Source organism: Streptomyces sp. 796.1, from assembly GCF_047525675.1.
Classification (GTDB): domain Bacteria; phylum Actinomycetota; class Actinomycetes; order Streptomycetales; family Streptomycetaceae; genus Streptomyces.
Map to the genome: position 1 here is coordinate 90163 of NZ_JBLIWA010000106.1, position 55971 is coordinate 146133.

At 73.8% G+C, this 55971-nt stretch carries 50 protein-coding genes and 1 pseudogene (1 of these 51 only partly in view); 32 read left to right on the forward strand and 19 right to left on the reverse strand.

The genetic code is table 11. The features are described from left to right. Positions 1-56: 56 nt before the first annotated feature. The gene (locus ACMA1D_RS32135; RefSeq protein WP_414727501.1) at positions 57-683 is read right to left on the reverse strand and encodes an FMN reductase; all 627 of its coding nucleotides are present in this window, start codon (positions 681-683) and stop codon (positions 57-59) included. Between the two features lie 121 nt (positions 684-804). Beyond that, positions 805-1932: an LLM class flavin-dependent oxidoreductase gene (locus tag ACMA1D_RS32140; RefSeq protein WP_414727502.1), complete on the reverse strand. Its 1128-nt coding sequence runs from the start codon at positions 1930-1932 to the stop codon at positions 805-807. 385 nt (positions 1933-2317) lie between these two features. On the opposite strand from ACMA1D_RS32140, the gene ACMA1D_RS32145 reads away from it, so the two are divergent. The 3 genes from ACMA1D_RS32145 to ACMA1D_RS32155 all read left to right on the forward strand — a co-directional run bounded on the left by ACMA1D_RS32145 (position 2318) and on the right by ACMA1D_RS32155 (position 6135). After that, entirely contained in the window at positions 2318-2692 is a 375-nt protein-coding gene (locus tag ACMA1D_RS32145) for a hypothetical protein (RefSeq protein WP_414727585.1), read from the forward strand. Continuing rightward, entirely contained in the window at positions 2689-3444 is a 756-nt protein-coding gene (locus ACMA1D_RS32150; RefSeq protein ID WP_414727503.1) for an alpha/beta fold hydrolase, read from the forward strand. The genes ACMA1D_RS32145 and ACMA1D_RS32150 overlap by 4 nt, the downstream gene beginning before the upstream one ends. A 960-nt stretch (positions 3445-4404) precedes the next feature. After that, positions 4405-6135, forward strand: a complete 1731-nt coding sequence (locus ACMA1D_RS32155; protein ID WP_414727586.1) for a SpoIIE family protein phosphatase — start codon at positions 4405-4407, stop codon at positions 6133-6135. Positions 6136-6169: 34 nt separating this feature from the next. Here the strand turns inward: ACMA1D_RS32155 and ACMA1D_RS32160 are convergent, their stop codons facing one another. Then, on the reverse strand, positions 6170-6523 hold the full coding sequence (locus ACMA1D_RS32160; RefSeq protein WP_414727504.1) for a DUF3040 domain-containing protein: 354 nt from the start codon (positions 6521-6523) through the stop codon (positions 6170-6172). A gap of 401 nt (positions 6524-6924) precedes the next feature. On the opposite strand from ACMA1D_RS32160, the gene ACMA1D_RS32165 reads away from it, so the two are divergent. After that, positions 6925-7878 carry a HAMP domain-containing sensor histidine kinase gene (locus ACMA1D_RS32165; RefSeq protein WP_414727587.1) on the forward strand — a complete coding sequence of 318 codons (954 nt, stop codon included), beginning with the start codon at positions 6925-6927 and terminating at the stop codon, positions 7876-7878. Then, a complete protein-coding gene (locus ACMA1D_RS32170) occupies positions 7875-8534 on the forward strand; it encodes a response regulator (RefSeq protein ID WP_414727505.1) in 660 nt (219 codons plus the stop codon). The genes ACMA1D_RS32165 and ACMA1D_RS32170 overlap by 4 nt, the downstream gene beginning before the upstream one ends. Positions 8535-8618: 84 nt before the next feature. Here ACMA1D_RS32170 and ACMA1D_RS32175 read toward each other — a convergent pair whose 3' ends face one another. Further along, the gene (locus ACMA1D_RS32175; RefSeq protein ID WP_414727506.1) at positions 8619-9122 is read right to left on the reverse strand and encodes an SRPBCC domain-containing protein; all 504 of its coding nucleotides are present in this window, start codon (positions 9120-9122) and stop codon (positions 8619-8621) included. Positions 9123-9548: 426 nt separating this feature from the next. Between ACMA1D_RS32175 and ACMA1D_RS32180 the strand changes: the two genes are divergently transcribed. Then, positions 9549-10064, forward strand: a complete 516-nt coding sequence (locus ACMA1D_RS32180) for a methylated-DNA--[protein]-cysteine S-methyltransferase (RefSeq protein WP_414727507.1) — start codon at positions 9549-9551, stop codon at positions 10062-10064. 79 nt (positions 10065-10143) lie between these two features. Further along, positions 10144-10809, forward strand: coding sequence for an alpha-ketoglutarate-dependent dioxygenase AlkB family protein (locus ACMA1D_RS32185; protein WP_414727508.1), 666 nt, complete (start codon positions 10144-10146; stop codon positions 10807-10809). A 172-nt stretch (positions 10810-10981) separates the two neighbouring features. Here the strand turns inward: ACMA1D_RS32185 and ACMA1D_RS32190 are convergent, their stop codons facing one another. After that, a complete protein-coding gene (locus ACMA1D_RS32190) occupies positions 10982-11869 on the reverse strand; it encodes a glycoside hydrolase family 19 protein (protein ID WP_414727509.1) in 888 nt (295 codons plus the stop codon). Between the two features lie 448 nt (positions 11870-12317). Here ACMA1D_RS32190 and ACMA1D_RS32195 point away from each other — a divergent pair, with 448 nt between their 5' ends. Further along, the gene (locus ACMA1D_RS32195) at positions 12318-12707 is read left to right on the forward strand and encodes a VOC family protein (RefSeq protein ID WP_414727510.1); all 390 of its coding nucleotides are present in this window, start codon (positions 12318-12320) and stop codon (positions 12705-12707) included. A 598-nt stretch (positions 12708-13305) separates the two neighbouring features. Here the strand turns inward: ACMA1D_RS32195 and ACMA1D_RS32200 are convergent. Continuing rightward, a pseudogene (locus ACMA1D_RS32200) lies at positions 13306-13683 on the reverse strand (HGxxPAAW family protein); the annotation flags it as partial. Between the two features lie 100 nt (positions 13684-13783). Here ACMA1D_RS32200 and ACMA1D_RS32205 point away from each other — a divergent pair. Next, positions 13784-14263, forward strand: a complete 480-nt coding sequence (locus ACMA1D_RS32205; protein ID WP_414727511.1) for a MarR family winged helix-turn-helix transcriptional regulator — start codon at positions 13784-13786, stop codon at positions 14261-14263. A 327-nt stretch (positions 14264-14590) separates the two neighbouring features. After that, positions 14591-16858, forward strand: coding sequence for a hypothetical protein (locus ACMA1D_RS32210; protein ID WP_414727512.1), 2268 nt, complete (start codon positions 14591-14593; stop codon positions 16856-16858). A gap of 23 nt (positions 16859-16881) precedes the next feature. On the opposite strand, the gene ACMA1D_RS32215 is transcribed toward ACMA1D_RS32210, so the two are convergent. After that, positions 16882-19671 (reverse strand): SpoIIE family protein phosphatase, encoded by a 2790-nt coding sequence (locus tag ACMA1D_RS32215; RefSeq protein WP_414727513.1) that lies wholly within the window; start codon positions 19669-19671, stop codon positions 16882-16884. 124 nt (positions 19672-19795) lie between these two features. Between ACMA1D_RS32215 and ACMA1D_RS32220 the strand changes: the two genes are divergently transcribed. Both ACMA1D_RS32220 and ACMA1D_RS32225 read left to right on the forward strand, forming a co-directional pair. Continuing rightward, a complete protein-coding gene (locus ACMA1D_RS32220) occupies positions 19796-20422 on the forward strand; it encodes an alpha-ketoglutarate-dependent dioxygenase AlkB (RefSeq protein ID WP_414727514.1) in 627 nt (208 codons plus the stop codon). A gap of 388 nt (positions 20423-20810) precedes the next feature. Next, positions 20811-21662 (forward strand): SigB/SigF/SigG family RNA polymerase sigma factor, encoded by an 852-nt coding sequence (locus ACMA1D_RS32225; RefSeq protein ID WP_414727515.1) that lies wholly within the window; start codon positions 20811-20813, stop codon positions 21660-21662. Between the two features lie 157 nt (positions 21663-21819). Here the strand turns inward: ACMA1D_RS32225 and ACMA1D_RS32230 are convergent, their stop codons facing one another. After that, the gene (locus ACMA1D_RS32230) at positions 21820-22731 is read right to left on the reverse strand and encodes a LysR family transcriptional regulator (RefSeq protein WP_414727516.1); all 912 of its coding nucleotides are present in this window, start codon (positions 22729-22731) and stop codon (positions 21820-21822) included. Positions 22732-22826: 95 nt separating this feature from the next. Here ACMA1D_RS32230 and tdh point away from each other — a divergent pair, with 95 nt between their 5' ends. Together tdh and ACMA1D_RS32240 are read left to right on the forward strand one after the other, a co-directional pair. Continuing rightward, entirely contained in the window at positions 22827-23867 is a 1041-nt protein-coding gene (gene tdh / locus ACMA1D_RS32235) for an L-threonine 3-dehydrogenase (protein ID WP_414727517.1), read from the forward strand. Positions 23868-23940: 73 nt separating this feature from the next. Beyond that, the gene (locus tag ACMA1D_RS32240) at positions 23941-25125 is read left to right on the forward strand and encodes a glycine C-acetyltransferase (RefSeq protein WP_414727518.1); all 1185 of its coding nucleotides are present in this window, start codon (positions 23941-23943) and stop codon (positions 25123-25125) included. A 123-nt stretch (positions 25126-25248) separates the two neighbouring features. Here the strand turns inward: ACMA1D_RS32240 and ACMA1D_RS32245 are convergent, their stop codons facing one another. Together ACMA1D_RS32245 and ACMA1D_RS32250 are read right to left on the reverse strand one after the other, a co-directional pair. Continuing rightward, entirely contained in the window at positions 25249-25704 is a 456-nt protein-coding gene (locus ACMA1D_RS32245; RefSeq protein ID WP_414727519.1) for an RDD family protein, read from the reverse strand. 435 nt (positions 25705-26139) lie between these two features. Continuing rightward, a complete protein-coding gene (locus ACMA1D_RS32250) occupies positions 26140-27057 on the reverse strand; it encodes a phosphatidylinositol-specific phospholipase C (protein WP_414727520.1) in 918 nt (305 codons plus the stop codon). A 341-nt stretch (positions 27058-27398) separates the two neighbouring features. Here ACMA1D_RS32250 and ACMA1D_RS32255 point away from each other — a divergent pair, with 341 nt between their 5' ends. From ACMA1D_RS32255 to ACMA1D_RS32280, 6 genes are all read left to right on the forward strand, one after another. Next, positions 27399-27932, forward strand: coding sequence for a hypothetical protein (locus tag ACMA1D_RS32255; RefSeq protein WP_414727521.1), 534 nt, complete (start codon positions 27399-27401; stop codon positions 27930-27932). 288 nt (positions 27933-28220) lie between these two features. After that, positions 28221-28550, forward strand: coding sequence for a hypothetical protein (locus tag ACMA1D_RS32260; protein WP_414727522.1), 330 nt, complete (start codon positions 28221-28223; stop codon positions 28548-28550). Positions 28551-29168: 618 nt separating this feature from the next. Next, positions 29169-29738, forward strand: a complete 570-nt coding sequence (locus ACMA1D_RS32265; RefSeq protein WP_414727523.1) for a 2Fe-2S iron-sulfur cluster-binding protein — start codon at positions 29169-29171, stop codon at positions 29736-29738. Further along, positions 29735-30763: an FAD binding domain-containing protein gene (locus ACMA1D_RS32270; protein ID WP_414727524.1), complete on the forward strand. Its 1029-nt coding sequence runs from the start codon at positions 29735-29737 to the stop codon at positions 30761-30763. The genes ACMA1D_RS32265 and ACMA1D_RS32270 overlap by 4 nt, the downstream gene beginning before the upstream one ends. Then, positions 30760-32850, forward strand: coding sequence for a xanthine dehydrogenase family protein molybdopterin-binding subunit (locus ACMA1D_RS32275; protein WP_414727525.1), 2091 nt, complete (start codon positions 30760-30762; stop codon positions 32848-32850). Before ACMA1D_RS32270 ends, ACMA1D_RS32275 begins: the two co-directional genes overlap by 4 nt. 183 nt (positions 32851-33033) lie before the next feature. Then, positions 33034-33525: a pyridoxamine 5'-phosphate oxidase family protein gene (locus ACMA1D_RS32280; RefSeq protein WP_414727526.1), complete on the forward strand. Its 492-nt coding sequence runs from the start codon at positions 33034-33036 to the stop codon at positions 33523-33525. Between the two features lie 106 nt (positions 33526-33631). Here ACMA1D_RS32280 and ACMA1D_RS32285 read toward each other — a convergent pair whose 3' ends face one another. Then, the gene (locus tag ACMA1D_RS32285; protein WP_414727527.1) at positions 33632-34111 is read right to left on the reverse strand and encodes a Fur family transcriptional regulator; all 480 of its coding nucleotides are present in this window, start codon (positions 34109-34111) and stop codon (positions 33632-33634) included. A 277-nt stretch (positions 34112-34388) separates the two neighbouring features. Further along, entirely contained in the window at positions 34389-35162 is a 774-nt protein-coding gene (locus tag ACMA1D_RS32290) for a thioesterase II family protein (protein WP_414727528.1), read from the reverse strand. A gap of 501 nt (positions 35163-35663) precedes the next feature. On the opposite strand from ACMA1D_RS32290, the gene ACMA1D_RS32295 reads away from it, so the two are divergent. Both ACMA1D_RS32295 and thyX read left to right on the forward strand, forming a co-directional pair. Further along, entirely contained in the window at positions 35664-36953 is a 1290-nt protein-coding gene (locus tag ACMA1D_RS32295) for a pyroglutamyl peptidase (RefSeq protein WP_414727529.1), read from the forward strand. A gap of 214 nt (positions 36954-37167) precedes the next feature. Continuing rightward, positions 37168-37962 (forward strand): FAD-dependent thymidylate synthase, encoded by a 795-nt coding sequence (thyX, locus tag ACMA1D_RS32300; protein ID WP_414727530.1) that lies wholly within the window; start codon positions 37168-37170, stop codon positions 37960-37962. 80 nt (positions 37963-38042) lie between these two features. Here the strand turns inward: thyX and ACMA1D_RS32305 are convergent, their stop codons facing one another. Both ACMA1D_RS32305 and ACMA1D_RS32310 read right to left on the reverse strand, forming a co-directional pair. Beyond that, positions 38043-39350 (reverse strand): cation:proton antiporter, encoded by a 1308-nt coding sequence (locus ACMA1D_RS32305; protein ID WP_414727531.1) that lies wholly within the window; start codon positions 39348-39350, stop codon positions 38043-38045. A gap of 5 nt (positions 39351-39355) precedes the next feature. Continuing rightward, the gene (locus ACMA1D_RS32310; RefSeq protein WP_349997065.1) at positions 39356-39826 is read right to left on the reverse strand and encodes a cation:proton antiporter regulatory subunit; all 471 of its coding nucleotides are present in this window, start codon (positions 39824-39826) and stop codon (positions 39356-39358) included. Between the two features lie 301 nt (positions 39827-40127). Between ACMA1D_RS32310 and ligD the strand changes: the two genes are divergently transcribed. Beyond that, positions 40128-41039: a non-homologous end-joining DNA ligase gene (gene ligD / locus ACMA1D_RS32315; protein WP_414727532.1), complete on the forward strand. Its 912-nt coding sequence runs from the start codon at positions 40128-40130 to the stop codon at positions 41037-41039. 131 nt (positions 41040-41170) lie between these two features. Here ligD and ACMA1D_RS32320 read toward each other — a convergent pair whose 3' ends face one another. Continuing rightward, positions 41171-42283, reverse strand: a complete 1113-nt coding sequence (locus ACMA1D_RS32320) for a PRC and DUF2382 domain-containing protein (protein ID WP_414727533.1) — start codon at positions 42281-42283, stop codon at positions 41171-41173. A gap of 439 nt (positions 42284-42722) precedes the next feature. Continuing rightward, on the reverse strand, positions 42723-43955 hold the full coding sequence (locus ACMA1D_RS32325) for an acyl-CoA dehydrogenase family protein (RefSeq protein WP_414727534.1): 1233 nt from the start codon (positions 43953-43955) through the stop codon (positions 42723-42725). A 149-nt stretch (positions 43956-44104) separates the two neighbouring features. Between ACMA1D_RS32325 and ACMA1D_RS32330 the strand changes: the two genes are divergently transcribed. Then, positions 44105-44758 (forward strand): TetR family transcriptional regulator, encoded by a 654-nt coding sequence (locus ACMA1D_RS32330; RefSeq protein WP_414727535.1) that lies wholly within the window; start codon positions 44105-44107, stop codon positions 44756-44758. Positions 44759-44930: 172 nt separating this feature from the next. On the opposite strand, the gene def is transcribed toward ACMA1D_RS32330, so the two are convergent. Continuing rightward, the gene (gene def / locus ACMA1D_RS32335; RefSeq protein ID WP_414727536.1) at positions 44931-45491 is read right to left on the reverse strand and encodes a peptide deformylase; all 561 of its coding nucleotides are present in this window, start codon (positions 45489-45491) and stop codon (positions 44931-44933) included. Between the two features lie 211 nt (positions 45492-45702). On the opposite strand from def, the gene ACMA1D_RS32340 reads away from it, so the two are divergent. From ACMA1D_RS32340 to ACMA1D_RS32365, 6 genes are all read left to right on the forward strand, one after another. Then, complete coding sequence (locus tag ACMA1D_RS32340) at positions 45703-46941, forward strand: MurT ligase domain-containing protein (RefSeq protein WP_349994898.1); 1239 nt, start codon at positions 45703-45705, stop codon at positions 46939-46941. 109 nt (positions 46942-47050) lie between these two features. Beyond that, positions 47051-47779 carry a type 1 glutamine amidotransferase gene (locus tag ACMA1D_RS32345; RefSeq protein WP_414727537.1) on the forward strand — a complete coding sequence of 243 codons (729 nt, stop codon included), beginning with the start codon at positions 47051-47053 and terminating at the stop codon, positions 47777-47779. A 104-nt stretch (positions 47780-47883) separates the two neighbouring features. Beyond that, positions 47884-48909 carry a 6-phosphofructokinase gene (locus ACMA1D_RS32350; RefSeq protein WP_414727538.1) on the forward strand — a complete coding sequence of 342 codons (1026 nt, stop codon included), beginning with the start codon at positions 47884-47886 and terminating at the stop codon, positions 48907-48909. 148 nt (positions 48910-49057) lie between these two features. Beyond that, positions 49058-50035, forward strand: coding sequence for a cytochrome c oxidase assembly protein (locus tag ACMA1D_RS32355; RefSeq protein ID WP_414727539.1), 978 nt, complete (start codon positions 49058-49060; stop codon positions 50033-50035). Positions 50036-50110: 75 nt separating this feature from the next. Next, positions 50111-50269 (forward strand): hypothetical protein, encoded by a 159-nt coding sequence (locus tag ACMA1D_RS32360; RefSeq protein ID WP_414727540.1) that lies wholly within the window; start codon positions 50111-50113, stop codon positions 50267-50269. Between the two features lie 282 nt (positions 50270-50551). Then, positions 50552-51478 (forward strand): TIGR02452 family protein, encoded by a 927-nt coding sequence (locus ACMA1D_RS32365; protein ID WP_414727541.1) that lies wholly within the window; start codon positions 50552-50554, stop codon positions 51476-51478. A 172-nt stretch (positions 51479-51650) separates the two neighbouring features. On the opposite strand, the gene ACMA1D_RS32370 is transcribed toward ACMA1D_RS32365, so the two are convergent. Beyond that, positions 51651-53306, reverse strand: a complete 1656-nt coding sequence (locus tag ACMA1D_RS32370) for an alpha/beta hydrolase (protein ID WP_414727542.1) — start codon at positions 53304-53306, stop codon at positions 51651-51653. 689 nt (positions 53307-53995) lie between these two features. Here ACMA1D_RS32370 and ACMA1D_RS32375 point away from each other — a divergent pair. Next, entirely contained in the window at positions 53996-54937 is a 942-nt protein-coding gene (locus ACMA1D_RS32375) for a M28 family metallopeptidase (RefSeq protein WP_414727588.1), read from the forward strand. Positions 54938-55039: 102 nt separating this feature from the next. Here ACMA1D_RS32375 and ACMA1D_RS32380 read toward each other — a convergent pair whose 3' ends face one another. Then, positions 55040-55342 carry a type II toxin-antitoxin system Phd/YefM family antitoxin gene (locus ACMA1D_RS32380; protein WP_349994409.1) on the reverse strand — a complete coding sequence of 101 codons (303 nt, stop codon included), beginning with the start codon at positions 55340-55342 and terminating at the stop codon, positions 55040-55042. Positions 55343-55440: 98 nt separating this feature from the next. Between ACMA1D_RS32380 and ACMA1D_RS32385 the strand changes: the two genes are divergently transcribed. Next, a protein-coding gene (locus ACMA1D_RS32385) for an ATP-dependent Clp protease proteolytic subunit (protein ID WP_414727543.1) crosses the window boundary here: on the forward strand, positions 55441-55971 show its 5' portion. The gene runs 105 nt beyond the window's last position; only the first 531 of its 636 coding nucleotides appear in the window; its start codon is at positions 55441-55443; the stop codon falls past the right edge of the window.

Genomic DNA, 55971 nt, shown 5'->3' on the forward strand with positions numbered 1-55971 from the left:
CCCCGGCGCCGGGGCGACGTCGGGGCGATTCGGGGTGGCGCCGGGGTGGCCTTGGGTCAGCCGGCGCGTACCGCAGCGAGTTGCTGGGCGAACGGGACCACCTCGTCCACCTCCACCTGCGGCTCGGACGGGGCGCCGCCGACGGCGCGGGCCAGTTGGCCGGCCGCCCGGTCGATCCGGCCGCCGAGCCCGTCCGTACGCTCATCACCGGCCGCGCCCCAGTCGGCGGAGGCCGCGTAGACCCCGGTGGGTACGACGATGGCGCGCAGGTAGCCGAAGAGCGGACGCAGTGCGTGGTCGAGCACCAGGGAGTGGCGGGCCGTGCCACCGGTGGCGGCGATCAGCACGGGCTTGTCCACCAGCGCGTCCTTGTCCAGTACGTCGAAGAAGGACTTGAACAGGCCGCTGTAGGAGGCGGTGAAGACCGGGGTCACCGCGATCAGCCCGTCGGCACCGGTGACCGACTCCAGGGCGGCGCGCAGGTCGGGGCTCGGGAATCCGGTGACCATGTTCTGGGCGATGGCGGTGGCCAGCTCGCGCAGTTCGATCACCTCGATCTCGACGGGCCGGCCGGCGTCCGCGAGGTGGTCCTTGGCGGCTGTGGTCAGCCGGTCGGCCAGCAGCCGGGTGGAGGACGGCTGGCTCAGGCCGGCGACGACGGCCACCAGGTGCAGGGGCTTCATGCGGTGCTCCTCGGGGTGGTTCGGAGGTGGCGGGGGGTGGGGGTGGCCCGCCCGCCGGGGCCTGGCCGTGGTGGGCGGGCCCCGGCGGACTACGGCCGGTGGTTGGCGGTGGGCGGGCCGATCAGCCGCGGTCGTCCGCCGCGTCCGGCGTCCGGTCCGCTTCCGCGCTGGCGGCTTCGGCGGCCCGGGCGATCTGCGTCGCGTGCGTGGGTCCTGCCGGCACGTTGGCCGGGCGGCCGGCAGCGAACTCGCGGCGCAGTACCGGAACGACTTCCTCGCCCAGCAGGTCGAGCTGTTCCAGCACGGTCTTCAGCGGCAGACCCGCGTGGTCCATCAGGAACAACTGGCGCTGGTAGTCGCCGAAGGACTCGCGGAAGGCGAGGGTCTTCTCGATGACCTCCTGCGGGCTGCCGACGGCCAGCGGCGTCTGCTCGGTGAACTCTTCGAGCGAGGGGCCGTGCCCGTACACCGGGGCGTTGTCGAAGTAGGGACGGAACTCGCGGACGGCGTCCTGGGAGTTCTTGCGCATGAACGCCTGGCCGCCGAGGCCGACGATCGCCTGCTCGGGGGTGCCGTGCCCGTACTGGGCGAAGCGCCGGCGGTAGAGGTCGATCAGCCGGATGAAGTGCTCCTTGGGCCAGAAGATGTTGTTGGCGAAGAAACCGTCCCCGTAGTAGGCGGCCTGCTCGGCGATCTCCGGGCTGCGGATCGAGCCGTGCCAGACGAACGGCGGGGCGCCGTCCAGCGGGCGCGGCGTCGCGGTGAAGCCCTGGAGCGGGGTGCGGAACTTCCCCTCCCAGTCGACCACGTCCTCGCGCCACAGTTGGTGCAGCAGCGCGTAGTTCTCGATGGCCAACGGGATGCCCTGCCGGATGTCCTGGCCGAACCACGGGTAGACCGGGCCGGTGTTGCCGCGGCCGAGCATCAGGTCCACCCGGCCGTCCGCCAGGTGCTGGAGCATCGCGAAGTCCTCGGCGATCTTCACCGGGTCGTTCGTGGTGATCAGCGTGGTGGAGGTGGACAGCAGCAGCCGCTCGGTCCTGGCCGCGATGTAGCCGAGCATGGTCGTCGGCGAGGACGGGACGAACGGCGGGTTGTGGTGCTCACCGGTCGCGAAGACGTCCAGGCCCACCTCTTCGGCCTTGAGCGCGATCGTCACCATCGCCTTGATCCGCTCGTGCTCGGTCGGCGTGCTCCCGTTGGTGGGGTCCGGCGTGACGTCGCCGACCGTGAAGATCCCGAACTGCATGTCGCTTCCGCCTCTCCGTCGCTCGGGGTGACCCCCGATCCGTTCGTTCAATATTCAACCACCCCTGTCAACGAGGTGCCACCTCGGCCTATTCCGCACCCGAGAGACCCCGTCTGACCTGCTACGACTTCCTTCCGTCGGAGCCGGGACCGGTGCGGCTCGGTGCCGCCGGTGCGGCTCGGTGCCGCTTCGTACCGCCCGATGCCCTTCAGCACGGCCCAGCGCCGCGTGGTGCTGCCCGGCCAGCGCCGTACGGGGCCACGGAGCGTGCGGTGACACGTACGGTGTGGGAGGGACAGTCGAGGGCGCTCCGCCACGGACGGCGGCGCGCTGCGGTGGACGGCCGCCGAGGTGCGGCCGGCGCGCGGAGAGGGTGATGGGCACGATGCGGGTGGGTCTGGTACGGACGGTGGGCGCCGCGACGGCGCTGTACGGGGTCGCGGTGACGGCCTGGCCCGACCTGCTGGCCAAGCCGTCGGGCCTGGCGGACCGCAGCGGGTCGGTCGCCCCCGCGACCCGCACCTCGCTGCGCCCGCTGGCCTGGCGGGACGCTGCCAGTGGGCTGGCCATGGTGGTGGCACCGGAGGGCCCGGCGCTGCGCACCGCGACCCTGGTGCGGATCGCCGCGGACTTCGGGGACGCCGCCCTGCTCGGACTGACGCTGCCCGACCGCAGTCGCCGCATCAAGGCGGTGGCCGTCTCGGTCGGCTGGGGCGCCCTGTCCATGGTGGGCCTGCTCGGGCGCGGGGGCCAGCGGTGACCGCGGACCTGCCCGGGTCGTCCGCCGGCGGCGAGGCCGCGCTGGTGCTGCCGGCGTCGGACACGCCACCGCGGGCCGCGGTCCTCGTCCTGCACGGCGGGCGCGAGGACGGGCTTGAGCCACCGCCCGCGCTGAACCTGCCCGGCGCCCGGATGGTGCCGTTCATCCGGGCGATCGCACGGGCCGCCGCCGGCCACGCGGTGGCCGTGGGCACCGTCCGCTACCGGCACCGCGGCTGGAACGGCGAGCGGGACGACCCGGCCCACGACGCGCTGCGCGCCCTGGACGAGTTGACCGCCCTGCACGGGCCGCTGCCGGTGGTCCTGGTGGGCCATTCGATGGGCGGCCGGGCGGCACTGCGGGCCGCGGCAGCGCCGCAGGTGCAGGCGGTGGTCGGGCTCGCACCGTGGTGCCCGGACGACGAGCCGGTGGCCCACCTAGCGGGCACGAAGGTGGTCGTGCTGCACGGTGACCGGGACCGGATCACCTCGCCCGACGCCTCACGCGCCTTCACCGACCGGGCCCGGCGGGCCGGCGCCGACGCCTGCACGCTGCTGCTCGCCGACGGGGACCACGCCATGCTGCGCCGGGCCGCGGCCTGGCACGCGCTCACCACCGGGGCCGTCAGCGGGCTCCTCGGCCTGGCCCCGCTCCCGCCGGTGGTCGCCGCCGCGCTGTCCGGCGCGCCACGTCCGCAGCGGCCGGCCGAGGACGGCGCGGCACAACCACTCGGATCGGAGCGGCACGGGTAGATCGGCCGGGCAGGCCCGTACCTTCCGCTGCCCGCGCCGCGGCGGGCCCGGCGGCCGTGCCGCCCGTCCCGCTCGCGCCACGGACGCGCCGCGCCCGCTACGTACGGCTACCGGCCGCTCGGCTGACGGTGACGTCGCAGGTGGGGCGCACGGGTGACACGTTGGGGGCGCGCGGGCGCACCGCCCGGACCTGGTGGAATCCTCTGGTGACGCCCGGGTGCCAGCCCGGCCAAACGCCCATAAGGTAGCGCCAGGGTGTGCGGGGAACTGATCCGACCGGATCGGTGGCCCGCCGGCGGCGCGGGCCCGGACCGGGTGTGCGGGTGGCCGGTGCTCCGGCACGGCACGCGGAACGACGGCGAGGTGCGGTACACGGTGCGGACATCACCACGGCACGGCCTCGGGCCGCTGCGGGGTGCGCACTGCGGGCACCGCGCGCCGCACCGGACCGCGCGGACCGTACGCGGTGCCGTCCGTCTCCCGTCTCCCGTCTCCCGCGTCCCACCTGGGCGAACGTCGGTCGGCTGCGGGCTGACCCCGGTTTGGCGGGCCGTTTCGGGCACGCCCCGTGCTGGCAGGGAACGGACGACCTACCAGGTCGTGGGCAGCGGGTACCCGCGAGCGGGCTAGAGTCGGCGACCCGGCAGGGGTGCTGGGGGTTACGGCGCGGTGGACACGGAGGAGACGGACGTGGAGCAAGGCCGGAAGAACGACGCCGGACGCGAGGCCACGCGCAGCGCCCCGGACAGCCGCTCCGGCCCTGCCACCGCGCAGCAGCACCCGGGCCACCGCGCGGGCTCGGCGGGCGCCACCGGTACGGGCGCGGGCGCGGAAGGCGCCCACGGCAGGCTGCAGGACCGGCCGCACCCCGGCGGCGTGGACGACTCCCACGACACCGCCGAGACCGCCCGCACCAGCACCACCGCCACCACCACCGGCACAACCGCCACCACCGGCACCATCCGCCGCGCGGGTGAAGGCACCGGAGGACCCGGCGTGGAGGGGGATGGGGCCGGTGGCCAACTCGCCTGGCTCAACGAGGCCAGCGTGCGCATCGGCTCCACGCTCGACCTGGTCACCACCGCACAGGAACTCGCCGACTTCACCGTGCCCCGCTTCGCCGACGGAGCGGCCGTGGACCTGTTGGAGTCCGTGCTGCACGGCGAGGACGGCGCCCAGCCGGGCGGCAGCGGCCGGCCGGCCACCCGCGCGCTGGCCGTCGCCGCGATCGACGCGCTGCTGCACCTGGAGCCCGACCCGGTCGGTGAGCTGAGCGCCAACGTCCACGACCAGTTCGCCAACGAATGCCTCACCCTCGGCAAGCCGGTGCTGGTCAGCCACATCCAGCCGGACGAGTTCGTCCGGGTCGCCCCCAGCCCCCGGGCCGCGGAGTTGCTGCGCCGGGCCGGGGTGCACAGCTATCTCGTGGTGCCGTTGATCGCCCGCGGTGTGCTGCTCGGCGCGGCGGACTTCATCCGGGCCGGCGACCGGGCCCCGTTCTCGGCCCTCGATCTCGAACTCGCCACCCAACTCGCTTCCAGGGCCGCCCTGTTCGTCGACAACGCGCGCCTGTACGAGCGTGAGCGCGAGCACGTGGTGACCTTGCAGCGCAGCCTGCTGCCCCGCGCCACGCCGCACACCCCGGGCCTGGCGGTCAACCACTGTTACGCACCGACGGCCAACCCCAGCGAGGTGGGTGGCGACTGGTACGACGTCGCGCCGCTGCCCGGGGGCCGTACCGCGCTGGTGGTCGGCGACGTGATGGGGCACGGCCTGGCGGCGGCGGCCACCATGGGGCGGCTGCGCGCCGTGGGCCGGACGCTGATGGCGATGGACATGGCACCCGACCGGGTGCTGGCCCGGCTCGACCTGGCCGCCCGCGATCTGGAGGAGGACCAGGTCGCCACCTGTCTGTGTGCCGTCTACGACCCGGCCGACGCCAGCTTCACGGTGGTCAGCGCCGGCCATCCGCTGCCGATGCTCATCGGGCCCGACGGCACGGCCTCCTTCCTGGAGGTGCCGGTCGGCGCCCCGATCGGCGCGGGGGTGATCCCGTACGACGGGCTGCGGGTGCCGGTCGAGCCGGGCAGCCGGCTGGTGCTGTACACGGACGGGCTGGTCAAGTCGCGGACCGCGGACATCGACAGCCAGTTGGACCGGCTGCTGCGGTCCGCATCGGCGCTGCGGTCAACCGACCTCGACGCGGTGGCCCTCAGCGACCTGGCGCCGGCCGGCAGCGAACGCTTCGACGAGGCGGTGCTGTTGGTGGCGGCGGCCCGGCCGGCCGCGGTGGCCGCCGGGCTGCGCGTGTGGGACCTGCCGGGCGACGGCTCGGCGGCCGGGGCGGCGCGCAGGCACGTACGGGAGCAGCTCGACCTGTGGCACCTGGGTGACCTCGCGGACGTGACGGAGCTGGTCGTCAGCGAACTGGTGGGCAACGCGCTGCGCTACGGCGGCGGGCCGGGGCGGCTGCGGATGCTGTGCGATGACCGGCTGCTGGTCGAGGTCTCCGACACCGGCCCCGACCTGCCCCAGATCCAGCACGCGTCGCCGAGCGACGAGGGCGGCCGTGGCCTGCAACTGATCAACATGCTCTGCCGGCGCTGGGGCTCGTGCCGTACGGCCACCGGCAAGGTGGTCTGGGCGGAGCAGGACGTGCCGGCGGGAGCGGCGCGCCCGACGGCTCCCTGAACGGGGCCGCTGCCCTCCCCCTGTTCGCCCTCCGTCAGTCGCCGTGCCGCCGGCCGTGCGCGTACCGGCCGTAGCGGTGCCGCTGCGGGTCGAAGAGGTTGCCCGCGGCGCCACCGGCCACCAGGCCGGTGGCGATGAGCAGGCCGTGGCTGGTGAGCACGCCGACGGTGAACAGGGCCACGGCGATGGCCAGCAGCAACCAGGCGGGGCCGCGCCGGTACTCGCGTGGCGCCTGCGGCCTGCCGTGCCCCATGCCGTGCGCGAAGTGCGGGTCCTGCCGCCGGGTCAGGGCGGCGAGGCCCTCCAGTACGTCGCCGCCCGCGGCCCGCTCGCCCGCTCGGGACGGGTGCTGCCGCGGGTCAAAGGACCCGCTCGGTCGTGGAGTCATCGGCGTCCCCTTCGTCTACGCGGTCCGCACGCCGTCCCGCCCGTCGACGCGGGCCCTGCCGGGGCCGTCGTGCTGGCTTCCACGATCACGTCCGGGGCGGCGCGTACGCCATCGGTGCTGACACCCATTTCGGGGGGTGGGGAACCTGTAGCCGGCACCGGGAGTGGGAACCCGTGACCGGCCTCCGCCTGCGCTTCCCTGCCGGGTGCGCGAGCCGGCCCGCGCACCCGGTGGCGCGCCGGGCACCGGTCAGATGGCAGCCTGGGCGCAGACCGGTGCATCGGGCACGGGGTTCACACCAGCGATAGTGGGGTCAGGAGATGAGAGGAGACCGTACCGCCGCGTCCGCGGCTGGGTGCACGGCGGGGTCTGCGGCTGGGTCCGGGTCCGTGGCCGGGTCGTTGTTCCGGCGGATCTTCCTGCTGAACGCCGCGGTGCTGGTCGCGGCTGCGGCCCTGCTGCTGCTCGGCCCGGTCACGATCTCCACCCCGGTGCTGCTGACCGAGGCGCTGATCCTCAGCGCCGGGCTCGCCGTCATGCTGATCGCCAACGCCGCCCTGCTGCGCCTCGGCCTCGCCCCGCTGCAACGCCTGACCCGGGCCATGACCACCATCGACCTGCTGCGTCCCGGGCCGCGGCCGGTGGCCGCCGGGCACAGCGAGATCGCCGACCTGATCACGACGTTCAACAGCATGCTGGACCGGCTGGAGGCCGAGCGGGCCACCAGCAGCGCCCGCGCCCTCTCCGCCCAGGAGGGCGAGCGCCGGCGCATCGCCCAGGAACTCCACGACGAGGTCGGCCAGACCCTGACCGCCGTGCTCCTCGAACTCAAGCGGGTCGCTGACCAATCCCCGGCCCCCGTACGCGAAGAACTGCTCCTGGTGCAGGAGACGACCCGCGGCAGCCTGGACGAGATCCGGCGCATCGCCCGCCGGCTGCGCCCCGGTGTGCTGGAGGAACTGGGTCTGGCCAGCGCACTCAGCGCGCTCGTCAACGAGATCCCGGACCACGGCGGGCCCACCGTCCGGCGCCGGGTGGCGGGCCCGCTCCCCGCACTCGGCGACGAGGTCGAGCTCGTCCTGTACCGCGTCGCCCAGGAGGGCCTGACCAACGCGGTGCGACACGCCCGGGCGCGCCACGTGGACCTGTCGCTGCGCCGGCTGCCCGACGCGGTGGAGCTGCGCATCCGCGACGACGGGCGCGGGCTCGGCGGCGCCCCGGAGGGTGCCGGCATCCGCGGCATGCGCGAGCGCGCCCTGCTCATCGGGGCCGATCTCGCCATCGGCCCCGGCCCCCAGGACGGCACCGAGGTGCGCCTGACCGTACCGACCACCCAGCGGGAGCCCCTGACGTGAGTGAACCGAAGAAGACCCGCATCCTGCTCGCCGACGACCACGCGTTGGTACGGCGCGGCGTCCGGCTCATCCTCGACAACGAGCCCGACCTGACGGTCGTCGCCGAGGCCAGCGACGGCGCCGAGGCCATCGAGGCGGCCCGCGCCGAACAGCCCGACCTGGCCATCTTGGACATCGCCATGCCCCGGCTGACCGGACTCCAGACGGCACGGGAGCTGTCCCGCAGCCAGCCGGCGCTGCGCATCCTCATCCTGACCATGTACGACAACGAGCAGTACCTCTTCGAGGCGCTCAAGGCCGGAGCGGCCGGCTACGTGCTCAAGTCGGTGGCCGACCGCGACCTGGTGGAGGCGTGCCGTGCCGCCATGCGCGACGAGCCGTTCCTCTACCCCGGGGCGATCACCACGTTGATCCGCAACTACCTGAACCAGGCACGGGCGGGCGACGGAGTCCCGCACAAGGCCATCACCGACCGCGAGGAGGAGATCCTCAAGCTGGTCGCGGAGGGCCACACCTCGAAGGAGATCGCCGACCTGCTGGTGATCAGCGTGAAGACCGTGGAACGGCACCGGGCCAACCTGCTGCACAAGCTCGGCCTGCGGGACCGGCTCGAACTCACCCGCTACGCCATCCGCGCCGGCCTCATCGAGCCCTGAGAGCCGGCCGGCCGGCTCGTCCGGCGAGCGGGCGGATGCGGGGCAGTGCGGAAAGCGGCGGCCTGGGCCCGTACGGGAGGTGGTTCAGCTCGGCCGTACTGCCTGCGGGCCGCCGCGCTCCACCACGGTCTTCAGCTCGCACAGGATCATCGTCCAGCCCAGCGAGACGGCCCGGAGCATCTTGCTCTGTGGGCTGTCGAACCCGTCGTGCACGATGGTCAGCTTGCTGCCCGCCGACGGCTCCTCGGCCTCCTCCAGGGTGAAGGTGACCTGGGAGCGCTCCGTGGCCGCCGCGGCGAACTCCTCGTCGGACTCGATGCCCACGATGGTCCGGTGCTCGGGTTGCAGCGGGTGCCAGGTGTAGGCGAGCCGCTTGCCCGGCTCCGCCACCAGGACGCGTTGCCCGTAGTCGTGGAAGTCGCCGTTCGGGTCCATCTTCCAGTCCACCGGCGACCCGACCTGCCAGTCGGAGCGCGGTCCGGTGCCGCCCATGTACGCGGCGACGTACTCGGGGTCGGTGAGGGCCCGGTAGAGCTCGTGCGGGGTGCCGTGTACGTAGATCACGTACTCGTAGGCGGGCTTGCTCATGCCTCGTGCCTCCAGGTCTTGCTGGGGTGGGGACGGCGCCGGGCGGCCGGCGCGCCCGCCCGGGCGACCGCGGTGGGCCGGCCCGCGGTGGACCGGGGCCGCCACGGATACGGGATGCGGTGGGCCGGGGTCCCCGGAACGGGATGCGGGGTGCACGCCTCGTCCACTGTCTCCGCCGGCACGGCGCTGGGCAACCTGCGGGCGACGCGCCGGCCGGGCGCCGCGGCGGGCCACGGGCCGCTCCCCGCGTGGCGCCGGGGGTGGCCCGCGGGGGCCGGTTTCGCCGCGGTCGCCGTGGCGTCGGAGACTGGGTGTGCGGGGTGGGCGGCGGCGTGAAGGCCATGTCCGAATCCCGCCAGACGGGGCGTGTGACGTGGCGCAAGCTGGTACCCGTACGACGCACGAAGACGAGGGAAGGACAGGCCGATGACGGTCTACACCACCATCGACAGCCCGCTCGGGGAGTTGCTGGTGACGGGTGAGCGCGACCCGATGGCGGCCGGCGGCACCACCGTGACCTCGCTGTCGATGCCGGGCCAGCGCTCCGCGCCGCAGGTCCGGCCCGACTGGGAGCCGGACGCCGGGGCGCTCGCGGCGCCGGTGGAGCAGGTGCGCGCCTACTTCGCGGGCGAGCTCACCCACTTCGACCTCGCGTACACGGCGGGCGCCGGCACCGAGTTCCAGCGCCGGGTCTGGGCGGCGCTTGAGACCGTTCCGCACGGCAGCACCACGACGTACGGCGCGATCGCCGAGCGGATCGGCGCCCCGCGGGCGGCCGTGCGCGCGGTGGGCACAGCGATCGGCGCCAACCCGCTGCTCGTCCTGCGCCCGTGCCACCGGGTCATCGGCGCCGGCGGGGCGCTGACCGGCTATGCGGGCGGGCTCGACCGCAAGGAGGCGCTGCTCGTGCACGAGGGCGCGCTGCCCGCGCGCCTCGGCTGAGCGGCAGGTCGGGGCCGCCGGGCATCCGGCGGCCCGCGGCACCCCGCGCCCTGTGCTCCCCCGTTTCGAGAGGTCGTCCGTGAACGCGCTCGTTCCCTGCCCCCGCACCACCGTGGCGCCCGGCGCCGTGCACGTGCCCGACTGGCTCTCGCCCGCCGAGCAGCGGTCGCTGGTGGACGCCTGCCGGCGGTGGGCGGTGGGCCCGGTGCCGATGCGGCACGTCCGGCTGCCGCGGGGCGGGACGATGTCGGTGCAGATGGTCGGGGTGGGCTGGCACTGGCGGCCGTACGCCTACACGCGGACCGCGCCGGATGTGAACGGGGCGCGGGTGGCGCCGTTCCCGACGTGGCTGGTGGAGTACGGCCGGCGGGCGGTGGCCGACGCCTACCAGGACCCGTCGGCCGCGGCCGGCTACGCGCCGGACGTGGCCCTGGTCAACTTCTACGACGCGGCGGCCACCATGGGCCTGCACCAGGACAGGGACGAGCGGTCGGCGGCGCCGGTGGTCTCGCTGAGCATCGGGGACAGTTGCGTCTTCCGGTTCGGCAACACCGAGCGCCGCGGCCGGCCGTACACCGACGTCGAGCTGTGCTCCGGTGACCTGTTCGTCTTCGGCGGTCCGTCCCGCTTCGCGTACCACGGGGTGCCGAAGGTCAGGCCGGGCACCGCGGACCCGGCCACCGGGCTGACCTCGGGTCGGTTGAACATCACGCTGCGCGTCACCGGGCTGGCCGCCGGCGGCTGACCCGGCCGGTACGGGCCGCCGGGGGGGTAGGGCCGGCTGCGGCGCCGGCCCTGACCGGTGCCCATGCGCGGGGCCCCGGCCGGTGCGTACCGGCCGGGGCCCGTGCTGTCGGCGCCCGGGGCGGGGCGCCTGGGTGTGGGGAACCCGGGGTGGAGCGGCTGGTGCGGGGGCGTCAGCAGCTCAGGTTGCCACCGGGGGTGGTGCCCAGGACCTGCACGAAGCGCTGGTAGGCGTTGATGCGGCTCTGCACCTGGCTCGGGTTGCCGCCGTTGCACTCCAGGGTGCCGTTGATGGACCGGATGGTCTCGCCGAAGCCGGCGCCGTTGACCATGGCGTTGTGCGGGGTCATCGTGCCGGGCCCGGACTGGGTGTTCCAGTACCACAGGGCGGTCTTCCAGGCCACCGCCGGGTCCCGCTCGACCAGCCACGGGTTGCCGAGCAGGTCGATGCCGAGCGCGTCACCCGCGGCCTTGTAGTTGAAGTTCCAGCTCAACTGGATCGGCCCGCGGCCGTAGTACGCGGCCTGGCCCGCGGGACAGCCGTAGGGCTGGTTGCGGTCGCAGTAGTGCGGGTAGTTGGCCTGGTTCTGCTCGACGATGTGGACGAGGCCACCGGTCTCGTGGTTGACGTTGGCGAGGAAGGCGGCGGCCTCCTGGCGCTTGACCGTCTCGCTGCCGGTGTTGGCGAAGGCCGGGTACGCGGCGAGCGCGTCGGTGAGACCGCGGTAGGTGTAGAAGGGGTTCCGGTTCGGGAACATCTGGTTGAACTGGGCCTCACTGACCACGAAACCCTCCCCGGTGGGCGGGTCACCGCCGCCGTCGCCACAGGCGCCCTGGTCGGACCAGACGTCGGCCGAGCCGGGCTTCTCGTTCTGGGTCCACCACTTCGCCGACCAGTTGTGACCGTTGTACGAGACGGTGTTGCCGCCGGTGTAGACGGCGCTTGAGGTCCAGCCGGCGGCGCAGGCCGTCGCGGCCGACGCACTGGATCCCGGCAGGAAGACTGCGAAAGCGAAGGCCGAAGCCAACGCGGCGAACAGGGCGAGCAGGCGTTGTCTCATGGGGCTTTACTCCTTCGCACGGCCACCGGACGCGGTGGCCCACGGGCCGCGCCGATGGCTTTGGGGGGAGGAAACCAAGGTGAGGGGAACCCAACCGAATCGCCCTGAACCTGTCAAGGTATAGACCAAAAGCGATGCCACCCGGGCACCCCGCACCTGCAAACGGTCTCGCAGCCACCCCAGGCGTCACTGCACTGCCCGCGGGCCCCGCGAACGGGCGCACCCGGCGCGTCCCGCACCGCACGCCCCCAGCCCGACCGGGCGCCGGACCAGGCAGAAGAGGGCGCAAGCAGGCGGCCGGCCAGGCGTGTTCGGATGTCGCGGCGGCCGGCGGCCGTGGCCCACACACCGAGCTGACCGGGCGCGGCCGGCGACGCTCGGGGCGACGGCGTCTGCAAAGATCGCAGGCGTCCACGGCAGCCCGTACGACCCACCTTGGAGCAGTCCCATGCGCGTCATCGCCTTCGACCACCTCGTCCTGACCGTCGACGACGTCGAGCGCTCGCTCGCCTTCTACTGCGGCCCGCTGGGGCTCGACCCGGTGCGGGTGACGGAGTGGCGGGCGGGACAGGCGCCGTTCCCGTCGGTGCGGGTGAGCCCGACGACCATCATCGATCTGGTACCGCGGGCGGCGGACGCACCCCGGGGCAGCAACGTGGACCACATCTGTCTGGTGGTCGAGCCGCTGGACTGGCAGCAGGTCGTCGCGTCCGGCGAGTTCACGGTGGTGGACGGCCCGGGCGAGCGGTTCGGCGCCCGGGGCTCGGCGCAGTCCCTGTACGTGGCCGACCCGGACGGCAACACGGTGGAACTGCGCTGGTACCCGCAGGACGCGTGAGGCGGAGCGGGGCGGCCTGGACGTGTGAGCCGGAGCCGGGATGCCTGGAGGGACGCCCGAGCGGGGGACGTCCGGCCGACCCGGGGCGGTGCCCGCTTGCCGCGGGGGGGGGGCGGCCCGGCGTCGCATGACGCCGGACCTCTCCCCCCCGCTCCCCCGTGGGCGCACGGCTGCGCGTCCCGCCGGCCGCCGCGCCATCCGCCGGCCGCGGCGCGCCCGGAGCGTGGTGCCGTCCCCCGTGGCGACACCCCGCCGTCGGCGTCGCCCCGGCGGCGGCGCGAGCATGCCTGCCGTCCGGGCCGGACCGGCGCCCCGGGGGGCTCAACTGTCCTGCTGCATCAGGTAGTTCGATCGGAACGCCGGCGCGGGGCCCGGGGCGCAGCGGGGCCCGGGGCGCAGCGGCGCCCGGCGCCACGGCGGGCGCGGGTCAGGCTGAGCCAGACTCCGCACCGCCGGACTCCGCGGTGCCGGGGTCCGCGGTGCCGGGGTCCGCGGTGCCGGGGTCCGCGGTGCCGGGTGGGGCGCCATCGGGTGAGGCGGCGTCAGGCGGTGCGAGGACGGGCGGGGCGGGGCCGGGTTCGCCGTTCCCGGGCGGCACGTCGGCCCCGGCGGCCCGTGTCACGCCCGCCGCTCCCGTACGCATCCGATCCGCGCCCACCCGCTCCCCAGCCACCGGCCTGCGCCCGGCGAGCCGGCAGCCGAGGCAGTCCGGGTGCCCCTGACGTGCCGACAGGTCGCGGACCCGGATGCCCCACTGCTCGCGCGGGCGCACTCCGCTCGGCTTGCCCCAGCCGGCCAGATGGAGCAGCCAGGTCACCACGGGCGCGGCCACCAGCAGGCCGAGACCGAGCCACAGACCCACCGGACGCCAGCCGACCAGCCCCGCCCCCGCCACGCCCGAGCCGGCGACGGCGAGCGCACAGCCCGTCCAGCCGGCCACGGTGTGTCCCTCGTCCCACTGAGCGTGCGCACTCATGCGTTTCTCCCCCGGGCCGCGCCGCCGGGCGCGGGTATGGTCTCTGACAGAAACGATATGGCTTACGAACTAAGCTTCTTAGAAGCTAAGGAGATTTCGCTTGGAAGGCAACCCCCACCCCGCGACCACGCCCCAGGAGGCGCAGCGGGCCATGGACCACTTCGTCGCCGCCAGCCATATCGCCCAGCAGGAGATCGCCCGCCGCCTCGGGCTCAACTCCACCGACTTGACCTGTTTCGGCTACGTACTGGAAGCCGGCGCCGAGCCGCTGACCGCCGGCGACCTCGCCGAGCGGGCCCATGTGACCACCGGCGCCGTGACGGGCATCCTCAACCGGCTGGAGCGGGCCGGCTTCGTCGCGCGCCAGCCGGACCCCGAAGACCGCCGCCGGGTGCGCATCGTCGCCGAACCGGCCGCGCTGACCCGCGTCTACGCGGTGTACGAGCCGTTCTACGGGCGGCTGGCCGCGCTGTACGCCGACTACTCGGCCACCGAACTGGCCACCCTCGTCGACTTCTTCCGCCGCGCCGACACCCTGGTCAGCGACTACCTGGAGGAGACCCGGAGCCGAACGGTGTAGCCGCCGGGCGCCGACGCCGGGCGCGCCGCAGCGGCCGGTGACGGCGCGACCACCCTCCCCCCGCCGATGAACACCAGAGCAACACGGCTCGACTTCCAGGCTTCCCGCACGCTACGGAGCGCGGCCCCCCGTTTCACGTGCCCGAATTCCCACAACCCGGGCCCGGCTTCGCCTGTCTCACCGGCAGGAGTTGGACCAGGCACGACGGAGGAGAAGTCGGTGTCACCCAGACGTAGACCACAACCCCACCCCCGCGGCGGGGTAGTTCGAGCACGGCGCGCCCCGGGTGGGGAGCGCCGTGCGGCGCACCGGCTCGGTGCGGCCCTGGTGACGGTGCTCGCGCTGGGCGCGGGGCTGACCGGTACCACGGCCCCCGCGGCGGCTGCCGAATCCGCGGCCGGCGGCCCGCAGGTGCCGACCACCACGATCCCCGGCGAACGGATGGTACTGCCGAGGTCGGCGGGCGCGATCGCCGCCGACGGCACCGGATACCTGTCCTCACTCTCGCCGCGCAACCCGAGCGGCCGGGCAACCTGGGTGGGCGACGACGGCCGCAAGGTCGCCGACCTGCCCATCGCCGCCGCGTACAACGGCGGCTACGGCCTGGAGCGGGTGGCGGACAGTCAGGACCGGCGCATCCGGCACTACGCGAGCGGCACCACGGTGACCGTGGACGTGCCCGAGACCGACGCCGTCACCGACGTGTTCGCCAAGAACCGGCTGGTCACCCTGCGCAAGGTGAACGGCAAGAACACCCTGCGGCTGCTTGAAGTGCCCGCCGGCGGCGGCAAGCCGGTCGAGCGGGCCGTCACCGGGCTGCCCGACGACATGGGCCCCTACCTGTACACGCCCGCGTCCGACAGCACGGGGGCGGTGTTCTGGTACAAGCCGGTCGGCGACGGCCCCTGGCGCACCGTGCTGCTCGACTTCGCCAGTGCGAAGGCGACGCTGCTGCCCACCGAGCAGTACGGCGTCGTGGAGTACCCGCGGCTCTCGCCCGACAAGATCGTCTTCCTGGCCGTGGACAAGAAGTTCGACGTTTCGCACACCTACGTGGTCGACCGGCACCACCCCGAGCGTCCCGGCACCGCGATCACCACGCTGGACGGCGCAACCGACTTCAACACCGAGACCGGTGTGGTGGGTGACTGGCTGGTGTACGTGAGCCCGACCGACAAGCAGCGGCCGGTGCGGGCCGTGCCGCTGTCGGGTGGGCCGGTGCGGACCCTGCTGCCGCGCTCGCGGGACCTGATCGTCTCCGCCGAGGACGGCAGCCTGCTGGTGGAGGGCGGCAGCGGCGCGGACGACTGGGCGCTGCGCCGCATCACGGCCGGGCCCGGCGGGGAGCCGGCCGTCGCGGTGCGCACCGCGCTCCCGGCGCGGTCGGTGTGGGAGGTCGGCGGGCTCGCCGTCGACAAGGGCCGGGTGCTGCTCGCAGGCGAGAACCCGCGCAGCACCGAACCCTACGACGGCACCTCGCTGTCCACCTCCGACCTGTCCCTGTCGACGGACGGCAAGCTGACCGCCGGCCCGCTGCGCGACGAGGGCGACCTGGGCTACTGGGTGCCGGGTGACGGCTCCGGCGACCCGGGCTCCAGCGGCTACTACGTCTCCTGCTACGGCGACTGCCTGCGGCTGACCGGCACCGGCGAGGGGAAGGTCGTCCACAAGACGTACGAGACGCCCCACGTGGTCGCGGCGGCCGGCACCTACCGGGTGGTGCGCCCGTACGCGGAGCGCCAGGAAGTGCGCGACGGCGCCAAGGTGCTGGCGACCGGCCCGGCCAGGGCCGCTGCCCTGTGGGGCAACACGCTGTGGACGCCGGGCAGCACCACCGGCACGCTCACCTCGACGTCGCTGCCGTCGATGAAGGTGACCGGCACCATCCAGACCGGCGCGACCTGCGGCGCGGCGGACCTGGCCGACGTGCAGGCCGTGGGCCGCTGGCTGTACTGGTCCTGCGGGCCGGGTCGGGCCGCGGGCGTCTACGACCAGACGACCCGGCGCGCCATCAGCGTGCCCACCGGGCCGGCCCAACTCGCCGACGGCTACCTGGTGAGCCAGGACGACGCGGCCGGCGCGCTGAAGATCACCTACTTCCCGGACGCGGTCCCGGCCGAGCAGGTGGGCACGCACGTACTGACCGCGTTGCCCGCCCCGCTGCACGCCCCGCAGGACCGGCGCGGGCTGTTCTGGGCGGTGGACCGGTTCGGCGGCGCGGTCGCCTCGCTGGACGCGCACGGCGACGTGAAGGTGCAGTGGCCGCAGGTGCGCACCTCGCCGCTGGCGGCGACCGCCACCTCGGTGCCCGCGGTGCTCGACGCCCGCAAGGCGGGCACCTGGAAGGCGTCCTGGCAGCTCTCGAAGGCCGTCACGAACTGGAAGCTGACGGTGCGCAGGACGCCGGGCGGCCAGGTGGTGCGCGAGTTCTCCGGCTCCGGTGCGCGCGGCGCGCTGTCGGTCGAGTGGGACGGCACCTCTGGCGGCGTCAAGGTGCCGTCGGGCGGCTACCGGTGGACGCTGACGGCGCAGCCGGCGAACAGTTCGGACAAGGCGTTGACCGTCTCCGAGGCGCTGGCGGTACGCACCCGCTGAGGCCGGCGGTCGGCGGCACGCGCCTATCCGTGGGTGCGCGCCGCCGGCTGCGGTAGCGGCTGTTCGGTCCAGATGACCTTGCCGGTGGGGGTGTAGCGGGTGCCCCAGCGCTCGGCGAACTGGGCGACCAGGAACAGGCCGCGCCCGCCCTCGTCGGTGGTGGCCGCGTAGCGCACGTGCGGGGCGGTGCTGCTGGCGTCGGCGACCTCGCAGATCAGGGCGGCGTCGCGGATCAGCCGGACGCGGATGGGGCCCGAGGTGTAGCGGATCGCGTTGGTGATGAGCTCGCTCAGGATGAGTTCGGTGGTGAACGCGTCCTCGCCCAGGCCCCAGGCGGCGAGTCGGCCGCTGACCTTGGCCCGTACGCCGGCGACCGCGGCCGGGTCGGCGGGCACCTCCCAGGTGGCCACCCACTCCCGCGGCACCGCTTCGGCGCGGGCCACGAGCAGCGCCACGTCGTCGTCGGGGCGCTGGCCGACCAGCGCGTCGAGGACCGCGCGGCAGGTCTCGTCCGGCGTACGGAGCGGGCCGCGCAGGGTGTCGGCGAGCCGGTCGAGGCCGGCGTCCAGGTCGCGGGTGCCCTGGTTGATCAACCCGTCGGTGTAGAGCACCAGTCGGCTGCCGGCGGGCACCGGGAACTCGACGGCCTCGAAGGGCAGTCCGGTGACGCCGAGCGGTAGTCCGGCCGGTACGTCGGGAACCTCCACCGTGCCGTCGGGGCGCACCAGCAGCGGCGGCGGATGGCCGGCGCGGGCCAGTACGCAGCGGCTCTCGACCGGGTCGTAGATGGCGTACAGGCAGGTCGCGCCGGTGACCGGGGGCGCGCCGCCGGTCGCTCCGGCACTGGTCGCTCCGGGGCCGTCCGGGAAGCCGCCGTGGACCGCGTGCTCGGCGTCGTCCGCGGGGCCGGCGTGATCCACGTGGTCGATGCTGGTGACGAGTTCGTCCAGGTGGCCGAGGAGTTCGTCGGGCGGCAGGTCGAGCGAGGAGAAGTTGTGCACGGCGGTGCGCAACCGGCCCATGGTGGCCGCGGCGTGCAGCCCGTGCCCGACGACGTCGCCGACGACGAGCGCGACCCGGGCCCCCGGCAGCGGGATCACGTCGAACCAGTCGCCGCTGACCCCGGAGCTGGCCAGCAGGTAGCGGTGCGCCACGGTCAGTGCGCGCTGTTCGGGCAACCCGCGGGGCAGCAGGCTCTGTTGGAGGGTGACGGCCATGGCGTGCTCGCGCGTGTAGCGGCGGGCGTTGTCCAGACAGACGGCGGCGTGCGCGACCAGCTCTTCGGCGAAGGCGAGGTCGTCCTCGTCGAAGGGGGCGGACGCGTCGGCGCGCCACAGCCCCACCACGCCCAGGATGCCGCCGCGGGCCCGCAGCGGCACCGCGATCAGCGCGTGCAGCCCGTCGTCCACGATGCGCCCGGTGCGCTCGGGGTCCTGGGCCCGCCACTGGGCCGCCGTGCGCAGCCGCGGCTCCCAGGCGGCGCGCCGGGCCGTGACGCAGCGGGCGTAGGCGGTGCCGGGCGCGACGTCGATGAGCGTGCCGACCGGGTACAGCGGATGGTCGGTGCGGACACCGGCCAGGGCCGCGCGGCGCAGCCTGCCGACGCCGTGGGCCGGTGGCTCCTCGCCGCGCACCACCGCCTCGGCCAGGTCCACGGTGACGAAGTCGGCGAAGCCGCCCACCGCGACGTGCGCCAACTCCTCGGCCGTGCGGCGCACGTCCAGGGTGGTGCCGATCGCGGTGCCCGCTTCGTACAGCAGTCGCAGGCGGTTGCGGGCGCTGTCGGCCCGGCCGCTGAGGGTGTGGAGTTCGGTGGTGTCGCGCAGGGTGGCGACGGTGCCGGGTGGGCCGCCGTGCCGGTCGGTGGGGCGGTTGTTCACGGCGAGGAGCCGGTCGCTCGCGCGGACCACCTCGTCGGTGGTGGCGCGGCCAGAGGCGAGCACGTCGGCCAGCGGGGCGTCCAGGCCGAGCGCGGTGACCGGCCGGCCCTCGGCGTCGGCGGGCAGTGCGAGCAGGCGCCGTGCCTCGTCGTTGGCGAGCAGCAGCCGGTGGTCGCCGCTCACGATGAGGACCCCCTCGCGGACGGCGTGCAGCACCGCGTCGTGGTGCTCGTACATCCGCGTCATCGTGGCCGGGTCGAGGCCGTGGGTCTGGCGGCGCAGGCGGCGGCCGGCGAGCACGCTGCCGCCCAGGGCCAGGGCCAGGCCCGCGGTGCCGCCACCGAGCAGGATGGGCAGTTCGTCGTGGAGCGAGTCGCTGACCCGGCTGGTGCGCAGGCCGGCGGAGACCAGGCCGACGACCCGGCCGTCGCCGTCGGTGACCGGCACCACCGCCTGGACGACGTCTCCGATGGTGCCGTGCACGGTCTCGGTGCTGGTCAGGCCGCGGCGCGCGGGCCCGATGTCGCCGACGAACTTGCGCCCGATCCGGTCCCGCTCGGGGTGGGTGTAGCGGGTGCCGTCGGTCCGCATGACGACGACGAAGTCCACGTCGGAGCCGGTCCGCGCGCTCTCGGCGCGCGGCTGGAGGGCGGCGCTGGGGTCGGCCGAGCGCAGCGCGTCGGGGATGCCGGGCGCCTGGGCGAACGTGGTGGCCACGGCCAGCGCGCGGTGGCGTGCCTCGCGCTCGTCGTCGCGGCGGGTCTGGAGCACCAGCGCGGTCAGCCCGGTGGCCACGATCAGCAGCACGATGAGCACCTGGAGCCAGAGGATCTGGCCGGCGATGCTGCGTACGCCGAGGAGCGACCGGGGACGGTCCGGTGCCGGGTGGGGTCCCCCGGTGGCGGCGGTTGACGCGTACCGGGAACGGCCCATGCGCACATGCTGGCATCCGGGTGACGCCCGGGCGACCGTCCAGTTTCCATAAAAATCCGACCATCGCCGCTTTGCCCACATCCTTGAATCGAGCATGTGTTCTATTCGGGCGTATGCTGGCGGCATGCCGGTTCCGCTGCAAGGTTCGCTCTTCGCCGCCGCCGAGGAGGTCGGGCCCCAACCACTGACCGCCCTGCGCCGCACCCATCTGGCGCACGGCGCCTGGATCGACGTCCTGCCCGGCTGGCTGACCGGCGCGGACGCGCTCTTCGCCACGCTGGCCGAGTCGGTGCCCTGGCGCGCCGAACGGCGCCGGATGTACGAGCGGACGGTGCAGGTGCCCCGCCTCCTGGCCACCTACCGGGCCGGCGAGCGGCTGCCGCACCCCGCGCTCGAAGCGGCCAGGGACCGGCTCAGCGCGCACTACGCGGCGGAGTCGGGCGAGCCGTTCGTCACCGCGGGGTTGTGCTTCTACCGCGACGGGCGGGACAGTGTCGCCTGGCACGGGGACCGGATCGGTCGGGGCGCCAGTGAGGACACGATGGTGGCGATCGTCTCGGTCGGCCAGCCGCGCCCGCTGTTGCTGCGCCCGCGCGCAGGCGGCGCGGTACTGCGCCGGCCACTGGGCCACGGCGACCTGATCGTCATGGGCGGAAGCTGTCAGCGCACGTGGGACCACGCGGTCCCGAAGACGCGACGGTCCGCGGGCCCGCGCATCAGCATCCAGTTCCGGCCACGCGGGGTCTCCTGAGGCACCCACGCACGTCGTGCTGGCCGGGGCGGGGAACGCCAGGGGACGAGGAACACGGGACGCGGCCCACCGGCACGGACGCAGCACCGCCCGCCCTCCGGCGCGTACGACCGCGTCCCCGGCACGGCACCGGCCCGCGCCCCAGCCCCACCGCCTGAATGCGTCAGCCGGGGGAAGTGGCTACGGTGGAAAGTGCCCGACCGGCCCCGAGACGGCGGTCGGCAGTGCTCGCTGCCGACGGTGCCCGTGCAGGCCGCGAGGGCGAGCAGGACGTGCTACGGACCCAAGGCACGCACCACCCCGGGGCGGTCACCGCTCCTCCTTGCCGTGGGGAGCGACGAAACGGCGCCCCGGTGGAGATCCGTCCGCCGTTCCGGGAGCTGTTTCCATGACCACAGCCCGAGTACACCGCGATCGCCCGGCCAAACATCCGCACGACGACGCGCCCGATACGGCCGCCGACTTCCGTCGGCTGTCCGTGCTCGACGACGGCCCGGAGAAGGACGCGCTGCGGGCCCGCATCATCACGGCCTGGATACCGATGGCCAACCGCCTCGCCCGGCAGTTCCGCAACCGCGGCGAGGCCCTGGAGGACCTGCGGCAGGTGGCGCAGCTCGGCCTGGTGAAGGCCGTCATCAGGTACGACCCGACCCGGGGCATCGCCTTCGAGAGCTTCGCCGTGCCGACCGTCGTGGGCGAGGTGAAGCGGCACTTCAGGGACCACATGTGGGAGGTGCACGTACCCCGCCGGGTGCAGGAGCTGCGCAACCGGGTGCGCACCGCCTGCCGGGAACTCGGCCCGAGCCTGGAGGACCGCGTCCCCGACGTCACGGAGATCGCCGCGCACACCGGGCTGAGCGCGGACGACGTGCGGCTGGGGATGCAGGCGCTCGACAGCTACACGGCGCTGTCGCTGGACGCCGAGCTCTCCAGCACCGAGGACGGCTACTCGCTGCTGGACACGCTGGCCGACCAGGAGCCCGGTTTCGACCAGGTCATCGACCGGGAGGCGGTACGGCCCGAGCTCAGCAGGCTGCCCGAGCGCGAGCGGTACATCCTCTACCTGCGGTTCTTCTGCGACATGACGCAGAGCCGGATAGCCGAACACCTCGGCATCTCACAGATGCACGTCTCACGCCTGATCAACCGCACCTGCGCCGCACTGTGCGACCAGGTGATGACGGACCGCCCGCGCCGCACCGCCCCGCGCCCACCGGGCCCGGGCCACCCCGCGGCCTAGGAGCCCGACGGCAGGCCCGGCAGCAGGCCATCGGCCAGCAAGACCCGGCGGCGTACGGACGACGTACGAGCGATGCACGGGCAAATGTGCAGACGATGTACGGGCGCCCCCGACCCGCCCCGCATGTCGCGCGGCAGCCTCCACGCCACCCCGACGCTCACACCGGGAGCGCCGCCGCCGTCTCGCGGAGCCCGGCCAGCGCCTGGCGGAGCAGCGGGTGGCCCTCGGTGCCGGCCCGTACCGCGGTGAACACCTTGCGGGTGGGGCCGTGGCCGCGTACGGGGCGGACCGCGACGCCTTGGGGCGCCGCGCCCGACAGCGCCGACCTGGGCACCAGGGCGACGCCCGCACCCACCGCGACCAGGGCGCACACCGCCCGGAAGTCGTCGGACATCGATGCCACCCGGGGTTGGAAACGGGCCTCGTGGCAGGCGAGCACCACGGCGTCGTGGACCGGGTTGCCGGGCCAGGGCGTGATCCACGGGTCGCCGGCCAGCGCCGCGAGCTCCACGTCGGGCGCCCCGGCCCGCGGGTGGTCGGCGGGCAGCACCACATCGAAGGGCTCCGCGTACAGCGGCTCGCGCAGCATCCGATCGTCCCAGCGGCCGAGGGTCTCCCGGTCCTCCACCGCCACCGCCACGTCGGCCTCGCCCGCCACCAGCAGCCGGTGGCACTCGCGACCCTCCGCGTCCTTGACCCGCACCCGCACCCCGGGCGCCAGTTCCCGCAGGGCGACCAGGGTGGGTGCGACGACCTCGGTGATCGCGGTGGCGAAGGCGACCACCGTGACCTCCCCGGTCACGCCCGCCGCACAGGCGGCGACGTCCGCCTCGGCCCGTTCGAGCTGGGCGGCGATCTTGGTGGCATGGCCGGCGAGCACCGTCCCGGTGGCGGTCAGCCGCACCGCGCGCCCGCGTCGTTCGAGCAGCGCGTGGCCGACCTCGGTCTCCAGCGCGGCCAGTTGTTGGGAGACGGCGGAGGGCGAGAGGTAGAGGGCCTGGGCCGCGGCGGTGACGGTGCCGTGGTCCGCGAGCGCCCGCAGCACCCGCAGCCTTCGGGGGTCGATCATCGGGGCAGTATGGCACGCCTGTGAAGCTCGCCTTCATAGGTGACCTGGGAAAATGCCGATGGACTTCACAGGGTGGACACAGCACAGTGGCGCCCATGAAGGCATTGGTGAAGACCGCCGCCGGGCCCGGCATCGAACTGACCGAGGTGCCGGCGCCGCACGCCGAGGCGGGTCAGGTGCTCATCCGGGTGCTGCGCACCGGCATCTGCGGGACCGATCTGCACATCGCGAGTTGGGACGACTGGGCGGCCCGCTCGGTCCGCGCGCCCCTGGTCATCGGCCACGAGTTCGTCGGCGAGGTCGTCGAGGTGGGCGCGGGCGTCACGGACGTGACCCCGGGCGACACCGTCAGCGGCGAGGGCCACCTGGTGTGCGGCAAGTGCCGCAACTGCATGGCCGGCCGCCGCCACCTGTGCATCCGCACCATCGGCCTGGGCGTGCACACCGACGGCGCGTTCGCCGAGTACGTGGTGTTGCCCGCGTCCAACGTATGGGTGCACCGCCACCCCATCGACCTCGACGTGGCTGCGATCTTCGACCCGTTCGGCAACGCCGTGCACACGGCGCTCTCCTTCCCGGTGCTCGGCGAGGACGTGCTGGTCACCGGCGCCGGCCCGATCGGCATGATGGCCGCGGCCATCGCCCGCCACGCCGGCGCCCGCAACGTGGTCATCACCGACATCAGCCCCTACCGGCTCGACCTCGCCCGCAAGCTGGGCGCCACCGTCAGCCTGGACGTCAGCAACCAGTCCATCGCCGAGGTGATGCCGGAGCTCGGCATGAGCGAGGGCTTCGACGTGGGCCTGGAGATGTCGGGGCGCGCGGACGCGCTGCGCGACATGATCGCCACCATGAGCCCGGGCGGCCGGATCGCGGTGCTCGGCCTGCCGGCCGAAGAGGTGCCGGTGGACATGGCCACGGTGGTGACCCGGATGCTGACGCTGCGCGGCATCTACGGCCGGGAGATGTTCGAGACCTGGTACGCGATGTCGGTGCTGCTCCAGAACGGTCTGGACATCTCGTCCGTCATCACCCACCGGTTCGGATTCGAGCAGCACGCCGAGGCGTTCGACGCCGCGCGCTCCGGTGAGTGCGGCAAGGTCATCATTGACTGGACCCGTCCCACCCTCGACTGACCCGCCCACCGCACCCGGGTGCGCCGGCCGCGCCGGCGCCGCGTAACCACCGCCCCGTTCCGAAGGAGTTCCCGTGTTCGACAGCGTGCGCCAGGACCTGCGTACCGAGTTGGATGAGATCCGTGACGCCGGCCTGTACAAGTCCGAGCGCGTCATCTCCAGCCCGCAGTCCGGAAACGTCCGCGTTGGCGACGCATCGGTCGTCAACTTCTGCGCCAACAACTACCTCGACCTGGCCGACCACCCCGAGGTGATCGCCGCCGCCAAGCAGGCCCTGGACGACTGGGGCTTCGGCATGGCGTCGGTGCGGTTCATCTGCGGCACCCAGGAGCCGCACAAGGTGCTGGAGCAGCGCATCTCGGAGTTCCTCGGCACCGAGGACACGATCTTGTACAGCTCGTGCTTCGACGCCAACGGCGGTGTCTTCGAGACGCTGCTGTCCGGCGCCGACGCGGTGATCTCCGACGAGCTCAACCACGCCAGCATCATCGACGGCATCCGGCTCTCCAAGGCCGCCCGCTACCGCTACCGGAACCGGGACCTGGCCGACCTGGAGCGCTGCCTGAAGGAGGCGGCGGGCGCCCGGCGGACGCTGGTCGTCACCGACGGCGTGTTCTCGATGGACGGCTACATCGCCCCGCTGGACGAGATCTGCGACCTGGCCGAGCGGTACGGCGCCATGGTGATGGTGGACGACTCGCACGCCGTGGGCTTCGTCGGCGAGCACGGCGGCGGCACGCCCGAACTGTTCGGCGTGCGGGACCGGGTGGACATCGTCACCGGCACCCTGGGCAAGGCGCTCGGCGGCGCCAGCGGCGGCTACGTCGCCGCCCGGGCCGAGATCGTGGAACTGCTGCGGCAGCGCTCGCGCCCGTACCTGTTCTCCAACTCGCTCGCCCCCTCCATCGTCGGCGCCTCGCTGAAGGTGCTGGAACTGCTCGCCGCCTCCGGCGAGCGGCGCGAGCGACTGCGCGCCAACACCGCGCTGTTCCGCTCGGAGATGACGGCGGCCGGTTTCGACGTGCTGCCCGGCGAGCACGCCATCACCCCCGTCATGGTCGGTGACGCGGCGCTGGCCGCCCGGATGGCCGCCGCACTGCTGGAGCGGGGCATCTACGTGATCGCCTTCTCCTACCCGGTCGTCCCCAAGGGCAAGGCCCGCATCCGGGTCCAGCTCTCGGCCGCGCACTCGACCGACGACGTACGGAACGCGGTCGCCGCCTTCCGTGCGGTACGGGACGAGATCGCCGCGTCCTAGCCGGTCCACCGGCCGCGGGGCGCCCCCGCGACACGCGTCGAGCCCCGGCCGCGGATTCAGCGGCCGGGGCTCGACGTCGTGCTGCGTTGCGCACGGGCTCGGGGGCGGGAGTCGGTCCGGGCTTCAGGGGCCGCCGGGTGCGAGCGCGCCCTCGGGTTCGACGCAGACGACCACGGTGCCGGCGGCCTTGTCGTGCAGGCACTGTTGGAGCGGTTCGTCCCGCAGGAACCACAGGTCGCTCACGACGGGCAGCACCAGGTGGGTGAGGTGCCGGCCGAGGGCGACCCGGTACGAGACGGCCGCCCCGTCCCCGGCGTGCGCGACCCGCAGCCCGCGGATGCGCTTCCCCGGCGTGCCACCCCACCGGGCCGTGCTGACCGGCGAATAGCCGAACACCAACGCGAGCAGCCCCGTCGTCGCCACAAGCCCGGTGGGCCATCCCAGGGCGTCACCGGCCCAGTCGTCCAGCACGATCGGCACCGGTACGAGCACCGCGACGAAGAGCAGGTCGAGCAGCCCGGCACTGAGCCGTTCCGGCAGGTCGGCCGGGTGCTCGCGCCCCGGCACGGTGGGATACATCTGGAGCCACGGCGGCCACGGTCGGCGGGGAAGCCAGGTGTGCTGACCGGGGGCCGCCGGAGACGCGGTGGGGGGAGAGGCGCCTTCATCCATGCGCCGCAAGCTAGCGCGGCACCGGCAGCACACTCCGGACAACACTCACATTGACCTGCTTCGCGCTCGCCTTGATCACAAACGACACAAAAACGCCCACCTTCGCTCGCCGCGGGCTGACCTGATCGCGCCCCTACGGCTTCGCCTCCGCTACGACGGCGTGCGGCCCAACGGCACCAACGGTGCGACGGCGCCTCCGGACGCCGCCCACGCTCGCCACGTGCCTACACGGGGGCTCCGGAGAACGGCCGCGCCGGCCGTCCGACGAGCGGTCGAGACCGGCGACTCCGCGGAACCGGCGGCTCCCGTGCGACAGACGGGCCCGCGATCCCGCGCATCCGGCTACTCCCCCGCCGCCCCCGCGAACCGCCGATTGTGTCGGATCACCGCGTCGATCAGCCCCGGCATCGCGTCGGGGAAGTCCATGGCCACCACGCCGAGCCCGGTCAGGGCGCGGCCGTGGCCGGTGAGGAAGCGGTGTACCCGGGGGTTGAGGTAGCGGGCGTTGGCTTCGGGGAGGGAGCGGTGGGTGGAGCTGACGTGGTTCACGTACAGCCTGCCGGGTCGGGTGGCGGCGCGGTGGAAGTGGCGCTCGATGCTGCGGTACTTCGCGGCGAGCGGCGCCGTCTCCTCCTCCTGGACGGCGAGCAGCTTGGTGTCGCCGTACGGGATGCCGGGCAGCTTGGGGTGGTCGGCGAGCAGGACGACCTTGCCGCGGGCCTGGCCGAGCGTGGGCAGTGTCGCATCGAGGCGCAGGAGTCTGCGGAATCCGGCCTGGTAGAGGTCGAACACGCGGCGGAACTCGGCGTCGGGCACGGTCGAGTGCTCCTGCCGCAGCCGCAGCAGCACCGTCTCGGACGGATGGGCGCGCAAGAACGCCTCGCACGTCAGCAGCACGCTGCCGAACAGCAACTGCTGTGCGACCGCCCCGTGGTGCACGACGAAGGCCGAGTGGTACGAGCGGCAGCGGATGTCCAAGTACCGGATGCCCGCGTCGAGTTGTTCGGCGATCGTACGGCCCTGGCAGGCGACCTGGGCGCCGCCGAAGCGGGCACCGGAGTGGTGGGTGCCCGGCAGGCTCAGCCGCGCCACGGGGGTGTCGTCGGCCAGGGTGGCGAGCCAGTCCTGGCGCGGGCGGGTCGGCGGTGCGGTGCGCGGTCCGGCCTGCGCCGCGGCCGGCTGGGTGCCGGCGTACCCCAGGAGGCCGCTCGCGGTGATGGTCGCCGCGCCGAACAGGAAGCCGCGCCGGTCCACGCTCATGTCGCGTCCTCTCCTGGCCATCTGATGGCCCGTCGGGTCGTGCGGGGAGTCGGGCGCACGGTAACAGCTCCGGCCGCAGCTCACCGGCGCCACTCGCCCCACCGGTCCGTACCGCCCCGGATATGTGACGGGCTTGCCCCCGTACGGCCCGTGTGTCCGGCAGCGGCGCATGGCGGGAATCCATCGCGGTCACCGGCCGTTCCGTCGAGGCGCCGGGGCTGGCCGGGTGGGTCGGATGGGTGCCGCGGACCGTGGGTGTGGGTGGGGGAAGGCCAAGTGTGGGTGGGGAAAGTCAGGTGCGGGTGGGTGGCGCCGTCTGCGAGGGTCCGCGGGTGAATGCTGTGGACAGATACGAGGTACTGCTGATCGCGGGGCGCTCGGGCGTCGGCAAGTCGACTGTGGGGTGGGAGGTGTCCGTCCTCCTCCAGGCCGCTGGCACGGCGCACTGCGTGATCGAGGGTGACCTCATGGACCAGATCCATCCGGCCCCGCCCGACGACCCGGACCGCTCGGCCATCACCGAACGCAACCTGACGGCCGTCTGGGCCAACTACGCGGCGCTCGGCCAGCGCCGGCTGATCTACACCAACACGGTCAGCGTGCTGGAAGGCCCGATGTTCCGCCGCGTGCTCGGCGCCGACGTGCACATCGTGCCCCTGCTGCTGACCTCGGACGACGCCACGGCCCACGCACGGCTCGCGGTCCGCGAGACGGGGTCGCAGTGGGAGGCGCACGTACGGCGCAGCGACCGGATGGCCAGACTCCTGGAGCAGCACGCGCCGCCGGGGACGGTGCGGGTGGCGACGGACGGCAGATCGGTGACGGACATCGCGCGCGAGGTGGTGGCGGTGACCGGATGGTGCGGGAGGGAGTGAGGGAGGGGTGGAACCGCGGTGCCACCGCTCCCCCGTCGCCACCCCGCCGGCCGGGCCCGGCGTCCCGAGCTCGCGCGTGATTGCCGCGACCGCGCGTACGGCACGGCGCCGGCGGCGGACCGACCACGCGGGAGCAGCCCCACCCCCCGCGGCAGGCCCGTGCCCGCCGCAGCGGGCCGGCCGTCCCGCGGGCTACTTGTCCGGAAATAGCGGTGAACGGGCGGGCGGCGACCCAGAATCGGGCGCCGCCGTCCGGCGGTGATCCGTCACGATTTCCCAGGGAGTCCCATGCGTCCTCTCGCCGCCGCAGCCCTCGTCGGGGCCGCCCTCGCCCTCTGGCCCGTCTCCGCCGGCCACACCGCGGACCGGCCGGCCCGTACGCCCGCCTATGTGTGTGACTCGATGACCTGGTCCGCGACCGCCGGCGCGACCGTCGGCAAGGGGTGCACGCCGGCCGGTGGGGTGCCCGCAGATGGCCCCATCCACGGGCGGTTCCTGCTCAAGGGCCGCTCCGGCGGCCCCACGGTGGCCTGCCCGGCACATCCGCTCGGAGCGCCGTCGGGGCAGTACAACAGCAAGGACCGGCAGGTGTGGGCGGGAGCCTGTCACCGCCTGTAGGCCGCGCGCCCGCGGGCGCCGGGCGGGCGGCGTGGCGCTGCCGCCCGTCCGCCGGGGCCGGCCGCGGCGCGGACCCGAGGCCGGCAATTCCCTAGCCGCACGCCGCCAACGGGAGTATGTCGGAGCGGGGTTCGTGCTCCCGGACGGACGGCTATCGGCCAGATGCCGCGGATGCGGCGCAGGCCCCGTCCCGGCGGCACCGGCGGGCCGAGCCGCGGCAGGGAGCGACCCGCCTCGCACCCCGACGCGCACCCCCGCAGCGCAACCCCTCCGTGCGCCCGCGCGACGCCGCCCGCCCGGCGCCCGCGCGGAAGCGTACGGCGGCCGGGCGCGCGGGGAAGCGTCCGTACCGAGGCGTCCCTATGGGTGACGCCGCCACGAGAGGCACCCACACTGGAGGCCCCCACGTCGGAGGGGCCCATCTCGGAGGCGCCCACGCGGGGGCCCTCGACGGAGGGCCGCCGCCTCCCCACGCATGACCGCCACCCCACGCACCACCCCGCCTGACCCGCCCCATGCACCATCCGAGTGACTGGCCGAAATTTTCTGGTTTGTCGCAGGTGTGGGCGGGGACGCGGTCACGGGGCCGCAGCACACCCAGCGAAGGGCCGTGACGCCATGGCAACGCTCTCCACACCCACCACCCAGCACCCTCCCACCGCGTCGGAGGTCACCCTGCGGGTCAACGGCGCCACCCACAGACTGGACCTGGACCACCGCACCACCCTGCTCGACGCGCTGCGCGAGCACCTGGGCCTGACCGGTGCCAAGAAGGGCTGTGACCACGGGCAGTGCGGCGCGTGCACGGTCCTGCTCGACGGGCGCAGGACCAACGCCTGCCTCGTCCTCGCGGTGGCGGCCGACGGGGCGCACGTCACGACCGTGGAAGGGCTCAGCGACGGCGAGCAGCCCCACCCCGTGCAGCGGGCCTTCCTGCACCACGACGGTTTCCAGTGCGGCTACTGCACCCCGGGGCAGCTCTGTTCGGCCATCGGCGTGCTCGCCGAGGCCGCCGAAGGCCAGCCGTCGCAGGTCACCCCGCTCCCCGGGGCGCAGGACGGGGCGCCAGCGCCGGGCGCGCCGGTGCCGCTGACGCCGGCGGAGATCCGTGAGCGGATGAGCGGGAACCTGTGCCGCTGCGGCGCGTACTCAAACATCGTGCGGGCCGTCGAGGAGGTGGCGCCGTGAAGCCGTTCGGCTACGTGCGCGCCACCGACGTCGATACGGCGATCGCCGCCGTCGCCGCCGATCCGACCGCCCGGTTCCTGGGCGGCGGCACCAACCTGGTGGACCTGATGAAGCTGGGCGTGGAGCGCCCCGGGCTGCTCGTGGACGTCAGCCGGCTGCCGCTGACCGGTGTCGAGCAGGTCGCGGACGGCGGGCTGCGGATCGGGGCGGGCGTCCGCAACAGCGACCTGGCGGCCCACCCGCTGGTCCGCGCCCGCTACCCGGCGCTCTCGCAGGCCCTGCTGGCCGGCGCTTCGGGGCAGTTGCGCAACGCGGCCACCACCGGCGGCAACCTGTTGCAGCGCACCCGTTGCCCGTACTTCCAGGACGTCAGCAAGCCGTGCAACAAGCGGCACCCGGGCAGCGGCTGCCCGGCCCGTACCGGTGCGCACCGGGACCTCGCCGTCATCGGCCACTCCGCGCACTGCGTGGCCACCCACCCGTCCGACCTGGCCGTTGCGCTCGCCGCGCTGGACGCCCGGGTGGTGCTGCGCGGCCCCGACGGCGAACGCGGCGTCGCGCTGACCGACTTCCACCGGCTCCCCGCCGACCTGCCGGAGCGGGACACGGTGATCGGCCACGGCGAGTTGCTGACCTCCGTCGAGCTGCCGCCGCCGGTGCCGGGCCGCTCGGCCTACCGCAAGGCCCGCGACCGTGCGTCGTACGCCTTCGCGCTGGCCTCGGTGGCAGCCGCGCTCGACGCCGAGGGCGGGGTGGTGCGCACGGTGCGGCTGGCCTTCGGCGGGCTCGCGCACAAGCCGTGGCGGGCCCGCATCGCCGAGGCGGCGCTGGTCGGCGGCCCTGCGACCGACGAGGCGTTCCGGCGGGCGGCGGACGCCGAGCTGGCCACGGCCCGCCCGCTGCGCGACAACGGCTTCAAGGTGCCGCTCGCCCGCAACCTGGCCGCGGCGCTGCTCGGCGAACTCGCCGGCGCCGACGCCCCAACACCACAGGACGGCGCAGGACAGGTGAGGAGGCAGCCATGAGCAGTACGGAGACCGGGGCGCCGCTCGGCCGCCTGGAGGGGCCGCTCAAGGTCACCGGGGCGGCCAGGTACGCGGCCGAGTACCCGCTGCCCGAGACCGCGTACGCCTGGCCGGTGCCGGCGACGATCGTGCGCGGCGCGGTCACCGCCGTGCACGCCACCGACGCGCTCGCCATGCCCGGCGCGCTGCGCGTGCTCAGCCATGCGAATGCGCCACGCCTCGGCCCCACCGACGACCCGACCCTGCACCTGCTCCAGAACGCCGCGGTGCCGCACCGCGGCTGGTACGTCGCGCTGGCCGTGGCCGACTCCCTTGAGGTGGCCCGCGCCATGGCGGAGGCGGTGCGGATCGACTACGCGGTCGATGAGCACGACGTCGTCCTGGTGCCCGGGCATCCGCGGCTGTACGAGCCGGAGCGGGCCAACGGCGGCCACCCGGCCCGCCGCGAACACGGTGACTTCGCCACGGGTTACGCCGCCAGCGAGGTCCGCGTGGACGCCACGTACACGATGGACGCGCAGCACAACCACCCGCTGGAGCCACACGCCTGCACCGCGCTCTGGCGGGCCGGGCGACTGACGGTCTATGACTCAAGCCAGGGTTCGACCAAGGTCAAAGAGGTGCTCACGGCGCTGTTCGGGCTGCGCCCGGAGCAGGTCACGGTGGTGTCCGAGCACGTGGGCGGCGGCTTCGGGTCCAAGGGCACGCCGCGCGCCCCGGTGGTGCTGGCCGCGTTGGCCGCCCGGCAACTGGGCCGCCCGGTGAAGGTGGCGCTGCCGCGCGGGCAGCTCGCCGCGGTCGTCGGCCACCGGGCTCCGACGGTGCAACGGCTGCGCATCGGCGCGGACCGTGCGGGGCACATCGGCGCGCTGGGCCACGAGATCATCACGCACACCTCGACGGTCAAGGAGTTCGTGGAGCAGGCCGCAACGCCCGGGCGCACCATGTACACCGCGCCGCACAGCCGCACCACGCACCGGGTGGCGGCGCTCGACGTGCCGAGCCCCTCGTGGATGCGGGCGCCGGGCGAGGCGCCGGGCATGTACGCGCTGGAGTCGGCCATGGACGAGCTCGCGGTGGCGCTCGGCATGGACCCGATCGAGTTGCGGGTGCGCAACGAGCCGGCCGTCGAGCCGGACACCGGCAAGCCGTTCAGCAGCCGGCACCTGGTGGAGTGCCTGCGCGAGGGCGCGCGGCGCTTCGGCTGGGACGCCCGCGACCCGCGCCCGCGCAGCCGCCGCGCCGGCCGGCAGTGGATCGGCACCGGTGTCGCGTCCGCCACCTATCCGGTGCTCGTCTCGCCGTCCACGGCCGAGGCACGCACCGAACCCGGCGGCGGCTTCCGGGTGCGGATCAACGCCACCGACATCGGCACCGGTGCCCGTACGGTGCTCGCCCAGGTCGCCGCTGACGCGCTGGACGCGCCGGTGGACCACGTACGGATCGACATCGGGTGCAGCGACCTGCCCGCGGCGGCCCTGGCCGGCGGCTCGTCCGGGACCGCCTCGTGGGGCTGGGCGGTGCACCACGCCTGCCGTAGGCTGCGGGCGCTGGTGGTGGAGGCGGGCGGTGACGCGGCGGCGCCCACGCTCCGGGCGTTCGCCGACACCGCGGGCGAGGCGGACGCCCCGTCGCCGTACGCCAGGCACGCGTTCGGGGCGCAGTTCGCTGAGGTGGCGGTCGACATGGACACCGGGGAGGCCCGGGTGCGCCGACTGCTCGGCGTCTTCGCCGCCGGCCGCATCCTCAACTCCCTTACGGCACATGGTCAGTTCGTCGGAGGGATGACGATGGGGATCGGCATGGCGCTGCTCGAAGGAAGCACCCTGGACCCGGTCTTCGGTGACTTCGTCGAGCGCGACCTGGCCGCGTACCACGTGCCGTCCTGCGCCGACGTGCCCACGATCGAGGCGCACTGGATCGAGGAGGACGACCGGCAGCTCAATCCGATGGGCAGCAAGGGGATCGGCGAGATCGGCATCGTCGGCACGGCGGCGGCGATCGGCAACGCGCTGTACCACGCGACGGGGGTGCGGCTGCGGGAGTTGCCGATGACGCCGGACCGGGTGTTGGCCGGACTCGGCTGACCGGCGCGCCACCCGGCCGGGCGCTGCCGGGCGCACGCGCCTCCCGACCCCGCGTTCCGGGCGCCGGGGATTTCGTCGTACGCGCCCACCCGGGGGGAGTTGGGCCGCTTCCCCTGAGGGGTCCTGCGGGAGCCGGATAGAGTGCGCGCGGATCTTCCGCGACCCGTAAGGACGTGCTGCGTGATGTCGGAACTCACCGCGATCGCCCCGGCCTTCGTCGAGATGGCCCACCGCATCGTCTGGGCGTCGGTGGCCACCGTGGACCGGGCCGGCCGGCCGCGCAGCCGGGTGCTCCACCCCATCTGGACCTGGCAGGACGGCGCCCTCGCCGGCTGGGTGGGCACCGCCCCGACCCCCGTCAAGCGGGCCCACCTGGCGCACAGCCCGTACGCGTCGGTCAACTACTGGGCCCCGGACCACGACACCTGTGTCGCCGAGTGCGCGGCGGAGTGGGCGGACGACGTACCGACCCGTACTCGGGTGTGGAACCTGCTGAAGTCGGCGCCCGAGCCGCTGGGTTACGACCCGGCGGGCATCGGCGTGCCCGGCTGGGAGTCCCCCGAGTCACCCGGCTTCACCGTGCTGAAGCTGACACCGTGGCGGCTGCGGGTGATGCCGGGTTCGGTCATGACCGGTGGTGGCGGCGCGGTGTTGGCCTGGCAGGCGGAGGGGTAGCGGCGGCGGGACGGGGCGGCGGAGGTGGCGCGACCCGCCGCGCACCCGGGCGGGGGCGCCCGTCAGGGTGTGCCGTGCGGACGTCGGTGCCACGGCCGGCGCCCCTTCAGCCGGCGCTACAGGCCGCGCACAACCCGGTCAGCTCCAGGGTGTGGTGGACGTCGGTGAACCCGGTGCGCTCCCCCACGCCGTCCGCCCACTCCTCCACCGCCTCCGCGTCCACCGACTGGCTGGTGCCGCAGTCGCGACAGATCAGGTAGTGCCGGTGTCCGGCGGCGGGGCGGTGCCGGTAGAGCCGGCCACCGGTCTCGTCGCGCACGACGTCCAGCAGGCCGGCCCTGGCCAGGGCCTGGACGCTGCGGTAGACGGTGGTCAACCCGACGGAGACGCCGCCGGCGGCCAATCGCGCGTGCAGTTCCTGGGTGGAGAGGAAGTCCGGGCAGTCGGCGAGGGCGCGCAGCACGGCGGCGCGCTGCCGGGTGGCGCGCCCGGGCACGGCGCTCGGCACCGCCTCCGTCGCGCCCACCGGGCGCCCGCCGCTCGTGACCACCCGTCCGTCGGTACAGCTTGAGACCGCGTCGTTCACCTGCCCCACGCTAGTTGGCAATCATTTCCATGTCGAGCGTGGCTGGGGGTGCCGCGCGTTGCGCTGGGGGCGCATAGGGGGCGTCGTTGACCTGGCCAAACGACCGCGGATGCGCCGCAGGCGCGGGCGGGTCGGGACAGGTCCGGGCGGGACTGCGGGACCGCGGCTGCCGTGCGGGGGGGGCAGCGCCGGCACCGTACGGCCGAGGTGGCGCGGCCCGGCGCCGGCCGGTCAGTGCGTGCCCCGACGAGGGGCCGGCGCCGCCCGCGCCAGGGGGTCAGGGCGTGCGAGCCGGCGGCGCGGACGCGGCGAGCGCCGCCACCATGTGCTCCGTCTGGGACCAGGGGAAGAAGTGGTCACCCGGCAGTACCGAGAGCGTGAACGGCCCGTGCGTGGCGTGCTCCCAGGCGGCGGCCGTCTCCGGCGTGACGTCCGGGTCCGCGTCGCCGGTGAAGGCGTCGACCGGGCAGCTCACCCGGGCGTCGAGGTCCGGCGCGTACGTGCCCACCACCTGGTAGTCGGCGCGGACCGCGGGCAACAGCAGCTCCCGCATCTCCGGGTCGTCGAGCAGTTCGTCGCTGGTGCCGCCCATCCGCCGCAGCTCGTCCACGAACTCCTCCTCACCCAATCGGTAGGCGTCGATGGGTTGTTGCGCACGCGGTCCCGGCCGCCCCGACACCAGCAGCCGCCGGGGCCGTGGGCCGCTCCCCCGTTCAAGGCGGCGGGTCACCTCCCAGCCGACCGAGGCACCCATGCTGTGCCCGAACAGCACCAGCTCCCGGCCGGCGAGCAGCGGCGTGCGGACCAACTCGGCGGTGACCGCGTCGGCGAGTGCGGCCATCTCGACCAGCGGCTCTTCCAGCAGCCGGTCCTGCCGACCCGGGTACTGCACCGCGAGCAACTCCAGCTCCGGCGGCAGCATCCGGGCCCACGGCTGGAAGAACCCGGCGTTCCCGCCCGCGTGCGGCAGGCACACCACGGTGGTGGTCGCCGCCGGCCGCGGCTCGGGCCGACGCAGCCAGGGCGAGGGCGAATCGGGTGCGGTCGACACGGTCAACTCCGTACGGTCGTCGTGGCGCCACCGGGCGGGCACCCGGTGGCCCTGCCCAGGCAGTTAACCGCACCGGGGGTGCGCCCGCGGGTGTGGGTGGGCACGGAGTGGACACCGGGTGTGACGGAGCCGGGTGTTTCAGGTGGGTGTCTCAGGTGGGTGTTTCGGGCGCGTGCCGGTGGGGTGTGGCGGATTGGCGGGTGCCCGCGGGTGTGAGTACCGGGGTGTGGGCTTGGGCTTGAGGCGTGGATGTCTGTCGCGGCTTGCAGGTGGGAGAAGGGGGGACTGGCCGGTGGTGGCGGGGCTCGGCGGGCCGGGAGGGTGACCTGGCCCCGCGGCCCGGCACGGATGTGTCGTCCCGGGTCTGGTGTCCGCGGCACGCGTCAGGTTCGATGGCGGGCACACCGCAGGTCGCAGCCGGCGTCCTGCGGTGTGCGTCGGGCGCCGGGCCCCTGCCGTCGACCGTCCGGCGGCCCCGTCGTCCCCTATCGAAGGACCCCCATGAGCACCTTCCGTACCCGCATCGGCTGGCTCGCCGCCGCGCTGCTCACCGTCGCCCCGCTGGCCGTCGCCGCCCCGGTGGCCGCCGCGCCCGCGGACGCCGCCCGCACGGCCGACGGGCCCACCGTGGAAGAGCGGCGGCTCGGTCTCGAAGCGCCCCGCGAGATCCTGCGGCGCAGCGGGTTCGACCGGGTGGCACCGCAGTTCGCCCGGGCGCTGGCCGGGGCGCGTTCGTCGGCGGCGGCGCAGCGGGTGGTGACCAGGTACGGGCAGCACCTGTGGGACCGGGCGGTGGCCAGGGCGCAGGGCCGCGGCCCGGCCGGCGGGGACCTCAGCCGGGACGACGACCGCCCGCTGTACTGGGCGCGGCTCGGCATGACGCGGGCCCTGGGCGAGTGGCAGCCGGCGTTCCCGCTGTCAGAGGCGAAGCGGGCCGCGCTGCTCGCCGAGTTGGAGCGCACCTCGCGCGGGCAGGACTCGATACGGCTGCCCGGAGGGAAGGGCATCAAGCGCATCCTGGTGACCGGCTTCGACCCGTTCCAACTCGACGCCGACCCACGGCGCAGCAACCCCTCGGGCGCCGCCGCGCTGGCGCTCGACGGCACCACGATCCGCACCGCCTCGGGGCCGGCGCGGATCGAGACGGCGATCTTCCCGGTCCGTTGGGACGACTTCGCGGCCGGCGCCGTCGAACGCGCCCTGCTGCCGCACTTCAAGGCCGGGCCGCGGCAGATCGACGCGTTCACCACCATCAGCCAGGGCCGGCCGGGCCAGTTCGACGTGGAGCGCACCAACGGCGCCTGGCGCGGCGGGTACGGCGACAACCTCAACCTCTCGCGCACCGGGGTCGCGCCCGTACCGCCGGGGGTGCCGACCCCGAAGCCGCAGCCGCAGTGGACCACCACCTCGCTGCCGTACCAGCAGATCGTCGCGGCGAAGACCGGCCCGTTCCCGGTGCGCGACAACACGTCGGTGACCGAGATCCCGGCCGGCGGCGACACCCCGGTGGTGCGGCCCGACGGGCCCACGCCCGGCTCGGTCGCGCGGGCCGGCGGTGGCGGCGACTACCTCTCCAACGAGATCGCCTACCGGGCGACGCTGCTGCGCGACGCGGTCGGCCTCAACGCCCCGGGCGGGCACCTGCACACCCCGATCCTGGAGTTCGCCGCCGACAACACGAACCCGGCCACCGGCACCGTCACCGACCCCACGTTCGTACACAACCGACGGACCATCACGGCCCAGGTCCGCGCGGTGATCTCCGTCACCGCGAGCACCGTGCGCCGCTGACCATCGCGCGGGACCACAGGGGGCACCGGGGCACGGTACGGCACGCCCTCGGCCCGGCCGCGGGGTACGGGCCCGGGCGCGTGGCGCGCTGGGGCCCGTGCTTCGGTGCTCCGCACGCCCGGCCCGGTGTCCCCGCAGCTCACCGCCCCCGGTGCGCGCGGCGGTGGGCGAGGGCCATGGCAGACTCGGTCAAGCTTTGTCCGAGCTACCAAGGATGGTCACGTTGCGCCACGTCGAACCCGAGGTCCACCTCATCGCCCGCCCCCAACTCGACTACGACGAGGTCGCCGGCTACCTCGCCGACGTGGGCGGGGAGAGCTGGTTGGAGCGCATCGACCGGGGCGAGTGGGACGACGCGCAGAACCTGGCGGAGTTCGCGGGCCGGGTGTGCTACCGCTCGTGGGAGCCCGGGCTCAACCCCAACGTCACCCGCATCCGCACCGACCAGGAGAAGTACCTGCGCAACATCCTCTCCAGCGCGCACGGCTCGGTCCTGGAGCACGTGAGCTTCTCGTTCGTGCTGCACCACGTGAGCCGGGTGGCCACGCACGAGTTGGTGCGCCACCGGGCCGGCACCGCCGTCTCCCAGGAGTCGCTGCGCTTCGTCCGCCTGGACGACCTGCCGTTCTGGTTCCCCCAGTGGGCCGAGGACGACCCCGAGCTGATGGCGCGGGCCACCGAGTTGCTGGGGCGGATGGAGGAGTTCCAGCTCTGGATGGCCGAGCACTTCGGGCTCGACGAGGAGGGCGTGGCGTTCGCCGAGAAGAAGGCCAAGACCTCGTTCATGCGCCGCTTCGCGCCCGAGGGGGTGGCCACCGGGCTGGTGTGGACGGCCAACGTCCGTACGCTGCGGCACGTCATCGAGAGCCGCACCGCGCCCGGCGCCGAGGAGGAGATCCGGCTGCTGTTCGGCAAGGTCGGCGATCTGATGGCCAAGGAGGCACCGGCGCTCTTCGGTGACTACACCGTCGAGGACGGCGCCTGGGTGCCCGGCTGGCGCAAGGTCTGAGCACGCTTCGGCCCCGGTCCCCTCGCGGGGCCGGGGCCGTGTCGCCCGCTCCCACCGGCAGCGGTGGCACGGGCGCCGGGTCAGTGCGAGGGCAGACCCGGCTGGTCCTCCGGCGCCGCGGCGTCCCGCGGCTGCGGACCGGACTCCGCGGAGTCGCTCGACGTGAGGTCACCGGCCGGCGCACCGTCGTCGGCCGGCGCCTTGGCCCCGGTGCCCCGCGCGGCGGACTTGGCCGAACGCCACTCGCCCAGCCTCCGCACGGCGGGCTCGGTGTAGCGGGCCGCGAGCGGGCCGACGATGACCAGGATGAGGACGTACGCGGTGGCGATCGGCCCGATCCTGGGCTCCGTACTGACCGCGAGGCCGGCGATCACGATGGAGAACTCGCCGCGGGCCACCAGCACGCCACCGGCCCGCAGCCGACCGCGCGGGCCGATGCCGGCGCGGCGCGCCGCGTACCAGCCGGTGCCGATCTTGGAGACGGTGGTGACGGCGGCGAGCAGCAGCGCGGGCACCAGCACCGGGGGGATCTCGGTCGGGTCGGTGGACAGGCCGAAGAAGACGAAGAAGACAGCGGCGAACAGGTCGCGCAGCGGCGTCAGCAGCCGCTCCGCGCCCTCGGCCACCTCTCCCGAGAGCGCGATGCCCACCAGGAACGCGCCGACCGCGGCCGACACCTGGAGCTCCTGCGCGACGCCGGCGACCAGCAGGGTGAGGCCGAGGACGACGAGGAGCAGCATCTCGGGGTTGTCCGACGAGACGGCGCGGCTGATCAGCCGGCCGTGCCGGAGCGCGAGGTAGAGCACGATGCCGACGGTGCCGAGCGCGATCAGCAGGGTCACGCTGCCGCCGGCCAGTCCGGCGCCGGCCACCAGCGCGGTGAGCAGCGGCAGGTAGACGGCCATCGACAGGTCCTCGATGACCAACAGGCTCAGGATGACCGGCGTCTCCCGGTTGCCGAGTCGGCCAAGGTCGGTGAGGACCTTGGCGATGACCCCGGATGAGGAGATCCAGGTGACGCCGGCGAGGGCGACGGCGCCGACCGGGCCCCAGCCGAGCAGCAGGGCGGCCACGGCGCCCGGGATGGCGTTGAGCGCGAAGTCGACGGCGCCCGACGGGTACTGCGTCTTCAGACTGGTGACGAGTTCGGAGGCGCTGTACTCAAGGCCGAGCAGGAGCAGCAGCAGGATGACGCCGATCTCCGCGCCGACCCCGACGAACTCCTCACTGGCCTTCAGCGGGAGGAGGCCACCTTGGCCGAAGGCGAGTCCGGCCAGCAGGTAGAGGGGTATCGGGGACAGGCCGAAGCGCAGGGCCAACCGGCCGATGAGACCGAGCCCGAGGATGACGGCCCCGAGCTCGATGAGAAGCGTGGTGGTGTCGTGCACGTGGGTCAGCCCTCCGTGATGATGGCGGTGAGGGCGTCCACGCCCTCTCTGGTGCCGACCGCGACGAGGGTGTCGCCGATGGCGAACCGGAAGTCGGGGCCGGGCGAGGGGTGCGCGCTGTTGCGCCGCAGCACCGCGACGATGGAGGCCCCGGTGCGGGTCCTGGCACCGGTCTCACCGAGCAGCCGTCCCGCGTACGGCGACCTGCTGCCCACCGGGATGTGCTCGGTGACCAGGTCGATGCCGTCGGTACGGACCGCCTCGATGGGCGCCGGGTCGATCAGGTGGGCGACGGCCGTCGCCTCCTCCGGCGAGAGGGGGATCGACATCTGGCAGGAGTCGGGGTCGTCCTTGGAGTAGAAGCCGATGAATCGGCGGCCGTCCTGGTGGACGACGACGGACAGGTGCTGTCCCGCATGTGTGGTGAAGTCGTACTGGGTTCCTACACCGGGCAGCGTTGTACGCCGTGTGCCCATGGTTGCCTCCCGGGACGCACGTGATCAGAGCAATTTTCTTTAACGTTATATGACCAAGGACGGCGCTTGGAACGCCGGGTTCCGGCCCTGGCCGCGGTATATTCCGGCCCCCCGCGGGCCCCGGGGTCACCCGGTCCGTCCGGCGCCCCGGCCCCGTATCGGCCCCGTGGGCACGGCGGTTGGCCCCGTGCCGCCGCCATCGGGCCGAGTCGGCCGCCGCCTTGCCGGGACCACCCGCCATCGGCTGCGTTCACCTGGGCGATCGGCATAGTTCACGGGCCCGCGTGGCATGGTCCACCCCATGTCCGCAGCCGCCGACCGGCAGTCCGTTGAGGTGGCGGGCCACCGACTGGCCCTGACCCACCTGCGCAAGACGCTCTTCCCCGCATCGGGCCACACCAAGGCCGAGTTGCTGCACTACTACGCCCGCGTGGCCGACCTGCTGGTGCCGCACACCACCGACCGTGCGGCCTCCTTCGTCCGGGCCCCGGACGGGGTGGACGGCGAGCGCTGGTACGCGAAGAACCCGCCGCCGGGAGCGCCCGACTGGGTCACCGTCACCCGGGTGCCGAGCAAGGAGGGGCCGGCCCCGCACGTGGTCGTCGACTCGACCGCGGCGCTGGTGGCGATGGCCAACCTCGGGGCGTACGAGGTGCACGTGCCGCAGTGGCGGGCGTCGGCCGGGCCAGCGGTGCACGACCGGATCGTCTTCGACCTCGATCCGGGCCCGGGCGCCGACGTCACGCACTGCTGCCGGGTGGCGCTCGCGCTGCGCGCCGCGCTCGCCGCGGACGGTCTGACGGTGTGTGCGGTGACCTCGGGTTCCAAGGGGCTGCACCTGTACGTGCCGGTGCGGCCCACGCCGGCCGACGCGGCGGTGGACTACGCCCGGCGGCTCGCGAGCCGGATGCGCGGGGAGTTGCCGGAGCTCGCGACCGCGACCATGGCGCGGGCCGCCCGGCACCGCAAGGTGTTCATCGACTGGTCGCAGAACAACTCGGCGAAGACCACGGCCGCCCCGTACACGCTGCGGGTGCGCGAGCGCCCCGGGGTCGCGACGCCGCTCGACTGGTCGGAGGTGGCCGCCTGCCGGCACCCGGCCGACGTGGCCTTCGGCCCGGAGGATGTGGTGCGGCGCATCGACGAACGGGACGCCGATCCGCTCGCCCCGCTCACCGCCACCACCGGCCGCGGCCGGCTTCCGGACGCGTAGCCGCCCGCGCCGGGGCCCCTCTTACACGGCCCCTCATGCGCAGCTCTGCCGCGGATACGGCCCCCTCGTACGCGGCCCCGCCCCCGGACGCCGCTGCGCCGGGGGCGGAGCCCACGGGTGGGTGGGGTCACTCACCTCATGCCCTCGGGGCCTTCCTTGCTCCCCTCGTCGCCCTTCCCCATGCCGCGCCGTCCGCGGCCCATGCCGTCGGAGCCCTCGTACTCCACGGTCTCCTTGCGTATCTGGGTGGAGACCTCCTGCTGCTCGGTGACCCGCTCGGTCTCCAGGCGTACGCGCTCCACGGGCACGGTCTCCTTGCGGACCACCGCGCGCTCCTCGTGCAGCGTGACCTCCACCGTGCCGTCCTCGATCCGGGCGGCGCGGCCCTGGCGCCGCACGTCATCCGCGGTGATCGGTTCGCGGGTCAGGTGCACCTCCTCGTGGCTGACGGGGACGGTGCGGGTCACGTTCTCGGTCACCACGTGCTTGCGCAGTCGGGCGCGTCCGCTCTCGTGCTCCTCGGTGCCGATGCGCACCTGCTCCTCGGAGAGGATCATCTCCTGGACGCCCTCCTTGGCCGCGGGCCCCTTCTGCATCCCGCGCGAGCCCTGCGCGCCGCCGGTCTCCTTCATGCCGCTGGCGGCCCGCATGTCGGCGGATTCCTTCGCCTCCCGGGACGCGGACTCCTTGGCCATCGCGTCGCCGGTCTCGGCGCCACGTCCGGCGCCCGCGCCGACCAGCTTGGGCCCGCCGGCATCGGCGCGCTGGCCGGACTCCCGGCCCGTCGCGTACCCGGCGGCCCCGCCGCCCGCCGCACCGCCTGCTGCGCCCGCCGCCGCCTCGCCCGCCATGCCGCTCCGCCCGGCTCGCGCGTCCCGGCCCGTGGCGGTGTCCTGGCCACCGCGGCCGGCGGCCGGCCCGGTGGGGTGCCGCAGCCCGTAGTGGCGGTAGAGCTCCGTCTCCTCCTCCGGGGACAGGTGGCCCGCGGCGTCGATCCGCGGAGCGTCCTTGATCTCTTCCTTGCTGTAGGGAACGCGCAGGTCACCTGCCGAGTGCTGGGCGCCGGCCAGCGGGACGAAGGTCTCCTTCATGCCGAACAGGCCGGTGCGCACGGTGATCCACTCCGGTACGCCGGTGATGTCGTCGCTGTACACCTGCTGCACCGATCCGACCTTCTGGCCGTCCGGATCGACCACGTGCATGCCGGACAGCTCCTGTGGGGTGTCGCCCCGGGGTGCGGTCATCGCCACTGTCTCCTTTCGCGCGGAGCACGCACCGACACGGCTGGGCGTGCTGCCTCCATTGCGCGCGTCCGGGCAGCACACGGCGACCGCTGGCGCCTCCCGCGACCCCGGCGACGGCCCGTACGGGAGGCTCGAAGGGCCGCATGAGCGCCCGGTGCCGGGGTCGCCGGGGAAATCCGGCCGTACTCCATTCGGGTGATACCGGAAGCGCAGGGCCACCCGCTCCCCCGGTCTCTCACCCGAACGGCGCCGCCCCACACCGCGCCATCCGAACGGCGCCACCGCCGAGCGGTGCCCTCCCGAGCCGCGCCGTCCGTCCGGCGTCACCGGGGCGGGGCGGCGGCCGGGCGCACGAAGGCCGCCCCGGCGGCAGGCGGGCCGGGGCGGACCAGAGCGGAGTGGGCCGGGCCGGGCCACGGTGAGCCGGAGCCCGGGGCGGTCAGCGGATGGGCAGCCCCGACAGGGTGCGGGCGATGACCAGGCGCTGGATCTCGCTGGTCCCCTCGAAGATCGTGTAAATGGCGCTGTCCCGGTGCATGCGCTCGACGGGGTAGTCGCGGGTGTAGCCGTTGCCGCCGAAGATCTGTATCGCCTGCGCGGTGACCTGCTTGGCCGTCTCGCTCGCGTACAGCTTGGACATCGAGCCCTCGGCCGAGGTGAACGGCTTGCCGGTGGCCGCCATCCACGAGGCGCGCCACACCAGCAGCCGGGCCGCGTCGATGTGCGTGCGCATGTCGGCGAGTTGGAAGGCCACGCCCTGGTTGTCGATGATCGGGCGGCCGAACTGGGTGCGGGTCTTCGCGTACTCAAGCGCCTCCTCGTACGCGGCCCGCGCCGTGCCCACCGCCATCGCGCCCACCGCCGGGCGGGACGCCTCGAAGGTGGCCATGGCGGCGTTCTTGACGCGCTCGGACCCGGCGCCCTGGGCGCTGCGCTCGCGCGCCCGGGCCAGCCGTTCGTCCAGCTTCTCCTTCCCGCCCAGCAGGCAACTGCCCGGCACCCGCACGTCGGCGAGCACCACTTCGGCCGTGTGCGAGGCGCGGATGCCGTGCTTGTGGAACTTCTGCCCCTGGGTGAGGCCCGGGGTGTTCGGCGGCACGATGAAGGAGGCGTGTCCCTTGGAACCGAGGTCGGGATCGACGACGGCGACCACCACGTGCACGTTGGCGATGCCGCCGTTGGTGGCCCAGGTCTTGGTGCCGTTGAGCACCCACTCGTCCGTGGCCTGGTCGTAGACGGCGCGGGTGCGCATGGCGCCCACGTCCGAGCCGGCGTCGGGCTCGGAGGAGCAGAAGGCGGCGACCTTCACATCGTCCGCGTCGCCGTACATCTGCGGCACCCAGGTGCCGATCTGCTCGTCGGTGCCGTTGGCCAGCACGCCGACGGCGGCGAGCCCGGTGCCGACGATGGACAGCGCGATGCCGGCGTCACCCCAGAACAGTTCCTCCATGGTCATGGGGACGCCGAGGCCGGTGGGGTCGAAGAACTGCTGGGCGTAGAAGTCGAGCGAGTAGATACCGATCTTGGCGGCCTCCTGGATGATCGGCCAGGGGGTCTCCTCCCGCTCGTCCCACTCGGCGGCGGCCGGGCGCATCACGTCCCGGGCGAACCCGTGGATCCAGTCGCGTACGGACTTCTGGTCGTCGTTGAGTTCGAACGAGAACTCCGGCATGATCCCCTCCAGCCGCTCATTACCTTCGGTAACAGGAGTCTGTTACTCGCCAGTAGAGACTGTCAACTCCCAGGTCGGCCGGCAGCCGCTGGTCGGGCGGGTGTTACGTTGCGCGAACCGCACGGAACACCGGGGTGGGAGGCAGCACGATGGACACCACGCAGCGCGACAACCAGCAGCGCGCCACCGAAGAGCGCCGACGCGCGTTGCTGGAGGCCGCCGACCGCGTCGTCCTGCGCGACGGGCCCGGCGCCTCGATGAACGCCATCGCCGCCGAGGCCGGCATCACCAAGCCGATCCTCTACCGGCACTTCGGTGACAAGGGCGGCCTCTACCGGGCGCTCGCCGTCCGGCACACCGACGCCCTGCTCGCCGCGTTGCGCGCGGCCCTGGACGCGCCGGCCCAGCGCCGGGCCCGGGTCGAGGCCACCTTGGACACCTATCTGGCCGCGATCGAGGCCAGGCCCCAGGTCTACCGGTTCCTCATGCACCCGGCCGACGACCAGGGCGAGGGCGCCCCGTCCGAGCAGGGCTTCGAGGTCGGCCGGCACGCGGCGCCGCTGCTGCGCCGGCTCGGCGAGGAGTTGGCCCGCGTCATCGCCGAGCGCGTGGACCTCGGCCCGGACGGCGAGGAGAAGGCCCGGGTGTGGGGGCACGGGATCGTCGGCATGATGCACGCCGCAGGCGACTGGTGGCTGCGCGACCGCCCCTGCCCCCGCGAACAGCTCGTCAGCCACCTCACCGACCTGCTGTGGGGGCGCCTCGCGGACGCCGGCGACCGCCCCGGCGGCCCGGCCTTCTGACCCGACGGCGCCGGGGCCGTCGCGCACGCCCGTACGCGCCGGCCCGTGCGCACGACGTGTACGCGTTCCGGTCCGCGTCCTCGGTACGGGCCAGCCCTCGCGCACCGCGGCCACAACCGCTGCGGCCGAACTCTCCTGCGCCGCAACCGGTCCCGCGGCCGACCCCGGCCGCCTAGTCCGCCAGGCGCTCCCGCTCGCCGGCCCACGGCGCGCGGGCGGCGGCGCGCAGCGCCTTGCGTTGGCGACGCCCGGCCAGTCGGTCGGTGAACAGCTTGCCATCCAGGTGGTCGCACTCGTGCAGCAGGCAGCGAGCGAAGAAGCCGCTGCCCTCGACGCGCAGCGGCGTACCGTCCGCGCGCACGCCCTCCACGACCGCGAGGTCGAAGCGGGGCGTGCCGGCCTCGATGCCCGGCAGCGAGAGGCAGCCCTCGGGGCCGCGGATGACGAGCCCGTCGGCGCTCACCACCCGCGGGTTGACGAGGTGTCCGAGATGGCGGCGGTCCTCGTCGTCGGGGCAGTCGAAGACGAACACCCGCAGCGGCACGCCGATCTGATTGGCCGCGAGCCCGACGCCGGCCGCGGCGTACATCGTCGCGTACATGTCCTCGATGAGCCGGGCCAGCTCCGGCCCGAACTCCGTCACCTCGGCGCACGGCGCCGCGAGGCCGGGATCGCCCAGCAGCCGCAGCGGCCGTACCCGCCCCGAGCTGCCGGGGATCGCGCCAGTTCGCATGGGCACCAGGGTACGGTCCGCGTCCGCCGGCACGGCCGTGGCCGGTGGAAGCGGAGCACGTGTGCAGGTGGCGCGGTTCGGGCCAGCGTCCGGATCTCGATAGGCTGAACCCCGACCGAAGCCTCCCGGCTGGCGATTCGGCATCAAGGGGGCGTTTGACCGGCAGCCCCGGGGGCGGGCAGCGAGCCGGACGCAAGGAGGAGCAAGGACGATGGCAGGCAACACGGAGCCGCTGCCGCCGCGGGCCAAGCTGGCCGTGACGGCGGGCAGGGCAGCAGCGGCGGTGTCACGGGTGGCCGGACGCGGCAGCGGATCGGTGATCGGCGGGAAGGTTTCCCTCCGGCTCGACCCGGATCTGCTGGCCCGGCTCGCGCGGCATCTGGACGTGGTCCTCGTCTCCGCGACGAACGGCAAGACCACCACCACCCGACTGATCGCCGAGGCGCTGCGCGCCAGCGGCCCGGTCGTCTCCAACGCCCTGGGCGCCAACATGCCCGCCGGCATCACCTCCGCCCTGGCCGGCGGTTCGGACGCCCGGTACGGCGTGATCGAGGTGGACGAGAAGTACCTGGCGGGCGTCGCCCGGGACACCACGCCCAAGGCCATAGCGCTACTGAACCTCTCCCGCGACCAGCTCGACCGGGCCGCCGAGACCCGGATGCTGGCCGAGAAGTGGCGGGAGGGCCTGGCCGGTACGAAGGCCACGGTCATCGCCAACGCGGACGACCCGCTGATCGTCTGGGCCGCCTCGTCGAGCCCGAACGTGGTGTGGGTGGCGGCCGGCCAGGAGTGGAAGGACGACGCCTGGTCCTGCCCGTCCTGCGGCGGCGTGCTGCAACGCCCGGGCGACGACTGGGGCTGCGCCGACTGCGGCTTCCGGCGCCCGCGCCCCACCTGGGCGCTGAGCGGCGACTACGTACTGGACCCGCAGGGCTCGGCCTGGCCGATCCACCTCCAGCTCCCGGGCCGGGCGAACAAGGCGAACGCGGCCACCTCGGCCGCCGTGGCCGCCACCTTCGGGGTACCGCCGCAGGTCGCGCTGGAGCGGATGTACGCGGTGCAGGCGGTCGCCGGCCGCTACGACGTGGTCACCTTCCTCGACCGGCAGCTCAGGTTGCTGCTGGCGAAGAACCCGGCCGGCTGGCTTGAGACGTTCTCGCTCATCGACCCGCCGCCGACGCCGGTGATCCTCTCGGTCAACGCGCGCGGCGCGGACGGCACCGACACCTCGTGGCTGTGGGACGTGGACTACACCCGGCTCGCCGGCCACCCGATCATGGTGATCGGCGACCGGAAGCTGGACCTGGCGGTCCGGCTCGAAGTCGCCGGGCTCGACTTCCGGGTCTGCGAGAGCGCGGACGAGGCGGTCCAGATGGCCCCGCCCGGCCGGATCGAGGTCATCGCCAACTACACCGCCTTCCAGGACCTGCGCCGCCGCGTCGGCAACTAGCCCCGCCCGCGCCGAACCGTCCGGCCCCGCGCAGCACGCCGGGGCCGGACCGCCGCGGCGGGCGACGCCGCACCGCAACCGAACCGCTGAAGCACGAAGGATGCCGAGGATGAGCCAGAACAGCCTGCGCCTGGTGTGGGTCTACCCTGACCTGCTGAGCACGTACGGAGACCAGGGCAACGCGCTGGTCGTCGAGCGCCGGGCGCGCCAGCGCCGGCTGAACGTGTCGCGCGTCGACGTCCGCTCCGACCAGCAGATCCCCACCTCAGGTGACATCTACCTGATCGGTGGCGGCGAGGACCGGCCGCAGCGACTGGCCGCCGAGCGGCTGCGCCGGGACGGCGGTCTGAACCGGGCCGTGTCCAACGGCGCCATCGTCTTCTCGGTCTGCGCCGGCTACCAGATCCTCGGCCACGAGTTCATCAACGACCTCGGCCAGCGCGAGCAGGGCCTCGGCCTGCTGGACGTGATCAGCACCCGCGGCGAGGGCGAGCGGTGCGTGGGCGACGTGGTCGGCGACATCGACGAGCGGCTCGGGCTGCCGGCGCTGACCGGCTTCGAGAACCACCAGGGCGTCACGCACCTGGGCCCCACCGCGCGCGCCTTCGCCCGGGTGCGGCTCGGCAAGGGCAACGGCACCGGTGACGGCACCGAGGGCGCCTGGAACGACACCGTGTTCGGTACGTACATGCACGGCCCGGTGCTGGCCCGTAACCCGCAGATCGCGGACCTGCTGCTGAAGCTGGCGCTGGACGTCAACGCGCTGCCCCCGGTGGACGACCGGTGGTACGAGGCGCTGCGCAACGAACGGATGGCGGCGGCCACCCAGACCGCATGACGGACACCCGCCCCTGCGCGACGCCGTCCGCTTGTAGGCTGGCGTTGATCCAACCGGACGACGGGGTCCGGTCGTCCGGTTGAGTTGCAGAGGTATCACGGACCATGCGTATTGGTGTGCTCACTTCCGGCGGTGACTGCCCCGGTCTCAACGCCGTCATTCGGTCGATCGTCCATCGAGCGGTCGTCGACCACGGCGACGAGGTCGTGGGGTTCCACGACGGCTGGCGGGGCCTTCTCGAATGTGACTACCGCAAGCTCGACCTCGATGCCGTCGGGGGCATCCTGGCCCTCGGCGGCACCATCCTCGGCTCCTCCCGGGTGCGCCCCGAGCACCTGCGCGACGGGGTGGAGCGGGCCCGCGGCCACGTCGCCGAGATGGGGCTCGACGCGATCATCCCGATCGGCGGCGAGGGCACCCTCAAGGCGGCCCGGCTGCTCTCGGACGCCGGGCTGCCGATCGTCGGCGTCCCCAAGACCATCGACAACGACATCTCCGCGACCGATGTGACCTTCGGTTTCGACACCGCGGTCGGCGTCGCGACCGAGGCGCTCGACCGGCTCAAGACGACCGCCGAATCGCACCAGCGGGTGCTGATCGTCGAGGTCATGGGGCGGCACACCGGCTGGATCGCGCTGCACTCGGGCATGGCCGCCGGCGCCCACGCCATCGTCGTGCCCGAGCGGCCCTTCGACATCGGCGAGCTGACCACGGTGGTGGGGCAGCGCTTCCAGGCGGGCAAGAAGTTCGCGATCGTGGTGGTCGCCGAGGGCGCCAAGCCGCGTGAGGGCTCGATGGAGTTCGACGCCGGCGGCAAGGACGTCTACGGCCACGAGCGGTTCGCCGGCGTTGCCAGGCAACTCTCCATCGAGCTTGAGGAGCGGCTGGGCAAAGAGGCGCGCCCGGTCATCCTCGGCCATGTGCAGCGCGGTGGCACGCCCACCGCCTACGACCGGGTGCTGGCCACCCGGTTCGGCTGGCACGCGGTGGAGGCCGCGCACCGCGGTGACTTCGGCATGATGACGGCGCTGCGTGGCACCGACATCGTCCTGACCCCGCTGGCCGACGCGGTGGAGACGCTGAAGACGGTGCCGGTGGAGCGGTACGCGGAGGCGGAGTGCGTGCTGTGAGCCTGCGGTGAGCTGAGCCGCGCCCGCTCCACCCGCGTGGAGCCGTCCGCTCCGCCCTGCTGGCCCGTCGACCGCCCCCGGCCCCTCTTGCGGCCGGGGGCGGTTCTACTCTGGTGCGAGCGTTTGCGGCGATATGAGGAGAGAGCGGATGGATCACGGCGGGCACGGCATGGACATGAATCTGCCGCCGTTCACCCTGGCGCGCGGATTGGAGTTCAGTGGCGAGCCGTTCTTCCTGATCGGTTGTGTCCTGGGGCTGGCCCTGTACGGGTGGGGCGCGATGCGCCTGCACCGGCGCGGGGACGGCTGGCCGGTGATGCGCACCGTGTCCTTCGTGGTGGGCGTGCTCACCGTGGCGCTGGTGATGTGCACCAAGCTCAACGACTACGGCATGGTCATGTTCAGCGTGCACATGGTGCAGCACATGGTGATCAGCATGCTCTCGCCGATCCTCCTGCTGCTCGGGGCGCCGGTGACGCTGGCGCTGCGGGCGCTGCCGGCCGGCCGGGCCAGGTCCGGGCGCGGCGGCCCCGGCCCGCGCGAGGTGCTGGTCGCGCTGCTGCACAGCCGGTACGTGCGGATCATCACCCATCCGGCCTTCACCATCCCGCTGTTCATCGCGAGCCTGTACGCGCTGTACTTCACGCCGCTGTTCGACTTCCTCATGGAGAGCAAGCCGGGCCACATCGCGATGATGGTGCACTTCCTCGCGGTGGGACTGGTCTTCTTCTGGCCGATCATGGGCGTGGACCCGGGCCCGCACCGGCCCGGCTACGTGATGCGGATGCTGGAGCTGTTCGCCGGCATGCCCTTCCACGCGTTCTTCGGCATCGCCCTGATGATGGCGTCCGAGCCGATGATCGGCACGTACAAGAACCCGCCGGATTCGCTGGGCATCGACGCGCTGTCGGACCAGAACGCGGCCGGCGGCATCGCCTGGGCGTTCAGTGAGATCCCCTCCGTGCTGGTGCTGATCGCGCTGGTCTTCCAGTGGTACCGCTCCGAGCAGCGCGCCGGGCGGCGGGCCGACCGGGTGGCCGATCGGGACGGCGACAAGGAGCTGAACGCCTACAACGCGTACCTGGCGTCGTTGCAGGCCAAGAGCCGGGAGCCGGCCGAGCGCTAGCGCAGGTGGCCCGGCCCGGGTGACGATGGGGCCGTGGCCTGGGCGACCGCCCGGGCCGCCGAGGAGGTTGCGGGGATGCCCGGATCTGCGAAGGCGATGGCCGTGTTCACCGTGGGTGGTCTGGTGATGGTGACCGCCTACTCCGTCACGTTGGGCAATAACGGCTGGCTGTGGTTCGGCTGGGTCGTGCTGGGTCTGCTGACCGTGGGTGTGGTGGCCGCACGCGGCACCTGAGTCCGGTGGGGTCCGCCCGGCCCCGCCGCTCCCGCGCCCGTCGCACCGCTCCCCGCTGCGGCGCACCGCCCCCGTGCGGTGCGCCGCAGCGGCGTGTTCGGGCCGTACGAACCCGTCCTGAACCGCATCGGTCCGGTCCGTACCCGAAGCGGCGGTGTGCGGGCGGCCTCCGCCGAACAATCCTGTGGCGTGGCCCCGCCCGCCCTCCGTAGCCTCACACCTGATCATCGGGACGCCGGTCCGAGCGGGCCGGCGTCCCTTCGCACGGAACGGGGGCACGGGATGAGTGCACGGCTGCGGGGCATCGCCAAGGAGACCGAGGAGATCGTGGCCGCCGGTGGGTACACCTCGCCGACCGGGCGGTCGGTGCGGCTGGCCGAGTGGCTTGCGGTGGCCGTCGAGGGAACGCGGTTGTACGGGCCGGGGCCGGTCGCGGCGGCGAGCCCGGCGGGTACGGGCGGCGGGGCGGCGGGCCCGACCCGGTTCGAGGTGACGGCCGAGGGGAGCCTCGCCGCGGCCCGCCGGCTGAGCGAGGACGCCGCCGCGCCGGGCCGGGACGCCGACGGCGCCCCGCACCAGGCGGCCGGGGCCGACCCGGGGGTCGCAGTGCTCAACTTCTCCTCGGCCCGCAACCCGGGCGGCGGCTACCTGAACGGTGCGCAGGCCCAGGAGGAGGCGGTGTGCCGGGGCAGTGCGCTGTACACGTGCCTGCGACGGGTGCCGGAGTTCTACGCCGCGCACCGCGCGGACCGCAGCCCGTTCTACACCGACCGGGTGATCTACTCCCCCGCGGTGCCGGTCTTCCGCGAGGAGGACGGCGTGCTGTTGGAGCGGCCCTTCCGCGCGGCGTTCCTGACCTCGGCCGCGCCCAACGCCGGGGTCATCGCCCAGCGTGACCCGGCCGCCGTGGCCGAGGTCCCCGCCGCACTGGCGTCCCGCGCGGAGCGGGTCCTTGAGGTGGCCGCCGCGCACGGGCACCGGCGGCTGGTGCTGGGGGCCTGGGGCTGTGGGGTGTTCCGCAACGACCCGGCGCAGGTGGCCGGCGCGTTCCGGGACCTGTTGACCGGGGACGGACGGTTCGCCGGTCACTTCACGCACGTGGTGTTCGCGGTGCTCGACCGGCGGGCGGAGTCGCCGACTCGGGGGGCGTTCAGCAAGGCGTTCCGGCCGGCGACCGAGGCGGCGGGGGCGGCCACCGGGCCTAGGTGAACGGGCCGCCGACGGGGACGGCCCGGACCTCCGCGGGGGCGACGCGAGGAGCGGTGCGGCGCGCGAGCGGTGCGGCGGAAGCGGTGCGGGGAGGCCACCGGCTCTTCGCCGGTGACCTCCCCGCGGGGTTCACTGCCGGGGCCGGGTGATCACCCGGCCCCGCTTAAGGCCGTCAGGGCCGCAGTTCGGCGGCGGCCAGGGTGCTCTTAGCCTTGGCCGCGGCGAGCTTCTTGGGCTCGGGCGTGGCGTGCGGGCCGCAGACCACGTCCTTGGCGTCGACCGTGCCGTTCAGGAGGTAGGCGTCAACCCGCTGGTTGATGCACGGGTTCAGCTCGGTGGTGACACCGTGCGAGCCGGCACCGTTCTCGGTGATCAGGCGCGAGCCCTTGAGCCGCTTGTGCAGCTCCACGGCGCCCTCGTACGGGGTGGCCGCGTCACGGGTGCTCTGGACGATCAGCACCGGCGGCAGGCCGCGGTGCGACTTGACGTTGACGGGCCGGTACTGCGGGCCCTCCCAGGTCGCGCACGGCAGGTTCATCCAGGCGTTGGACCAGGTCAGGAACGGGTGGTCGCGGTGCAGCCGGGAGTTGTCCCGGTCCCACTTGCGCCAGCTCGTCGGCCACTTGGCGTCCGCGCACTCGACGGCCGTGTAGACCGCGTTGCCGTTCTCGGAGGAGATGTTGCCCTTGATGTCCGACAGGTCGGGACCGGCGTTCTCGATCAGCGGCTTGGCGTCACCGGCGAGGTAGGTGCTCCACACGGAGGCCACCGTGGTCCACATCGAGTCGTAGTACGGCGCGTTCTGGAAGAAGCCGAGCAGCTCGGCGGGGCCGACGACGCCGCCGATCGGGTTCTTCTTGGCGGTGGCGCGCAGCTTCTCCCACTGCTGCTGGACCTTGGCCGGAGTGTCGCCGATGTGGTAGACGGAGTCGTAGCGGGCGACCCACTTCTTCCAGTCGTTCCAGCGGGTCTCGAAGGCCACGTCCTGGTCCAGGTTGGCCTGGTACCAGATCTTCTCCTGCGAGGGGTTGACCACGCTGTCCACCAGCAGCCGGCGCACGTGCTGCGGGAAGAGCGTCGCGTACACGCCACCCAGGTAGGTGCCGTAGGAGACGCCGATGTAGTTCAGCTTCTTCTCGCCGAGCGCGGCCCGGATGACGTCCAGGTCACGGGCGGTGTTCGGGGTCGTCATGTGCGGCAGCATGTCGCCGCTGCGCTCGGCGCAGCCCTGCGCGTACTCGCGGGCCAGCTTGCGCTGGGCACGCTTGTCGGCCTCGCTGTCGGGCACCGGGTCGAGCTTGGGCGCCTTGACGAACTCCTGCGGGTCGACGCAGGAGATGGGTGCGGAGCGGCCGACGCCGCGGGGGTCGAAGCCGACGAAGTCGTAGGCCCGGGCGGTCTTCTGCCACAGCGGGGCCTTGGTGGTGACGCGGCGCGGGAAGCGCAGACCGGAGCCGCCGGGGCCACCGGGGTTGTAGACCAGCGCGCCCTGGCGCTCGTCGGCGGTGCCGGTGTTGCCCACGCGGTCGACCGCGATCTTGATGGTGCGCCCGTTCGGCCTGGCGTAGTCGAGCGGGACGGTGACGTAGCCGCACTGGATCGGCTTCTCCAGGCCCCAGTCGGCCGGACAGTCCTTCCAGTCGATGCCCGCCTTGGCGGCGCGCGCGGCGGCGATCTTGACGCCGACGGCGGCGCGCTGCTCCTTGGAGGGACCGGGGTGGTGACCGTGTCGGTCACCGGCGTTGGCCGCCGGGCTGGCCAGGGTTCCGGCAATCAGCACGCCGGTCAGCACGGTGCCCGCCGCACCGAATATCGCAGTTCTTTTCACGTAGGCACTCCCCCTAATTGGGTCGCCTTCACACAATGGTGAGGGTGGTCAGGAGGATCTTTACGTCTCCTTCACCCACCGGAACAGGTCACACAAGTGTTCTTTACCAAGACGTGAACTGCATGGTGGACTGGCGCAGACGGCGTACCCCCGCGGCAGCCGCACGCCCCGGCCGGGGCCGCACGGGCAGGGGCAGTGGGCGGAGGCACTGCCCCGCTCGGGCACGTCCGGCCGGACGGCCGCCGGGCAGGGCGGAGTTGGCGGGGCGGCCCGGGCGCGGACGACGGGCCCCGCCCCGGGTTGCGCCGGACGGGTGACCGGTCTCGGCCGTGCCGGCGTCCGCCCGGCGGCCCGCGTTCGGCGTAGCCCGCACGGCGCGGCACGCAGGTGCCGCCGCCCGCGTCCCACAGCGCTCGCGCGCCGCCGCCCCTACCACGCACCACGCGTGCGCCACAGCCCCTACCGCCCCCTACGGCGCGCACGCCTGCGCCGCCGCGACCGGGCCGTACGGAAGGGGTCGGGGCCGGGCGAGGGGGCCGGGGCCCGGCCGGTCGCCCCGACACGCCCGGAAGGCGCGCCCGGGCCCCGCTCTTGACGATGTACAGCAAAACATCAATCCTCGTCTCCGCATCACCTGCTCCGCACCACCCCCCCACATCCGTATCGGAGCCCACGTGTATCGACCGACGATGCTGCGCCGCAGCACGCTCGCCACTGCCACCTGCACCGCGCTCGCCGCCGCCCTGCTCAGCGGGGCCACCGGAGCGCAGGCGACCTCGGCCCCCACCCGGGTCGCCGCTCCCGACATCGATGTCTCCGCCGTCAAGGGCCACCTCTCCTCCCTCCAGTCCATAGCCGACGACAACGGCGGCAACCGTGCGCACGGCCAGCCCGGCTACCGGGCGTCCGTGGAGTACGTCAAGGGCAAGCTGGACGCGGCCGGATTCACCACCTCGCTCCAGGAGTTCGACTTCAACGGCTCCACCGGTTACAACCTCATCGCCGACTGGCCCACGGGCGGGAGCGACCAGGTGGTCATGGCCGGCGCCCACCTCGACTCGGTCGGCCGCGGCGCCGGCATCAATGACAACGGCTCGGGCTCGGCCGGCATCCTGGAGGTGGCGCTCGCCGTCGCCAAGGCCGACCTCAAGCCCACCAAGCACCTCAGGTTCGCCTGGTGGGGCGCGGAGGAGCACGGCATGGTCGGCTCCACGCACTACGTCGACGCGCTCGGCTCCGGCGAACTGTCGAAGATCGACTCGTATCTGAACTTCGACATGATCGGCTCGCCCAACCCCGGCTACTTCGTCTACGACGACGACCCGGAGGTGGAGCGGGTGTTCAAGGACTGGTACGCGGCCAAGGGCATCGCCACCGAGCGGGAGACCGAGGGCGACGGCCGGTCCGACCACGCGCCGTTCAAGGACCGGGGCGTGCCGGTCGGCGGCCTGTTCAGCGGCGCCGAGACCACCAAGAGCCCGCAGCAGGCGGCGAAGTGGGGCGGCACGCCGGGCGCGCCCTTCGACCCGTGCTACCACTCCGCGTGCGACACGACCAAGAACCTCGACGACACCGCACTGGACAACAACAGCGACGCCATCGCCCACGCACTGTGGGAGTTGAGTTCCTGACCCCGCTCCCCGCCCGCCGCCGCGCACGGCCGGCGGCGGGTGCGGGACGGGGCGCGCGGACAGCGCAGGAGGGCCGCCCGGCAACCGCCGGGCGGCCCTTCGTCATTCCCCCCGTCCCGGCCGCCGCCCGTCGCCGTCCGGGCCGCGGTGTTCGGCGGCGATGCCGAAGCGGCGTCGTTCGCCCGCAGCGGACGTCCCCGGGCGCAGCGTGGAGACCGTGCTGATCACCTGCTCCTCGGCCGCCGGCTCGGGCTCTTCGAGTCGTTGCAGGTCAGCGGCGGATACCAGGGCTACGAGCGGCTTGCCGTGGCGTGTGACGACCACCCGCTCACCGCCGTACACCACACGGTTGATCAGATCCGCGAGCTCTGCCCGGGCTTGCGTCACCGGAATCTCGTAGGCCATGCTCCCCATTCTAACGGGATGTACGTCCTGTACATTTTTTACGTATGGGTCGCCCGTGCCGCCATCCCCCAGCACGCCCGCACGCCGAGAGGTGCCCGATGGAACGACCCACCGCCCGCTACGTCCTGCCCGAGTTCACCGAGCGCACCAGCACCGGCGTGCGCACCCTGGACCCGTACTCCAAGCTGCTGGAACAGCGCATCGTCTTCCTCGGCACCCCGATCGACGACACCTCGGCCAACGACGTGATGGCCCAGTTCATGCACCTGGAACACACCGCGCCCGACCAGGACATCTCGCTCTACATCAACTCCCCCGGCGGCTCGTTCACCTCGATGACCGCCATCTACGACACGATGCGCTTCGTCACCTGCGACATCGAGACGGTGTGCCTGGGGCAGGCCGCGTCGGCCGCCGCCGTGCTGCTGGCCGCGGGGACGCCGGGCAAGCGTCTCGCGCTGCCCGGGGCACGGGTGCTGATCCACCAGCCGTCGCTGCACGAGCCGGTCCGCGGCGAGACCTCCGACCTCCAGGTGCAGGCCGAGGAGATCCTGCGCACCCGGGACCTGTTGGAGCGGATGCTGGCCGAGCACACCGGCCAGCCCGTCGAGCGGGTGCGCAACGACATC

Excerpts from the sequence above, each read along its gene's own strand:
- ACMA1D_RS32135 (WP_414727501.1), bottom strand. The coding sequence starts at position 683 with ATGAAGCCCCTGCACCTGGTGGCCGTCGTCGCCGGCCTGAGCCAGCCG.
- ACMA1D_RS32140 (WP_414727502.1), bottom strand. The coding sequence starts at position 1,932 with ATGCAGTTCGGGATCTTCACGGTCGGCGACGTCACGCCGGACCCCACC.
- ACMA1D_RS32145 (WP_414727585.1), top strand. The coding sequence starts at position 2,318 with ATGCGGGTGGGTCTGGTACGGACGGTGGGCGCCGCGACGGCGCTGTAC.
- ACMA1D_RS32160 (WP_414727504.1), bottom strand. The coding sequence starts at position 6,523 with ATGACTCCACGACCGAGCGGGTCCTTTGACCCGCGGCAGCACCCGTCC.
- ACMA1D_RS32175 (WP_414727506.1), bottom strand. The coding sequence starts at position 9,122 with ATGAGCAAGCCCGCCTACGAGTACGTGATCTACGTACACGGCACCCCG.
- ACMA1D_RS32180 (WP_414727507.1), top strand. The coding sequence starts at position 9,549 with ATGACGGTCTACACCACCATCGACAGCCCGCTCGGGGAGTTGCTGGTG.
- ACMA1D_RS32190 (WP_414727509.1), bottom strand. The coding sequence starts at position 11,869 with ATGAGACAACGCCTGCTCGCCCTGTTCGCCGCGTTGGCTTCGGCCTTC.
- ACMA1D_RS32195 (WP_414727510.1), top strand. The coding sequence starts at position 12,318 with ATGCGCGTCATCGCCTTCGACCACCTCGTCCTGACCGTCGACGACGTC.
- ACMA1D_RS32215 (WP_414727513.1), bottom strand. The coding sequence starts at position 19,671 with ATGGGCCGTTCCCGGTACGCGTCAACCGCCGCCACCGGGGGACCCCAC.
- ACMA1D_RS32220 (WP_414727514.1), top strand. The coding sequence starts at position 19,796 with ATGCCGGTTCCGCTGCAAGGTTCGCTCTTCGCCGCCGCCGAGGAGGTC.
- ACMA1D_RS32225 (WP_414727515.1), top strand. The coding sequence starts at position 20,811 with ATGACCACAGCCCGAGTACACCGCGATCGCCCGGCCAAACATCCGCAC.
- ACMA1D_RS32230 (WP_414727516.1), bottom strand. The coding sequence starts at position 22,731 with ATGATCGACCCCCGAAGGCTGCGGGTGCTGCGGGCGCTCGCGGACCAC.
- tdh (WP_414727517.1), top strand. The coding sequence starts at position 22,827 with ATGAAGGCATTGGTGAAGACCGCCGCCGGGCCCGGCATCGAACTGACC.
- ACMA1D_RS32245 (WP_414727519.1), bottom strand. The coding sequence starts at position 25,704 with ATGTATCCCACCGTGCCGGGGCGCGAGCACCCGGCCGACCTGCCGGAA.
- ACMA1D_RS32250 (WP_414727520.1), bottom strand. The coding sequence starts at position 27,057 with ATGAGCGTGGACCGGCGCGGCTTCCTGTTCGGCGCGGCGACCATCACC.
- ACMA1D_RS32260 (WP_414727522.1), top strand. The coding sequence starts at position 28,221 with ATGCGTCCTCTCGCCGCCGCAGCCCTCGTCGGGGCCGCCCTCGCCCTC.
- ACMA1D_RS32265 (WP_414727523.1), top strand. The coding sequence starts at position 29,169 with ATGGCAACGCTCTCCACACCCACCACCCAGCACCCTCCCACCGCGTCG.
- ACMA1D_RS32275 (WP_414727525.1), top strand. The coding sequence starts at position 30,760 with ATGAGCAGTACGGAGACCGGGGCGCCGCTCGGCCGCCTGGAGGGGCCG.
- ACMA1D_RS32280 (WP_414727526.1), top strand. The coding sequence starts at position 33,034 with ATGTCGGAACTCACCGCGATCGCCCCGGCCTTCGTCGAGATGGCCCAC.
- ACMA1D_RS32295 (WP_414727529.1), top strand. The coding sequence starts at position 35,664 with ATGAGCACCTTCCGTACCCGCATCGGCTGGCTCGCCGCCGCGCTGCTC.
- thyX (WP_414727530.1), top strand. The coding sequence starts at position 37,168 with ATGGTCACGTTGCGCCACGTCGAACCCGAGGTCCACCTCATCGCCCGC.
- ACMA1D_RS32310 (WP_349997065.1), bottom strand. The coding sequence starts at position 39,826 with ATGGGCACACGGCGTACAACGCTGCCCGGTGTAGGAACCCAGTACGAC.
- ligD (WP_414727532.1), top strand. The coding sequence starts at position 40,128 with ATGTCCGCAGCCGCCGACCGGCAGTCCGTTGAGGTGGCGGGCCACCGA.
- ACMA1D_RS32320 (WP_414727533.1), bottom strand. The coding sequence starts at position 42,283 with ATGACCGCACCCCGGGGCGACACCCCACAGGAGCTGTCCGGCATGCAC.
- ACMA1D_RS32325 (WP_414727534.1), bottom strand. The coding sequence starts at position 43,955 with ATGCCGGAGTTCTCGTTCGAACTCAACGACGACCAGAAGTCCGTACGC.
- ACMA1D_RS32330 (WP_414727535.1), top strand. The coding sequence starts at position 44,105 with ATGGACACCACGCAGCGCGACAACCAGCAGCGCGCCACCGAAGAGCGC.
- def (WP_414727536.1), bottom strand. The coding sequence starts at position 45,491 with ATGCGAACTGGCGCGATCCCCGGCAGCTCGGGGCGGGTACGGCCGCTG.
- ACMA1D_RS32340 (WP_349994898.1), top strand. The coding sequence starts at position 45,703 with ATGGCAGGCAACACGGAGCCGCTGCCGCCGCGGGCCAAGCTGGCCGTG.
- ACMA1D_RS32345 (WP_414727537.1), top strand. The coding sequence starts at position 47,051 with ATGAGCCAGAACAGCCTGCGCCTGGTGTGGGTCTACCCTGACCTGCTG.
- ACMA1D_RS32350 (WP_414727538.1), top strand. The coding sequence starts at position 47,884 with ATGCGTATTGGTGTGCTCACTTCCGGCGGTGACTGCCCCGGTCTCAAC.
- ACMA1D_RS32355 (WP_414727539.1), top strand. The coding sequence starts at position 49,058 with ATGGATCACGGCGGGCACGGCATGGACATGAATCTGCCGCCGTTCACC.
- ACMA1D_RS32360 (WP_414727540.1), top strand. The coding sequence starts at position 50,111 with ATGCCCGGATCTGCGAAGGCGATGGCCGTGTTCACCGTGGGTGGTCTG.
- ACMA1D_RS32365 (WP_414727541.1), top strand. The coding sequence starts at position 50,552 with ATGAGTGCACGGCTGCGGGGCATCGCCAAGGAGACCGAGGAGATCGTG.
- ACMA1D_RS32375 (WP_414727588.1), top strand. The coding sequence starts at position 53,996 with ATGCTGCGCCGCAGCACGCTCGCCACTGCCACCTGCACCGCGCTCGCC.
- ACMA1D_RS32380 (WP_349994409.1), bottom strand. The coding sequence starts at position 55,342 with ATGGCCTACGAGATTCCGGTGACGCAAGCCCGGGCAGAGCTCGCGGAT.